This window comes from Novosphingobium rhizosphaerae, assembly GCF_050920675.1.
Taxonomy (GTDB): Bacteria; Pseudomonadota; Alphaproteobacteria; order Sphingomonadales; family Sphingomonadaceae; genus Novosphingobium; species Novosphingobium rhizosphaerae.
The window spans coordinates 1,087,788-1,144,693 of sequence record NZ_CP137861.1; the positions used below are offsets into that span (position 1 = coordinate 1,087,788).

A 56,906-nucleotide genomic window follows, 5' to 3' on the forward strand; every position below is an offset into this window, starting at 1 on the left:
GTGGAGCGACTGGTTCGGATCGAAAGGGGCCAAGAGCTTTGACGGATCGGCCAGCCTGACCCTGCCGCGCTACAATCTGTTCGGGCAGAACGATCTGGTCTTCGACTACAACCTGATTCTGGCCGACAAGCAGAAGTGCACCGGCACGCTGCCCGACAACGTGCGCGTGGCGATCGATCCCACGTCCACCATCGACCTGAGCCACGCCTATCACGCGCTGGAAATGCCCGACCTCGCCACGTTTGCCGGGGCCGGCTATCCCTTCACCATCCGCCCCGACCTGGGCGAGACGACCGTGCTGATGAGCCGCAATCCCACCCCGGCATCGGTGCAGGCGTTCCTCAATCTCATGGGCCGCTTTGGCGACAGCACCGGCGTCGCCCCCACCGGGGTGACCGTGGCCGAAGGCATCGATCCCGATCGCCTGGCCGGGCAGGACATCCTGGTGATCGGCAGTTCGGCCATTGCCGGCGCCGGCCAGGTCTTTGCCAATGCACCGCTGCATTGGGACGGGCGCGGGCTGAAAGTGTCGGAAAAGAGCCCGCTGCAATATGTCAGTTCGCTGTTTTCCGATCGCGGCCTGACCAACGAGGCCGATGTCGAGCCGATGATCCACGCCGCGCGCGGCTTTGCCGGCATCGTCAGCTTCCAATCGCCCTATGCTTCCGACCGCACGGTGGTGGCGCTGGTGGCCGATGACGCCGCCGATCTGCCGCCGCTGGTCGATGGCATGGCCGACGCCAAGATCAACGCCCAGATCCAGGGAGACCTGTCGGTGACCACCGGCGATGGCATGGCGAGCTTTGCCATCGGGTCCACTTATTGGGTGGGCAGCCTGCCGATCTGGATGAAAGTGGCGTTCTGGTTCAGCCAACGCCCCTTGCTCATGGCGTTCGGCACGCTCATTCTGGCGCTGGGGCTGACCGGCCCTGCCTATGCCTACTTCCGCCGCCAGGCCCGCCTGCGCCTGGGTGCAAAGGATGAATGAGATGTCCGCCGCCAACGCTTTCCCCCGTGCCGCTGTTGCCGTCATGCTGGCCTCTGTCGCTCCGCTCGCGGTGCCCCAGGTGGCCTTTGCCGAAGTGCCCGGGGTCAAGGCCCTGATCGCGCAGGGGCTCTATTGGAAAGCCAAGGGGCGGCAGGATTTGGCCGAGCAGGCCTTGCGCCGGGCGCTGGCGCTCGATCCCGGCAATGCCGAGGCACGCCGCGCGCTGGCAGGCGGCGCGCCGGCACCGGCAGCCGCGCCGGCGAAAGTGGCCGCAGCGCCCAAGGCCGCGCCGGCCAAGCCGGCCCCGCGCCCGGCGCCTCGCCCGGCCGTGGCCCGCGCCGCGCCACAGCCTGCCCCGCGCCCGGCGCCCGTGGCCCAGGCCGCGCCTGCCCCGCGCCAGCGCGCCGCCGACGCTGCGGGCAAGCAGCGCATGGCCGGGTTCGACGCGCTGGACGACAACAACCTGGATGCCGCCGCCAGCCGTTTCCAAAAGGCGCTGGGCGTCAACCGCAACGACGGCGATGCGCTGGGCGGTCTTGGCATCGTGCGCCTGCGGCAAAGCCGTTTTGCCGAAGCGCGCGATCTGCTCGAACAGGCTTCGCGCCAGCCCAATCCGGGCCGCTGGGCCGAAGCGCTGGCGGCCGCGCGGTTCTATGCCGGGATGGACGAAGCGCGCACCCTGCTGGCGCGCGGGCAGACCGACCAGGCCCAGGCTACGGCCGAAGCGCTGGTGCGCTCGGGCTTTGCCCAGACCGGGCCGGCGCTGGAGCTGCTGGCCGATATCTATGAACGCCAGGGCCGGTTTGCCGACGCGGCCGATTTCTATCGCCAGGCCGCCGAAACCGCCGGCGCGCAGACCGACCAGCGCTTGCAAAGCCGCGCCGCGCGTGGCCGCGCGCTGGCCGCCGTGGCGCGGGGCGATGATCTGACCGCCGAGCAGGAATTCCAGGGCGGGCTGATGCTGGATCAAACCGATCCGTGGATCCGCTATGAATTCGCGCGCTTCCTGATCCGCCATGGCCGCAGCATCGAGGCGGAATCGCTGATCGGCACGCTGACCCAGGCGAGCGATCCCGATGCGCTTTACGCCGCCGCGCTGATCGATGCCGATCTGGGCCGCAATGCCGCGGCCGAAGCCCTGATCGATCGCGTGCCCGAAACCCAGCGCACCCCGGCGATGCGCAACTTTGCCCTGGGCATCAAGACCGACAGCGCGATCGAACGTGCCAAGGCGATGGCCGCGAATGGCCAGCGCGACCAGGCGATTGCCGCGTTGCGCCAGCTTGGCGCGATCAAGACTCTGCCCGCCGCGCGCCGCGCCGCGATTGCCAGCGCGCTGTTCGACCTGGGCGATGGTGTGGGCGCCGGGCAGTTTGCCCAGCAGGCGATGAGCGGCGATATCGGCGACCTGGATGGTTATGACGCGGTGGTGCGCGTGCTGGCCAAGACCGGGCGCGACGACCTGGCCCGCGCCGCGCTGCAAAAGGCCGCGACGCTGGGCAATACCTCGCCCGAAGGACAACGCACGCTGGCGCGCATGTCGGCGGGCCTGGCGGTGGGGCAGGCCGATCGCCTGCGCCTCAACGGCCAATATGCCCAGGCGTTCGACGTGCTGCGCGGGGCCTGGGGCTCTGCGCCCGATAGCCTGGAAATCCTCTCGGCCCTGGCGCGGCTCTATCAATCGGGCGGCATGTCCGCGCGCGCCGCGCAGACGTTCCAGATCGTGCTGACGCGCGACGGGCGCAACCGCGACGCGCTGCTTGGCCTGGCGCAGACCGCGCAGGCCGCCGGCGACAAGGATCTTTCGCAAAGCGCGGCAACCCGCGCGCTCCAGGCCTTTCCCCAGGATTACCAGGTGCGGCTGACACTGGCCCAGGTGGCCCAGGCGCGCGGCGATCGCAGCACGGCGGTGCGCCTGTTGAAAGAGGCCCGCGCGCTTTATGCCCGGCAAACCGGCAGCAACGGCATCGATGCCTTTGGCGGCAATCCCTTTGCCGCCGATCCCATGGGCGTGGCGAGCGGGAACCCGTTCCGCGACCAGCCGGCCGCACAGCCCCAGCCGCAGATCAATCCCTTTGCCCTGGGGGGCGGCACGCGCCTGCCCACGGCGCAAGTCGTGCCGATGACGGGCGGCTTTGGCGGCGCTCCGGCCTATGCCGCACCGGCCAGCTTCGGCGCGCCCGCCTATGGCGCCGCGCCGGGCCTGGGCACGGCAACCGCCTATGCGGCGCCGGGCTATGCCGGTGGCGCAGGGCAGGGCGGCAATGCGCGATCGGTGATGGATGGCGGCAACAGCGGCGGCGGCTATGCGGCGTCTGGCGGCTATGCCGCGCCGTCTGCTTATACTGGGCAAAGTGCCCTGCCGGCGCCGGCCTTTGGCGCCCCGGCGTTCGGCACGGCCCCGGCGCCGGCCGCTTCGCCGTTCGGTGATGCGGCAGCGCCGCTCGCTGGCGGTGGCCCGGTCGATCCGGTCATGGCCAAGATTTCGGGCGACATTGCCCAACTCACCCGCGAAAGCGGCCCGCGTATCGACCTGGGCACGTCGTACCGCGAGCGCAAGGGCGAGACCGGGCTATCGCAATTGAGCGACCTGCGCGGATCGGCCGAGATTTCCACCGGCCTTGCCGGTGGCCGCGTGCGCGCCCGCGCCGAAGCGGTGGTGATCGATTCTGGCCGGCCGACCGGATCGGGCCTGGCGCGCTTTGGCACCAATGCCACGATCGAGGCGCAGGCGATCGTCGACCAGAAGGCTTCGGCCCTGGTCCAGGCCGAGACCCAGCACCAGTCGGGCCTGGCCTTGAGCGCCGGCTATGACAGCAGCGTGGTGCATGCCGATGTCGGCACCACGCCGATCGGCATGGGCAAGACGCAAGTGTCGTTCCACGCCGGGGTCACGCCCAGCCTGGGCAACGGCACGCAGGCGCAGGCCTGGGTGGAACGCCGCCCGGTGACGGACAGCGTGATTTCCTATGCCGGCACCCGCGATCCGGTTTCCGGGGAGACCTGGGGCCAGGTCATGCGGCTGGGTGGCGGCGCCGGGCTTTCGGTCGATCGCAATGGCAGCGGTGCATATGGCACCGTGGCCTACAACCGCTACCGCGGCACCAACGTGCGCAAGAACCACGGCGTCGAAGCCAATGTCGGCGGCTATCTGCGGGTCTATCGCACCGAACATTCGGCGCTGACCAGCGGGATCAACGTCAACTACCAGTCCTATGACAACCCGCAGAACTACTTCACCTATGGCCATGGCGGCTATTTCAGCCCGCAGAGCTTCCTCTCTGTCAGCTTCCCGGTGCGCTACAGCCTGGACAAGGACCAGTTGAGCCTGCGGGCGGCGGTGACGCCGGGCTATCAGAGCTACAGCCAGAAGGACGCTGCGCTCTATCCCACCGACGATACCCGCCAGGGCCAGCTCAACGTGCTCAAGTCGCAGGATAGCGACGTGCGTGCCCGCTATGACAGCCTGAGCAAGACCGGCTTTGCCCTCTCGGCCGAGGGCTCGCTCTATTACCAGATCAGCCCCTCCACCCGGATCGGGGGAGAGGCCAGTTACAACACCTTTGGCAGCTATGACGAGCTTCGTTCGACCATCGGCATCCGCCAGAGTTTGGGAGCAACCAAATGATGTTTGAGGACCCAAAGACACCGCGCGTGTCGAGCGCGTTTCGCGCCACACCGCCCGCCGGCGCCAGTTTCCTGGTGGCCATGATCGCCCGCGAACTTTCCAGCGCTGCCACCGAAGAGCAGAGCCACGGCTTTTACGTGGCCGTGGGCAAGCGCATCGCGGCGGTCGTACCGCTTGATGACGTGGAAGACCTGGGCACGATGACCACGCGCATCAACGCGCTGTGGGCAACGCTTGGCTGGGGCAGCGCGGTGGTGACGGTCGAGGACAGCGCGCTCGTGGTGCGCCAGGAAGGGCTCTATCCCGAAACCGAAGCCGAGATCGCCGACCCATGGAAGGCGCTGCTGCCGCCCTTGATGGAAGGCACCTATGACACGTGGTTCCGCATGATGGGCAGCAGCCATGCGCTGGCGACCACGGCGGAATGGAAAGGGCAGACGCTTGAAATCCGGCATGGTCGTTAAGTCTGTTGGTGCGGGCGCCAGTGATGCCAAGACTGGCGGTGAGATCAATCGGCGCGGGTTCGGTTTCGGATTGTTGGTGGCGCTGACGGCAGCTTGTGCGCCGGGACGGCAAAGCAAGGCCATGGGCAGCAACAGCGACTGGGATACGTTCAAGGCCCGCTTTCTCGATCCCTCGGGCCGGATCGTCGATCCGCAGAACGGCGGCATCAGCCACAGCGAGGGGCAGAGCTATGGCTTGGTGCTCGCGCTGGAGGCAGGCGATCGCGCCGCATTCGAGCTGATCGCGGATTGGACGAACGACAATTTGCTGCGCAGCGACGTGGCGCTGCATGCGTGGAAATACGATCCCAACAGCCCCGATCGCGTGCCCGATCGCAACAATGCCGCCGATGGCGACATCCTGATCGCCTGGGCCCTGCAGCGCGCCGCGCAGCATTGGGGCGTGGCCGAATGGCGCGCGCGCTCGACCGCGATCCGCGCGGCGATCCGCCAGCGCCTGGTGGTCGATCGCTTTGGCATGAAGCTGTTGCTGCCGGGGCTGGAAGGCTTTCAGGAAAACGGCCGGGTGATCGTCAACCCGTCGTATTTCATCTGGCCCGCGTTCCGCAGCTTTGCGCAGTGGGATGGGCCCGGCGTGTGGCAGCAATTGTCAGACGATGCCACCACGATCGTGGCAGGCGCGCGCTTTGGCCAATATGGCCTGCCCGCCGATTGGGTGGAAGTGGCCGGTCCCGGCCAGTTCGCGCTGGCACCCGGCCACGATCCGCGCTTCGGCTTCGATGCCATTCGCGTGCCGCTCTATGCCTTGGCCGGCAACCGCGCCAGCCTGGCCAAGCCGGTGGCCGATTTCTGGCGGCAATGCCTGGCCCAGGGCCAGCCCATTCCCGCCTGGATCGATCTCAACACCGGAGAGCGCGCGCCATATGCCATTTCCAACGGCGGCGCGGCGATTGCCGCCAAGCTGATCGGCACCCAGCCGCCGCTGGGCCTGGCGCAGGAGTATTACGGCGCTGCCTTGCAGATGCTGGTCGGCGCCTTGGTCTGATCGTGGCCCGGTGGGCAACCGTGGCCCCGGTTTCAGCAAAGATAACAACATCTGAAACTATTGCGGATGGGCTTGCCAAGCGGCGCGGGCAAGCCCACCTTGCGGCAAATGACCGAAGAAGAAATCAATCGCCAGCTCGTCAATCGTAAGTTTTACAAGGCCGAGCAGGAAGCCGGGTTCGCGCAAAGCCACCCCAAGATCACCCCACAGCAGCAAGATCCGGCCTATCGCCTGGCCTTTGGCGATACCGATTTCCTCCTGCGCGAGGAACTGCGCCCGGTGCGGTTCCAGTTGGAACTGCTCAAGGCCGAAATGCTGTTGGAAGAGGCCGATATCGGCTCGACCCTGGTGATGTACGGCTCGGCCCGCATCCCGGCGCCCGAAGCGGCCGAAGCCGCGCTCGCCACGGCCACCACGCCCGAACGCAAGGCCGTGATCGAGCGGCTGGTGGCCAAGTCGAAGTATTACGAAGAGGCGCGCAAGCTCGCGCGCTATGCCTCCACCTGCGGTGTGGTGGAGGAAGGCAAGCGCCAGTTCGTGGTCTGCTCGGGCGGTGGCCCCTCGATCATGGAAGCGGCCAATCGCGGCGCGGTGGACGTGGGGGCGGATTCGATCGGCCTCAACATCGTGCTGCCGCACGAACAGGCGCCCAACCCCTATGTGACCCCGCACCTCTCGTTCCAGTTCCATTATTTCGCGCTGCGCAAGATGCACTTCCTGATGCGTGCGCGGGCCGTGGCGGTGTTCCCCGGCGGGTTCGGCACCTTCGACGAATTCTTCGAACTGCTCACCCTGATCCAGACCGGCAAGATGAAGCCCATTCCGGTGCTGCTGTTCGGGGCGGACTATTGGAACAAGGTGATCAACTTCCGCGCCATTGCCGAGGAAGGGGTGATCAATTTCGAGGATCTCGACCTGTTCAAGCCGGTGGAAACCGCCGAGGAAGCCTGGGCCGAGATCGTCAAGTTCTATGAACTGGATTGCGGCGGGGAGTAAGGCCTGAGCCCCTCCACCACCCGGTGCGCCGGCGGCCTCCCTCCCCATTGCATGGGGAGGATCGAGCAAGTCCTCCCTGTCGCGTAGCGACGGGGAGGGGGACCAGCCGCAGGCTGGTGGAGGGGCCCTTACAGACGCACCGCGTAGTGCCCCATCGGCCCATGCCCGCCGCCCAGGCCGGGCGCGGCCAGGAGGGCGGCGCGCACGAACGCGCGGGCGCGCTCCACCGCCTGTTCCAGCGATGCACCGCGCCCCAGTTCGGTGGCAATCGCGCTCGATAGCGTGCAGCCGGTGCCATGGCTGTGGCGCGTGGCGATACGCGGGGCGTGCCACAGGCGCGGCTGGCCGCCCGGCACCACCAGCCGGTCTTCCACCACCGGCCCGGTGGCATCGCCGCCCTTGGCCAGATAGGCAATGCCGCGCGCGGCCATCGCGGCGTCTCCGCCCAGGGCGGCAAGCTCGGGCACGTTGGGCGTGGTCAGCGTGGCCAGCGCCATCAGCCGTTCGAACCCGGCGATGGTGGCCGCATCGGCGAGCGCGGCGCCGCTGGTGGCGATCATCACCGGATCGAACACGATCGGCACGCGCAAGGCTTCCAGGCGATCGGCCACCACGGCGGCAATGGCGGGTGAGCCGAGCATGCCGATCTTGACGGCATCGACGCCGATATCGGCCACGCAGGCATCGATCTGCGCCGCGACCATTTCGGGCGCCACCGCCACCACCGCGCTGACCCCCAGGGTGTTCTGCGCGGTCAGCGCGCAGATCGCCGTCATGGCAAAGCCGCCCAGCATCGTGATGGTCTTGATATCGGCCTGGATGCCGGCGCCGCCGCCCGAATCCGAACCGGCGATGGAGAGGATGCGTGGTGGCGTGGTCATCGTCCGTCTTTCAGGCCCACAGGAACAGCAGGGCCACCGCCGTCATCGCCGCCGTGGCCACCCAGCCCAGCGCGGCCAGGGCAGGGGAGATGACCAGGTGGCCCATGGCGCGCGGATTGCGCGCGATCAGCATGGTGACGACCATCAGCGGCGGGGCCAGCAACCCGTTGATCACCGCGGTCCAATAGAGCGCGCGCATCGGGTTGATGCCAAGGAAATTCATGCCCAGGCCGGCAAACGTCGCCAGCGCGATGGCCACATAGAATGCGCGCGCATCGCGCGGCGCCCGGTCCAGCCCTTCGTTCCAGCGCAGCGCCTCGCTCAGCGCGTAGGCGGCCGAGCCGGCCAGCACCGGCACTGCCAGCAGCCCCGTGCCCACGATGCCCAGCGCAAACAGGGCAAAGGCCAGATCGCCGGCAAAGGGGCGTAGCGCCATGGCCGCTTGATCGGCCGACGTGATGTCGAGAATGCCATGTGCATGCAGCGTCACGGCGGTGGCGATGACGATGGCCTGCGCGGTCAGGTTGGAAAAGCCCATGCCCACCAGCGTATCGGTGCGGATGCGGCGCAGTTCCGGCCCGGCCTGGCGCGGCGCGAGATAAAGCGGGCGCACGTGGCGGCGGCGCTGCTCTTCCACTTCCTGCCCGGCCTGCCAGAAGAACAGGTAGGGGCTGATCGTGGTGCCCAGCAGCGCCACCAGGCCCATGGCGTGATCGTGGTCCAGCGCAAAGGCGGGCACGGCCATGCCGCGCAACACGGCAGGCCAATCCACCGGCGTGGCGCAGAGCACGGCGATATAGGCAAACAGCGAAAGCGTGGTCCACTTGAGCACGCCGGCATAGCGCGCATAGGGCACCAGCACTTCGAGCGTGACGCTGATCACGGCAAAGCCCAGGGTATAGAGCAAGAGCGGGCCGGGCAGCAGCAGGTGCACGGCCGCCGCCATCGCGCCCAGGTCTGCCCCCAGGTTGATCACGTTGGCCACCAGCAGCAAGGCGACCATGCCGCGCAGCAGCCACGGCGAATAGTGGCGGCGCAGGTTGGTGGCGATGCCCCGCCCGGTGGTGGCGCCGATGCGGGCACAGATCGCCTGGATCGCGGCGAGCAGCGGAAAGGCAAAGACCATCGCCCACGACAGCGAAAAGCCGAACTGCGCGCCGACCTGGCTGTAAGTGCCGATGCCGCTGGGATCGTCGTCGGCCGCCCCGGTGACAAGGCCCGGTCCCAGCGCGGAAAAGATCGAGCCGCCTTTCCGCGTTTCCTGGGCGGGCGGTTCGGTCATGGCGTGGGTGCGGTGATCGCGTCGAGCACGCGGGCCTCGATCTCGTCACGCGGCAGGCCGGCGGGGATCGTCTCGCCAATGACATAGCGGATCGTGCCCCGCCGCTTCCACACCCGGTGGTAGAGCGCTCCGCTGTGGACCGCCACGGGCACCACCGGCAATGACAGGAGCTTGTACAGCCCGGCAAAGCCCGATTGCAGCGGCACGCGCTGGCCCACCGGCACGCGGGTGCCTTCGGGAAAGATCACCAGCGGGCGCCCTTCGGCCAGCCGCGCGCGGGCGTGGCTGAGCATGGTACGCAGCGTCTTGGCGCCAGCCTCGCGCTCCACCCCGATCAGGCCATAGGCCCAGCCGGCGCGGCCCCACACGGGAATGCGCATCAACTCGATCTTGGCAAAGATGCAGGGGCGGTGCAGCACCTGGGGCAAATCGATCGCCTCGAAAAAGCTTTCATGGCGCAGGGCATAGAACACCCCTTCCTGGGGCGGCGTGCCCACCACTTCCACCTTGATGCCCAGCACATGGCGCACCAGCGCGCGGTGCACCATGGTCCAGGCCTGAACCATCGCCGGCACGCCGCGCGGCGCCAGCCACAGCACCACGATCATCACCAGCAGCAGCGCCACGGTGAAGCCATAGAACAGAATGTAGAAGATCACGCTGCGCGCGATTTCGGCCAAAGTCGGGGGATTTTCGTCCACGCGTTCGTCACCATCCCGCCAGCCACGCCACCATGCGGGCCAGCAGCTTGTTGTATTCCAGGAACAGGATCTTGAGGCTGGGGCGCGATGGCACGGCATCGCGCACGATCACCAGCCCCTTGGGCGCCACCACCCACAAATCGAACGTGGCGCGGCGCATGTGCCAATCGGTGGTGACCAGCCGCACCGAGCGGATCTTGGCCTTCGCGATCCAGTCGGCTGCCTCGCGCGCGTTGGATCGGGTATCCACCGAATCGAAGCCCAGCGTGATGCAGCAGGCAAGCTGCGCGGGATCGACCTTGTATTCGGCGGCGAATTCGCCGGGCCGCACCTGGCGGTCCACGCCGCTGACCAGCATGGTCTGTGCCTTGCCGGCGTGCAGCATGGCCAGCGCGCGGGGGATGCGCCCGCCGCCGCCGGTCAACACGACGATGCCGTCGGTGCGCACGCTATCGCTGGCCGGCTGGGGCAGGAACCAGGCAAACCACAGGAAGCCCAGCACCCACACCAGCAGCAGCGCCGAACCGATCCGGCGGAAAAGGCCACGTGGCTTTCTCATGACGCAACTGTTCTCATGGGGGTGGGGTATCGCATGGCCATGGGCGTTATACCATGCGCCGCAGGGCAGAGAGCACGGTAAGCCGCGCGGTAACCATCACCAGCAGCACGCCGGCGATGGGAATGCCGGCCAGCACCACCCAATCGGTCCAGGCGAGCGAGCCTTGGGCGACCATGCCCGATCCCAGCGCGGCAAATTGCCGGCCCAGGCCCAGTACCGTGATCACCCCCGCCAGCAGGCCCACCACGCCGCCCATCGCCGCGTCCGTGGCCATCGAGCGCTGGAACACGCGGGCGATCTGCACATCGGTGGCGCCCAGCATGTGCACGATCTCGATCGTTTCGCGATGGGTGCCCAGCGCATTGCGCGCGGCCAGCAGCACCGCCGATACCGTGGCAAAGGCAAACAGCGCGATCAGGCCGCCCGCTGCCCATTGCAGCGCACCGATCGCGCGGAACACCGGGGCCAGCCAGCTGGATTGGGCATCGACCCGCGCGGCGGGCGCCTTGGCCACCACCGCCGTGCGCAACGCGGTGAGCCGGGGCGGGGTGGCAGCGCCCGCCAGGCGCACGTCGATCAGCGCGGGGATCGGCAGGTCGTCGAGGTCATCGCCGGTGCGCGTGCCCAGCCACGGTTCGACCAGCGCATTGAGCTGGTCTTGCGGCACAGCCGCGGCGCTGACCACGCCGGGCGCACGGGACAGCACGGCGAGGGCCGCATCGGCTTGGCGTTGCCGCTCGGCTGGCGCGGCCGAGACGATCTGGACCGTGACCCCGCCTTCCAGGTCGGCGCTGGCCGCCTGTGCGGCATGGCGCAGGGCCAGCGCGCTGGCAGCGGCCACCACGGTCAGCGCGATCATGATGGCAATCACCCAAGGCATCGGCCCGGACAGGCGCGCTTCGGGCAGCAGCGGGGATTCGCCCTCGCCGCCCCAGGCGCGCAGCGTGCGGGGCAGGGACGCAGCCAGGCGCTTCATGGCAGGAGGTTCCCGCCCGCAGGGCCGGGGCCGATCAGGCTGTCGGGCGCGCCGCCCCCCTCGATCGGGCGGCGCGGGGGATAGCGCAGCGCGCCGGTGGGGTCGGCCAGCTTGCCCTTGTCCAGCCGCATGATCAGCGAATCAGGCACTTTGCGGATCAGGTGCAGATCGTGGGTGGCCACCACCACCGTCGTGCCCAGGCGATTGAGGCTTTCGAACAGGCGCAGCAACTTGATTGCCATGTCCGGGTCCACGTTGCCGGTCGGCTCGTCGGCCACCAGGATGTCGGGGCGGGCGATCACGGCGCGGGCGATGGCCACGCGCTGCTGTTCCCCGCCCGAAAGCGTGGCGGGGCGCGCCTGGAAACGGTCGCCCAGTCCCACCCATTCCAGCATGTCGGACACCGGCTTGGCGATGTCCTTTTCGCTTTGCCCGGCCACGCGCAGCGGCAGGGCGACGTTGTCCCATGCCGAAAGATGCGGCACCAGGCGGAAATCCTGGAACACCACGCCGATGCGGCGGCGAAAGCCGGGCAGGCGTTCGCGCGGCAGCGTGATGGCATCGGTGCCGAACATGCGGATCAGCCCGCGCGAGGGGCGCCCGGCCAGGTAGAGCAGCTTGAGCAGGCTGGTCTTGCCCGCGCCGCTGGCGCCGGTGAGGAAATAGAAGCAGCCTGGGTAAAGCGTGAACGAAACGTCGGCCAGCACTTCGCGGCCGGCACCATACCGCAGCCCGACATTGTCGAACTGGACAATCTCGGCGGCGGGTTGGTTCATGGAAGTAAGGTCAAGCCCCGTTCGCGTGTTTGGTCGATCGCCAGCGGCGCAGACCATGCCGGCGCACTCGCCGATTGGCAATGTGCCGCAGCTGCGCGATTGGCAATAGGGCCTATACGCGTCAATGCATGTGGAAAAAAGGGCGCATGGGCGTTTTGCCCCCTTGCTCCCTATTGTTTCAGCCCCTCTCGCCATGCTTAGACCGTTCCCATGATAATCGCCTGTCCCGCCTGTGCGACGCGCTATGTCGTTCCCGACAGTGCGATCGGTGTGGACGGCCGCACCGTGCGCTGTGCCAAGTGCCGGCACAGCTGGTTCCAGGCCGGCCCAGAACTGCCCGCGCGCCCATCGCCCGATGCTCCCCCTGCATCATCCGGGGCGGGATCGCCCGCAGCCGCGCCGGCCGAACGGCCCGCCCCGGCACCCCGGACAGAGCCAGTGGCACCGGCAGCCGCGCCATCGCCCGCTGCCGAAACACCGCCGGCCCCCGCGCCCCGTGCCGAACCGCCGCGCCAGCCCGCGCCACCGGCCAGCGAATTCGTATCGCCGGTGTCCAGCTTCGAGCACGAGCCTCCGTTCCGCCCGCGCCGCAATCCGGCGCGGCTGTGGACGGCGGCCGGCGTCACCTTTGCCCTGGCTGTGGCGGCGATGATCGGCCTGGTGTCCTGGCTGGGCCTGCCCGATTGGCTGCCGGTCAACCGCCCCACGTTCGGCAATGGCAGTCCCGACCTGGTGCTGTCGTTCCCGCCCGCGCGGCAGGACCGGCGCACGCTGCCCAACGGCACGGCCTATTTCGGTGCCAGCGGCACGGTGACCAACGTGGGCAAGGACCTGCGCGAAGTGCCGCCGATCCTGATCGTGCTGCGCGATGCGCAAAACCGCGTGGTCTATACCTGGGATGTCGCCCCGCCCAAGGACAAGCTGCGCCCGGGCGAAAGCGTGACCATCAACGAAGCGGTGACCGACGTGCCCAAGAGCGCCAAGTCGGCCGAAATCGGCTGGAAGCCCGAATAAGCCCGAACCAAGCGCGCCCTGGGGATAAAAAAGTGTTCGCCCCTGTTGCAGGCCCCCAAATCCCCTGCTAGGGGCGCGCTCCTACCCCGACGGGATCTGGCCCCAGGCCATGCCCCGGATGCGATATGCGGTCGTGGCGGAATTGGTAGACGCGCAACGTTGAGGTCGTTGTGGGCGAAAGCCCGTGGAAGTTCGAGTCTTCTCGACCGCACCAGCACCCATCCCAGGGCTGCTCATGAAATCTCCAAATGGCTGAAAACAGCCATTTCTTGCCTCACCGCAACCCAACGTGTATCCTCCCAGTGCCCGCAAAACGGGGGACCAGACGGGGGACTGAAACCGCCCCGTTTCTCCCCGCTGAGGAAAGGTTCTGTGCAGCAGCGCATTTGCTGCGCGCCGCGACGACCGGCCAGGAACCTGGTATCAATTCAGCCGATCAGTCCAGCAACCGCGGCCCCTCGCACAGCTTCGACGATGGCGTCGGTCGTCATGCGCAGGCGCGGAACCAGGGTGGGTGACGCGATCCAACAGCGCGTGGATCGGCAGGTGACCGGCCACAAGTTCTTCCAGGACCGAGACGAGACTGCCATCGGCAATCGCACCGCGGGCAAGCCAATATGGGACCAGCCCCAATCCCTGCCCGGCGCGGATCGTCGAAGGCGTCAGAAGACTGCCGTCGAGCACCATTTTCGGTTCTAGCTGGATTGTTATGAGACCACGGCGCCAAGGCGGCGGGCGATAATCCTCGGAATTTCCGGCAATTCGCCGATCTGCACCACGAGATCGATATTGTCCTTGGCAAGATAAAGGCGGGCACGATCACATGCGTGCCTAGCAAGGAGGGGAGGGGCGACGCGAGAGCGCCTACGATCACTGGCAAAGGCTGTGCCTCGTCCAACGACCGGCACATGTCTCGGAACAGGCGCACGCCGCGCTGGTCCCGCGCGACATGTTCAGCGACAGGTTGCCTGCCAGGGCCAGACACCCGCTTAAGCCCGCCCTGCTTCGCACCGCGACGGCAAAGCATTGCCGGTGCGGTAGTATGTTGTAGGATACGCGAGTAGCCGACCGGCAGGTGACCATGTTCGATTTCCTGAAGAAGCAATTCGTCGATATCATCGAGTGGCTGGAAGAGCCCGGCCAGTTGGCCTGGCGTGTGCCTTTTGCGGATCAAGAGATCCAGCATGGCGCGCAGTTGACGGTGCGTGAGGGGCAAATCGCCGCGTTCGTCAACGAAGGCCGGATGGCCGACTACTTCGGGCCCGGCCTGCACACCTTGGAAACCGCCAACCTGCCGTTGCTCTCGGACCTGATGAACTGGGACAAGGGCTTCCGTTCGCCCTTCAAGTCGGACGTCGTGTTTCTTTCGCTCAAGGAACAGCAAGGATTGAAGTGGGGCACGGCGCAGCCCATCACGGTCCGCGATACCGAGTTCGGCGCGCTGCGGCTGCGCGCGTTCGGCTCCTACTCGTTCCGCCTGAGCGAAGCTGCGCCTTTCGTATCGCGGGTGCTGGGCACCATGTCCGGGGTGACCGTCGCATCGCTCGAACCGCAGCTGCGGGCCGCGATCCAGACCGCAATTGCAACAGCGCTGGGCGGCAGTGGCATTGCCTTTCTCGATCTTGCAGCCAACCAGCAAGCACTGTCGGACAAGATCAAGGTCGAAGTCGACAAAGCATTCGCCCAGTGGGGCCTTACCTGCCTTTCGTTCTACGTCGAGAGTGTCTCGCTACCGGACGAAGTGCAGGCCCATCTCGACAAGGGCAGTTCCATGCGGGTGCTGGGCGATCTTGCCGCTTACACCCGCTTCCAGGCCGCCGAGGCGATCGAGCAGGCTGCGGGCAACGACGCCGGGATGGCTGGTATCGGCGCAGGCATGGCAGCGGCGACCGCCCTTGGCGGTGCGATGGCCCAGGGACTGGGCGCCACGCCGATGGGGCAGCCGGCCGCCGTGACCGAAGATCCCCTGGCGACAATCGAGAAGCTGCACCGCCTGGTCACCATCGGAGCCCTGAGCCAGGAAGAGTTCGACGCCAAGAAGGCCGAGCTGCTCAGCCGGATACGCTGAGTGTAATCGGGGCCGGATGAATGGAAAGCGTGAACTGTCCCTCATGTGAGGCTTTGCTTCCGCTGCGCGATCCGGGTTTGCCGTATTCGACCTGCAATTACTGCCAAAGCCTCGTCAGGCGGCGGGACGGCGCTGCCGAGGTTGTGGGAACGGTTGCCAGCCTACCCCTGGACGTTTCTCCGATACAGATCGGGACGACGTTCGCCCTTGATGGAAACAGCGCGGTGGCGGTTGGCCGTGTGCGCTGGGGCTGGCAGGATGGTTCCTGGAACGAATGGTTCCTGCGCGCCGACGATGGCCGGCATTACTGGCTCGGCGAGGCGATGGGCATGTATATGCTGACCAGCGAATACCCCGCCGTCCTGGCGGTGCCTGCCATCAGGAACTTCGCCGACGGCAACCCCTTTGCCCTGGGGGCTACCGTAAAGGCTGGCGGCAAGTGGCTCGAGGCAACAGACGTGAAGGAAGCATCCTGTCTTGGCAGCGAAGGCGACCTGCCTTTCGCGACGCTTCCGGGCCGGACCATGACCAACGTCGATTTCCGTAACGCCAACGGCGATGCGCTTTCGGTTCAGCGCGACGATGATGGGACGACGGCATGGCTCGGGCGCTGGAGTGATCTGGCAGGGTTGCAGCCGAAGAACCTGCGCCGGATCGAAGGCTGGACCATTCCTGGAACGCTGGCATGACCCTGGCCCGAGCCGTCACTTGTCCGTCGTGTGGCGGTTCGATCGAGGTACGGGCTGCCGGCTACACCGTCACCCTCGCATGTCGCTATTGCGGATCGGTGCTCGACGTCGCCCACGAAGATGTCCGGCTGATCACCGCCTATAAGCGCGCCAACGCCAATTTCGCCATCGAACTTGGCACGCGTGGCACCTTATTCGATGTGGAGTGGGAAGCGATCGGGGCACTGCGCCGGCGGAGCCCGGGAGCGATCTGGCAGGAATACCTTCTCTTCAATCCCTACGCCGGATACCGCTGGTTGGTCGTTGCCGATGGCGAATGGCAATTCGGCACGATGCTGCTCGATCGGCCCGATGGCGCAGGGGCTTCGATCGAATGGCGGGGAAAGACCTACCAGCTTGATGACGATGCGACGGTCGAAACCACGACTGTCCTGGGCGAATTCTACTGGCGCGTGTCGCGAGGGGATCGCGTGCAGTGCGCGACTTTCGCATGCGGCAGCAGCTTCCTGTCGCGTGAAGCTGCCACGGATGAGGTTACATGGACACACCTCGTCCCGGTCGACCGGCGCCAGGTGGAGGAGGCATTCGCCGTCCGGCAGCGCTACAAGCCGAGGGCAGGCCTCAAGGCCATACCGGACGGCTTCTTCAAGGCCCCAGGCACGGGCGAAAACGACCTGCCAATGATGTTTCTGATGGCGCTGGGCGCGCTGCTCATGATCGGGATCGTCCAGGACCTGATGAGCCGGCCGCACCTGTGCGCCAACAATCGCTTCGATGTCGTTGTCGGCGCCGCTACCGCGACTCACAAGATCGGCACGATCGAGGTTACGCGCCCCTGGCAGTTCGTCACCATCCAGGCGGACAGCAATGACTTCAGCAACCGCTGGGTGGATTTAGACTACAGCCTGGTCAACCGCCGCACACAGCAGTCGATCGATGCCTATGGCATCGTGGAATACTACACCGGCACCGACAGCGACGGTCGCTGGACCGAGGGCAGCCATCATGGCGAGACCCAGTTTGCCGGCGTTCCGCGCGGTAGCTACGATGTTTACGTTGATACCGGATCACACGGCTGGCCAACCGACCCGCCGGCAAATGCGACGGATCCCGACCACCCATGGAGTGCGCCGGATTCCATATCCATGTGGTTTAACGCCTGCACCGGCGGGCATTCGTGGGGCATGTTCTGGATTTTTGCGATCCTGCTGTTCGGCGCGCCTTGCCTGATCCTGTGGCGGAGGCACCGGGATTGAGATGAGCAAGCGCCTGATCTTCTTCTCCGCCTGGTGCGCCTTCCTGATCATTCTGGCGGGCATCGCGACGTGGTTCGCCTGGTCGCCTTTCTCCGACGACGAACGACCTGTCTCTACCGGCTATCGGGGCCCCACCCACAAGTAGTCCACCTTTCGCACGATGGAGTTGTGCCCATGCTGACCCTCGATGTTTTCCTCGCAACCGTGCTTTATGCAGCGCTCGGCATCGTCATATTCATCGTGAGCTTCGTGCTGGTCGACAAGTTGACGCCCGGCGAGCTGTGGCGCGAGATCATCGAGCGCAAGAACATGGCCGTGGCGCTGCTTGCCGGGGCTGTGGCCATCGGGATTTCCAACATTATCGCTGCTGCCGTGCATGGTTGATCCGCTCACGGGGGATGACGGCGGAACCCAACCGGACGCTCCTGGATCCCTCGCGATCATCCTGCTGGTATCGGTCCTGGTCGTCGCCACCTGTGGCCTGATCTACGAGTTGCTCGCCGGGACACTCGCCAGCTACCTGCTTGGCGACAGCGTCACCCAGTTCTCGACCGTGATCGGCAGCTATCTGTTCGCCATGGGCATCGGCAGCTACCTGTCGCGCCATGTGCGGCACAACGAGATCGGAGTGTTCGTCCGCGTCGAGATACTGATCGCCGCGCTGGGAGGATGGTCGGGCGCCGGGCTGTTCCTGCTCTTCCCCATCGTCGAGGATTTCCGGGTCGTGCTCTATGCGCTGGTGCTGGCGATCGGCATCCTTGTCGGCTTGGAAATCCCGTTGCTGATTCGCATCTTGCGCCATCGCTTCGCCTTTCGCGATCTCGTGTCGAACGTCCTGACCTATGACTACATCGGGGCGCTCATTGCCTCGTTGCTGTTCCCGCTGGTCCTGGTGCCCTGGCTCGGCATGATCCGCACCGGATTTGTGTTCGGTCTGGCCAATGTCGGCGTGGCGGTCGCCTTGCTTATCGCCCTGCGCGCACGACAGAGTATTGGTCGCGATCTCGTTGCGGCCCTCATCGTGCTCGCATCGCTTGTCGCCGGCCTGTTTGCAGCCGACCATATCCAGCGCTGGTCGGAAGTCGCGTTCTATGGCGAGCCTGTCATCTATGCCCGCTCGACGCCGTACCAGCGCATCGCCATCACGCGGCGGGGCGAGGACCTGCGCCTCTACCTCAACGGCAACCTGCAGTTCTCGACGCGCGACGAATACCGATATCACGAGGCGCTGGTCTGGCCCGTGCTCGGCCGCGTTGCTCATCCGCGGCAGGTGCTGATCCTGGGCGGCGGCGACGGTCTCGCCGCACGTGAAGTCCTGCGCGATCCGCGCGTATCGAAGGTGACGCTGGTCGATCTCGACCCGGAAATGACGCACCTGTTCCGGGATGTACCCCAGCTTGCACAACTCAACCGGCATTCGCTGTCCTCTCCGAAGATGCAGGTGATCAATGGCGATGCGTTCCGTTGGGTCAGAAAGGCGGCCGGGCCCTATGACGCAATCCTGATCGACTTTCCCGATCCCACCGAGTTTTCGCTCGGCAAGCTCTATACCGAGAGTTTCTATCGCGAGGTCGCACGCCTGCTGGCCCCGGCCGGCGTGCTCACGGTGCAGAGCACGTCGCCCCTCGTGGCGCCACGCTCTTACTGGACCGTGGCAAGCACGCTTGAAGCTGCTGGGCTATCGGCACGCGGCTACCACGCTTATGTTCCCAGCTTCGGCGAATGGGGCTTCACCATGGCTGCACACAGCCCGCCGGGGGATGCTGTGGCCCTTCCTCCCGGGCTTCGGTTCCTGACGCAGGCCAGCGAACGGGCCATGTTCGATTTCCCGCCGGATATGGCGCGCCGCCCTACGCCTGTGAACCGCCTCGACAACCAGGCGCTGGTGCGCAGCTTTGCCGAGGAATGGGGGCATTACGATGGCTGATGCCACCCGGCGCGATGTCCTTCGGGCTGGCGCCGCCGGAGCAGGCGCCCTTTCTCTGGGCAGTTGCGCCACGCCGCCCATGGCTGGCACATTGGACGGATCGGATTGGCGGCGCGGCCACCTCGTCCGCGACGGCAAGTTTCCACCTGCAAACGGGGCAGAACAGCAGGCGGCGATCCTGATCGCCGGCGGGGGCGTGGCTGGGCTCTCCGCTGCCTGGCGGCTCAAGGCCGCCGGTTTCGACGATTTCGTGCTGCTGGAGCTGGAGGACAAGGTCGGCGGCAATGCGCGATCTGGCCGCAACCCGGTGAGCGCCTATCCACTTGGCGCCCACTATCTACCGGTGCCGAATAAGGAAGCGGTGGCCCTGCGGCACATGCTGAAAGAGTTCGGCATGATCGTGGGCGAGGAAGGCGGCGCGCCGCTCTACGATCCTTATCAACTCTGCGCCGATCTTGAAGAGCGCCTGCTGTGGCGGGGAAGCTGGCAAGAAGGGTTGTATCCGTCCAGCGGACTGACGAGAGAAGATGTCGCCCAACGCGATCGTTTTGCGCAGGAAATGGCGCAGCTTCGCAATGCCGTGGGCACGGATGGGCGCCCTGCGTTCGCCATCCCCCGCGCCTATTCGAGCGTCGATCCCGCCTACACCGGGCTTGATCGACTCTCGTTTGCGCAGTGGCTCGATCAGCGCGGCTACAGCTCTCCCGTGCTACGGGCCTACCTGCGTTACTGCTGCCGGGATGACTATGGGACCGAACCGGAAGAGGTATCGGCATGGGCGGGCGTGCACTATTTCGCGGCGCGCCGCGGGTGGGCTGCGGGCAACGACGGCGATCGTGAGCTCACTTGGCCCGAAGGGAACGGGCGTCTCGTCTCGCTGCTGCGTGACGGCGTCTCCGATCATGTCCGCGCGGCCCACAGTGTATGTGCGATCGCGCAGCACGGCGACCACGCCGTGGTCGATGCCTTTGACCACAATGCCGGGTCCACCACCCGGTGGAATGCGGCTTGCGCGATCGTCGCCATGCCGCATTTTGTTGCCGCGCGTGTGGCCCCAGGACACGCCAGCGAAGGGCGTTTTCGCTATGCGCCCTGGGTCGTGGCCAATGTGACCGTCAATCGGCATCCGAAGGGGCGAGGCGTCAGCCTTGCGTGGGACAATGTCTCGACCGGCAGCGACAGCCTCGGTTATGTCGTCGCGACGCACCAGTCGGCAAGTGGCGGTAATGGCCCCACCGTGCTGACTTGGTATTTGCCCTTGTCCAGGACCGCTCCAAGCGAAGCGCGGAAGCTGATGATGACGCGCACGCTGCAAGCGTGGCAACGGCTGATCGCGGATGATCTCCTGACGATGAATCCCGATCTGATGGGCGCAATCGACAGGATCGACGTCTGGCGCTGGGGCCATGCCATGATCAGCCCTACACCGGGCTTTTTGTCCGACCCGGCCCGCAGGGCTGCGATCGACGCAAAACCGCCCGTTCTCTTCGCCCACTCGGATCTGTCCGGTCTTTCGTTGTTCGAGGAGGCGCACTACCGCGGCGTCGTCGCAGCGGAGGCTGCGCTGGCCCACCTTGCTCACCCTTTCGAAAGTCTTGCCTGACATGGCGCATTTGCCCGGCACCAGTGTCCATCTGCTCGCAGACTTGTGCCAAGGGAAGCGACTGAGCGACTTCGAACTGGTCGAGGCTACGCTGCGCCAAGCGGCTTTGGCGGCAGGCGCCAAGGTATTGAGTGTCCATGTCCACGCCTTTGGAGAGGGCATGGGCGTAACCGGAGTCGCCCTGCTGGCGGAATCCCACATTTCAATCCACACTTGGCCAGAAACCGGTGAAGCGGCAGTTGACCTGTTTGTTTGCGGAAACGACGTGGATGCAGCAGCCGGACTCGATGTAATTGTAGAGAATTTTTCTGCAGAAATCTTGCGCCGACATAGAATTGAACGGCTATCCAGGACATAAGGCCGTCCCAAATTGGTGGATGGAAGGCGCCGGCCGAGGCTGGTGACGGGTTAGACAAATCGTAAATGGCATGCACAAGCGGTCAACGGCCGCCGCAAAGGCCAGCCTTGCCAAGTCCAATCACGTGCGTCCGAAGCCGCCATCGATTCACGATCATGCCGGCGGCAGATGCCGCGCCATACGGGCCTTGAGCAGCTCCACCAATTCCGGCTGCATGAAGGCATAATCGTCCGGAATATCCAGGCAGATTAGTCGCTGCCCGCGCAAGGCCGCGCGCAGCCGCCGTTGCAGCTTGGCGCGATGCTGTTTTTCCATCACCACGATGGGCCAAGCCATCCTGCAGGCGCATCGCCAGGCTGATGCGCATCAGGGCATCTCCGCCGGTCGTCCCGAAGCGGAAGCCTATCTGGCCGACCACGACGCCGCGTTGGGATGGGCTATCCTCAACCGCCAGGTCATTGCCCGGCGCTTTTGCGAGAGCCTTGGGTTTGGTGGGCTGGGTGGGCAGCATGTCAACAAGACCGACAGCGCGGTGCGGGCAACGCACCGGCCGACAGGCCTTGTCGCCACCGCGCAAGAGCAGCGGTCCCAGCACGCCAACCGCAAGCTGGCGCGGCTGAAACTGGCGATCATGCTGGAAGAGTGGCACGGGCAAGCCCAAGACGATGCGCGCAGATCGCAATGGCGGGTCCATCAGGAGCTTGAACGTGGCAACGCGGTCAGGGTCTATGCCGGAGAGCGGTTTCAGCTAAGATCGGCTTGAACGCCGTCGGTGGGTGGTTTTGCGCCCGCCCACCGATCTCCTGGAGATACCGTGTTGTTTGCCCAAGACCTTGCCGTGATGCAGATTGTCCTGGATGCCTGCGCCTTCGCCACGCGCATGCACGGCAACCAGCAGCGCAAATATACCGGCGAGCCCTATGTGCTGCATTGTCTGGAGGTGGCGCGAACGGTGGCGGAGGTCGGTGGAACGCCCACGATGATTGCGGCGGCACTGCTTCATGATGTGGTCGAGGATACCGAGGCCAGCATTGAGGATGTTCGTGCCCAGTTTGGCGAGGACATTGCGCAAGGCGTCGCTTGGCTCACCGATGTCAGCCGCCCCGAGGATGGCAACCGCACGGCCCGCAAGGCAATGGACCGCGCGCATCTGGCGCAGGCCCCGGCCGAGATGAAGACCGTCAAGCTGGCCGATGTGATTTCCAACACCCGCTCGATTGTCGATCACGGCGATGGCTTTGCCCGGGTCTATCTGCACGAGATTGCCGCCCTGCTGGAGGTGCTGACCGAAGGGCACCCCGAACTGCTGCGACGGGCGAAGGCAGAAGTGGAGCAAGGCGCGGCCAAGTGGCTGGCATGACCGCGCTTGATGCGCTGCGCCTCGCGGAACATGGGGCGCAGCTCTTCCGCGGGGCAGCCTTGGCGGACCTGCAGGAGTTGCAGACAGCAACGGCAGGACTGCCTCCCGATCAGGCGGGTGTCCGCATTCATGGAGTGGGCCTGCTGCGCCCCTGTCTGGCGCCGTCCGGCTCGATCGGTGCCATCGCCAGCAACGTCCTTGGCGCCGCAGCCAAGCCTGTCCGCGCCATCCTGTTCGACAAGAGCGCGGCGACCAACTGGTCGTTGGGCTGGCACCAGGATCGTACCATCTGCGTGCGTGATAGGATCGCGGTGCCCGGTTTTGGGCCATGGTCAGTCAAGGCGGGCCTGCTCCACGTTGCCCCTCCTGCAGAATTGCTGTCGCGCATGGTAACGCTGCGGGTTCATTTCGATGATGTGCCTACCATCAATGCTCCCCTGCTGATCGCTCCCGGGTCGCACTGCCGCGGCCGCGTGCCGGAATCTTCGGTAGCTCAGGTGGTGGCGGAATGTGGCGTTGTTGCCTGCCTTGCCGAGGCGGGAGACATCTGGGCCTATTCCACGCCCATCCTTCATGCCTCCGATGCTGCCAGCCGGCCCGGGCATCGACGCGTTCTTCAAGTGGATTTCAGCGCCGACGACTTGCCGGGTGGCTTGGAATGGTTGGGCGTTTAGCGGGCTTACCCGCCACCCCTGAAATCATCCCACCCCAGCCCGAACCGCGCCAGATATTTGCGCAGCCGGTCGGCGTCATTGGTACTGGCACGTTTTACGCGCGATGCGGCGAAGAGTGTGCGGCCTGCTTCGGACAGGGAACGGGCAGAGGCGCAGGTTTGCACAACAAAGGCCAGTTGCACGCGTTCAAACGGGTCAAGATCAGCCAGCGCATCGGCGGACAGCCAGCGTTCCAGCCCATCGCCATCGACCGGGCCATCGGCCCAGAGGCGCTTGAGCCGTTCGATCTCCTTGGCCACGGCGGGAACATCGATCCGTCCCTTGGGCGAGAAGGTTGCCATGCGCGTGACACTGGCGGCCAGATCGCGGAAATTGCCTGACCAGCGCGCGGCGGGAGACAGCGCGAAGGCGAGGTAATCGGCCCGTGCTTCCTTGTTGAACGTCACCCTTTCGCCTTCGCGCTCGGCATGGCGATCGAGTTCGTAATCGAGGTTTGGGGCGATATCCTCGCGCCGCTCGGCCAGGCCGGGGAGCGCGAAGGTCCAGAGGTTGAGGCGAGCGTAGAGATCCTCGCGGAAAGTGCCTGCGGCCACGCAAGACGCCAGATCGCGGTTGGTCCCGGCGATCAGCTGGAATTCGCTCTGCGCTTCCTTGTCGGCACCCACGGGCAGGAAGCGCTTGTCCTCGATGGCGCGCAGGATCATCGCCTGCTCGTCGAGGCCCAGTTCACCAATTTCGTCGAGGAACAGCATCCCGCCATCGGCGCTGCGCAAAAGCCCGGCGCGATCCGCCGCCGCGCCGGTGAAAGCGCCCTTCTTGTGGCCAAACAGCGCCGACATCGCGCTGTCCCCGCGCAAGGTGGCACAGTTCACCTCGACAAAGCTGCCGGTCATCTGGCGCTTGAGTTTCTTCAGTTCGAAAATGCGGCGGGCAAGCTGGCTCTTGCCAGCGCCGGTTGGCCCCATCAGCAGTATGGGCGCGCGTGTGCGGCTGGCCACCTGCTCGATCTCGTCGATCATCGTGTTGAAGGCGGGGTTGAGCGTTTCGATCCCCGATTTCAGGAACGAGGAACTCTCCGCGCTCTCGCTGGCAAAGCGCGTGGCAATGCTGTCATAACGCGAGAGATCAAGGTCGATCACGCTCCACGTGCCTGCCGCATCGGGGGCGCCGCGCCGGGGCTGGGTCTGCAGCAGGCGCCCGGGCAGATAATGCGCCTCTGTCAGTAGGAACAGGCAGATCTGCGCGACATGGGTGCCGGTGGTGATGTGCACCAGCACATCCTCGGCATCAGGGTCCAGCGCCAGCCCCCGCGCAAAGTCGAGCAGCTTGCCGTAGACTTCTTCAAAATCCCAGGCGTCCTTGAAGTCGAGGACATGCCGTTCCACCCGCGTTTCGGGCGAGACCGAGGCAATGTCCTGCGCCACATAGTCAGCGAGGCGGCTGTGCAGATTGCCATGGATCATGACGAAGCGATCCACCCGCAAATCCTCATGCATGCACAGCCCCACCGACGGCCGCCACTTCATCCAGCGCGAAGGGCCGAATTTTGCGGCGTCGAGCGTGGAGCCGAGAAAGCTGATGACGGTGGTTGGCTTCATGCGCGAAATTTATATCAGCTTATATTTCCAGATACAAATTCCCTAACTTTCGCGGTGGGCTTTGCTGCCTTCAATCGGCAAACAGATTTTAAATACATTAATTATCAATGCTTTCCAAAATTTCCAAAGCATCATTCCCAAAACTGGCACGCCATCTGCACATGGTATTGCGTCGGGTCAGTCGAACAGCCCGACAGGTAAGCGGCAAGCGGGGCGGCCGGAATGGGCCGGCCGCCCCCAGACCGCCCCTCACAACGAATTTTGCCATGGGCGGCCAGCGACTTGCCAATGCCGCGTCGCCGGCACCATGATGACCATGCGGGAGGCCGAGATGGCTGAGACCACTTATGAATTTCACGATGTCGCTGGCGGCGTGCCGATCAAGATGTGGACGCGCGGCGTGGCTGTCGAAGACCAGGCCCGCGACCAACTGGTGCGCGCGGCCAGGATGCCGTTCATCTTCAAGCATGTCGCCGCCATGCCCGACGTGCATGTCGGCATTGGCGCCACGGTCGGCTCGGTCATCCCCACGCGCGGCGCGGTAATCCCGGCGGCGGTGGGGGTGGACATCGGCTGTGGCATGATGGCCGCGCGCACCTCGCTGATGGCGCATGACTTGCCCGACAATCTGGAAGGCATCCGCAGTGCCATCGAACAGGCCGTGCCGCATGGGCGCAGCGTGGGGCGTGGCAAGCGCGATCGTGGTTCGTGGGGTAACCCGCCGGCTGCCATTGTCGAGGCATGGGCCAGCCTGGCGGTGCGCTTTGCGCGGATCTGCGACAAGCATCCCCGCCTGAAGAACACCAACAACCTCACGCACCTGGGCACGCTGGGCACGGGCAATCATTTCATCGAACTGTGCCTCGACCAGGAAGCGCGGGTGTGGGTGATGCTGCATTCCGGCTCGCGCGGGGTGGGCAACGCGATTGGCTCGTTCTTCATCGAGCTGGCCAAGCAGGACATGCGCAAGTGGCACATCAACCTGCCCGACGCGGACCTCGCCTACTTCCCCGAAGGGACCGACCATTTCGACGATTATGTCGAAGCGGTGGGCTGGGCGCAGGATTTTGCCGCGCTCAACCGCCGGATGATGATGGTCAATGTGATCGCCGCATTGCGGGGCCAGATTGCCAAGCCGTTCGAGGCGGAACTGGAAGCGGTGAACTGCCACCACAACTACGTGACGCGCGAAAACCATTTCGGCGAGAACGTGCTGGTCACCCGCAAGGGTGCGGTGCGTGCGGCCAAGGGCGTACTGGGGATCATCCCCGGCTCGATGGGGGCCAAAAGCTTCATCGTGCGGGGCCTTGGCAATGCGGAGAGCTTTGACAGCTGCTCGCATGGCGCAGGCCGCGTGATGAGCCGCACCGCGGCCAAGCGCCTGGTCAGCCTGGCCGACCATATCGCCGATACGGCAGGCGTGGAGTGCCGCAAGGACGTGGGCGTGATCGATGAAACGCCCCGTGCGTACAAGCCGATCGAGGCCGTCATGGCGGCGCAAGCCGATCTGGTCGAGATCGTCCACACGTTGAAACAAGTGGTCTGCGTGAAGGGGTGATGATGGATTTTCGCGACATTGATTGGCAGTCCGACTGTCCGGATCCGATCGCGGTTGCAAGCGATTGGGACCGGACAGTCATCACTCCAATTCGGCAAGCGGACGAGAGAATAAGGTCGGTCGTTCGTGCGTTGGTAAGTACGCACGTTAATGGCGGTGCGAAAATCGCTCAGTTTGAAATCGATGCCGCGCCCGCAGTACGATGGGCGCTTTCGCGCAATCGCTGGAATGAATTCGATTTGTTGGGACGATTTTTCAGGCACACTTTGGTCAAAGAGATTTTACCCCCAGTGGAACGGATTAAACCAACAATCTGCGCTTTCCAAATGGAGGGCACATTAACCGCATATGGTCGATTGGCCGACTGGATTCGCGAAGGCGGTGCCTATCGCAAATTTAATGGGTCGGACGAAGCCGCTTTGAAGTTGGCGACCGGCCTCATGGAATCAGTATGCGAGCAGCGATTCTCCGAAACGAACACTTGGGTAAATTGGATGCCATGGACGGATTGGTTCTTGGACGTGGCTTGGGATGGAACATTCCTGTGGTTTGACACTCGCAGGGGCATCGCGACTGTCCTCATGGTTACGGACACAGATTAGAAATGATGATCATCGACGGATCGGAAGGCGAGGGCGGTGGCCAGATGGTGCGCAATTCATGCGCGCTGTCGCTGGTCACCGGCCAGCCTTTCCGCATCACCAACATCCGCGCCAAGCGCTCCAAGCCCGGCCTGATGCGCCAGCATGTGACCGCGGTGGAGGCTGCGGCGGCCATTTCCGGCAGCACGTGCAGCGGGCTCACGGTGGGCTCGTGCGATCTCACCTTTCACCCCGGCACGGCGCGGGCGGGGGACTATCACTTTGCGATCGGCACAGCAGGAAGCACCGGGCTGGTGCTGCAAACGGTGTTGATGCCGCTGCTTTTGGCCGATGGCCCCTCGCGCCTGGTGCTGGAAGGGGGCACGCACAACATGCTGGCCCCGCCCTTCGACTTTATCGAGCGCTGTTTTCTGCCCATCATCAACCGTATGGGACCACGTGTGTCAGCACGCCTGGTGCGGCATGGCTTCTACCCGCGCGGCGGCGGGCGAATCGAGGTGGAGATCGCGCCCGCGCCGCTGGCACCTGTGGACTGCACCGGGCGCGGGGCCTTGCTGGGCGTGGGTGCGCAGGCGGCCTATTGCGGCCTTCCCGGCGAAATTCCGCAGCGCATGCTCGACCGTGCCCGCAAGGATTTGCCGAATTGGGAGGCCGCTGACTTTGCCATCCGCCAATTGCCCGAAGATCAGGGCCCTGGCGTGATCCTGATGCTGGAGGCGCGCTATGAAGGGGCGACGGAAATCGTCAGTGGCTTCGGCCAGATGGGCGTGACGGCGGAGCGCTTGGGCAAGACCGCGGCGGCGCGGATGCGCGGCTATCTGGAAAGCGACGCCTTCGCCGGGCCCTATCTGGCCGATCAGTTGGTGCTGCCCTTTGTATTGGCAGGTGGCGGTGCTTTCACCACGGTCAAGCCCAGCCAGCATCTGATCACTGCAATCGACATTGCGCAGCGCTTCACCGGCAGAGCCGTCAGGCTGGAGCAGCAAAGCGAGGGCGGCCATCGCGTTTGGGTCAGGTAACTGCCGTCGCCATGCCTTAGAGGTACTGGCGCGGTCGAGAAGACTCGAATATGGTTGTATGGCATTTATTTTAAAAGATTATTTTTTAAGATCGAAAATTCAGTTCCCGTTCCCCATGCTGAGTACTCTGCGTTTTGCTGTGCAGCCAACGACGCCCATCGCCCAGAGCACGACCTATCAGAGACAGCCCGCACACTGCATCATCCTAACGTCTTAACCAGCTTCACCTGCAATTGCGGCCGGCGCTGGCGCCAGGATTGCTGTTGCACCAGCGGTGCAAGGAGGTCCTGGCGGGTGCGACCGGGGGCAAGAAGAGTGGTGGAGAGGGACAGGGTTTTGGCGAAGCTGTGCGTCCAGGCCAGACTCACTTCGGCCCAAGGCGCGTTGCGGATCTGGTACTGATGTTGCGGGTTGTTGTACGACCATTGTAGCTGCACCACATCTCCCGGCACCGGGCAGGCGCGGGAGTCGCGCGTCTGGTTGGTCCATTCCAGCGTGCCGCTGGTGGTGGCGCGCAGGCTGTGGGCGATCGGGGCGCTTTCGGGCGTCATGCCGGCTTGGGTTTCCACCGGGTTGCGCTGGTCGAACAGGTTGGCGCTGAGCGTGATTTTTACCTGGCGTAGCAGCGGAGCGCTCAGGTCGAACTGGGCGCCGGCGGTTCGGCGGCGGCCGGCGTTGACATAGCCATAGACACTCGCCCCCGCCGCGTTGACGGCGTAGGTGGTGCTCCATACGTTGCCGGTCGTGCGCCAGAACGCGGTGAGATTGGTTTCGATCTTGCCGGGCCGATATTGCAGGCTGCCTTCATAGGCCTGCGTAGTTTGGTCGCGCAGGGCGGGGTTGCCCCGGAACACGGTCAGCGCGTCGTCCACCACGGCATAGGAGCGCAGGTAGTCAAGCGGGGCACGCTCTATGCGTTGGCTGTAGCTGGCCGTGAACGTCAGCCGCCGGCTGGCGAGGTATTGCAAGTGCAGCGAGGGAAACAGTGCCGTGCGTGCAAGACGCGCGCTGGTTAGCTCGTCGCTCACGCTGGCGCCGGCCACCTGACGCACGTTGCGCTCGGCGCGTAGCCCAGGCTCAAGAGTAACCGCGCCCAGCATCTGCTGGAACGTGGCATAGGCCGCCAAGGTCTCGCTGCTGCCGTCAAAATGGTCGGCCGCGCCGTTGCTGCGTGTGCCATCAGCGGCGGTGGTCACCAGGCTGTAATCCTGCCTGGTCGTATCGCGGTGCCAGGTCGCACCCAGCGCCAGCAACTGCCCGCGCGCCATGGGGTGCTTCCAGCCTGCCTGCGTGTCGATCGTGGTGCTGGGATGACGCAGGCGTGTCGTGAAGGCGCCGCCATTGGTGAAGCGTGCATTTGTCACATCGTCGAGCATGGGGTTCGTATAGACTTGCGCGGAGGCAGTCAGCGCTTCCCGCTCCCGCGCGCCGCGATGATCCAGAGCGAGTTCGCCGGTCAAAAAGCTGGCCCGGCTGTCAAGCCGGCGATCTTCCGAGAACGAGGCGAAATCGGTGGTAATGCCGCGATAATCGGTGCGCGTCATGTTGATGTCGTGCCCGCCGCCACCGCCCAGGGCCAGGGTCACGCTGTTCCTGGCATCGGCCGCATAGGTCGCCTTGCCGCTCAGTCGGCCGACGGTGCCGCGATAGGCGGAGCGAATATCTTGGCTGTTGCTCGTGGCTGCGCCGCCGGTGGCCGGTTCAACGCTACGCAGCGCGGAACTGTTCCAGCGCCCCATTGTGCCGATATTGCTGCCGGCCTTTACTTCATAGGACCAGGCCCCGCGCTTGTAGTGCAGCGTCGTGTCGACCAAGCCATAGCCGTAAGTTGAGCTTTCCAGGCTGGCGTTGCCCGACCAGCCCATTCGCCTGTTCTTGCGCAACACCAGGTTGATCACCCCGCCGGTGCCTTCGGCAGAAAACTGGGCGGACGGGTTGGTCAGCACCTCGATCCGCTCGATGTCGCTACCATGAAGGGTGCGCAGGTATTGCCGGGCGTCGCCCACATAGGGATGCCCGTCGACATAGATTGCCGCGTTGCCCGAGCCGAGTAGCAGCACTTCGCCTTCGGGCGTGACCGTCACCGCAGGCAGGCCGCGCAGCAGTTGCGTCGCGCTTTTCTGCTCCGATTGTGGACTCTGCTGCACCTGATAGGTGCGTCGGTCGATGGCCTGCGTGCCGGTGGACCTGGTGGCGATTACTTCGATCACGTCCGCATCCGCCGTGGTAGTAACCAGCACGGCTTGCGCCGTCAGCGGCAGTTCGGTGGCGTTCATGGCGTCTGTTCTATAAGGCTAGCGCGCTGGCGGAAAAACAGAAAAAGCGCGGCTGACCAGATATTTAATGCCAATTACTCACCAGATCCTATTGAGCATGAGGCTGCATTGTCAAAGGTCATTCGCGCATGGAAGCGGCAAGGGCCGGTTTCTGGGTTTGGTGCGGAGCACTGGAACGCCCGGCAAGGCGCGTAGCCGGCCGGCAGTTCTCATACTCACAAGTGACCGGTTCCAGCGCAAGCCGATATGCCTACGGCCGTACCTGAACGTCTCGCATTGGTTGGGAGCTGACGCCGGGCATGCCATATCGTCAACAACATAGGTCCGGCCCAGCATGGCATGAGGCGAGACTTCGCCAGCCGGATGCCCTGAAAAATGCCGCGGATTTCAGCGGCTTGTAAAGCTGTCGGGGATGCCCTGAGACCGGGAATTGGAGCGGGTGAAGGGAATCGAACCCTCGTATTCAGCTTGGGAAGCTGCTGCTCTACCATTGAGCTACACCCGCTCGGGTGGGGCGCGATTGCCACAGGGGGGCGGGGTGGTCAACCGTCTTGTTGGGTCTTGGCCGCCAGGTCCGGCAGGGTCTGCGGGGTGAGCACTTGTGGCAGTTTGGCAGGGCTTGCCGCGCCGGGGGCGTACCACAGGTAGAGCGGCACGCCGGCCGCGCCTTGCGTGGTGAGGAACGTGGTGATGGCTGGATCGGCGCGGGTCCAGTCGCCCACGATCACTTGCACGCCGGCCTTGGCGAAGGCCTTGGCCGTAGCCTCGCGGTCGATCGCGACGCTTTCGTTGACCTTGCATGACAGGCACCAGTCTGCGGTGAAATAGAGGAACACCGGCTTGCCGCTGGCGCGCACGCGGTCGAGCGTGGCCTGGCTGAACGGTTGTGCGCCAGGCAGGCCGTCGCTTTCAGTCGCAGGTCGCGCGGCCAGGCGCGGCGCGGCGAACAGCGCGGCGGCGACCAGGGCGAGAGCCAGCGGTGCGACCCAAGCCGTCACGCGTCGGCCTTGGCGACGCTGGCGCTCGGCCAGGGCCAGCATGGCCAGCAGCACGATCGCCAGGATGGTGGCGGCGGCGACCAGGCCCCAGCCACCCTGGCGCCAGGCCAGCCACAGCAGCGCCGCGACGGTGAGCCCCATCGGCACGGCCATGGCGCGGCGGAAGCGATCCATCCATGGCCCTGGGCGCGGCAGGATGCGGCGCAGCGGCGGGACAAAGCCGATCAGCAGGAACGGCAGCGCCAGGCCCAAGCCCAGTGCGGCAAACACGGCCATGCTCGCCAGCGGCGGCAGCACCAGCGCCACGCCCATCGCCGCGGCCATGAACGGCCCGGTGCAGGGCGTCGCCACGAAAGCGGCCAGCAGCCCGGTACCGAAGGCGCCGCCCACGGTGCCCGCACTGGCGCCGCTGCGCGACACCGAAAGCCCCGGCAGTTCGTAAAGCCCGGCAAAGTTGGCGGTAATCGCGGTGGCCAGCAGCACCAGCACGGCCACGACGCCGGGGTTCTGGAGCTGGAACGCCCAGCCCACTTGCGCGCCGCCCGCGCGCAGTGCCAGCAGCACCGCGCCCAGCAGCAGGCAGGCGAGGATCACGCCGGCGCTATAGGCCAGCCCTTCGGCCCGCGCGTGGCGGCTGTTGCCGCGTGCCAGGGCCATGGCCTTGAGGCTGAGGATCGGAAAGACGCAAGGCATGACGTTGAGGATCAGGCCCCCCGCCAGCGCGCCAAGCATGGCCAGGGCCAAGGTGCCCCATGAAAACGCAGCCTTGGCACTGCCGCCGATAGGGGTGCCGCCCTTGGGCACCGCACCAGGCGTGGCGGTGATCGCCAGGCCGCCGGCGCCGGGCCCCAGTGCCAGGACGCCCGAAACGCTTTGCGGATGTTCGGGCAAGGCGCCCTTGGCCCGCGCCAGGTCGACGATCAGCCAGTCACCCTGGCGGCGGAACGCCTGGGGCGCGGCATAATCGACCAGGCCCTGCGCGCCGATGAAGAAGTGGGGATCATCCACCGCCGCGCTGGCGGGAAAGGGCACGGCCAGCGACAGCCCGGCCGGTGTCGCTTCGAACCGGGCGGGTTGGTCCAGCCGCGCGGGCAGGGCGGCGCGCCAGGCGGCAAAGCGCCCATCCTTGGCGCCACTGCCCACGGTGATCGTGCCCATCAGGCTGGCGCGCTCGGGCACGCAGATCTGGTTCGTGCAGGCCAGCCATTGCGCTTTCGCGCTGACTGCCAGGGTGCTGCCCACGCGCGCATCGGCCGGCAGCGTTACCGGCACCAAGACGGCATAGGCCTGTTCGTAGACATGGTTCATCAGCCCCTGCACCACCAGCGTCCGCGGCACGGGGAATTGCAGATCCCCCGCCTTGGCGCCCGCCGGCAGGGTCCAATCCAGCGACAGCGGCAGCCCGGCATCGCCCGGATTGCTCCAGTAGCCATGCCAACCGGCCTCGGGCTCCATCAGCACGGCCATGGTAACGGTTTGGCCAGGCAGGGCAGGGCCCTCGGCCAGCAGCGTGGCGCGAATATGCGCGGCTTGCTGGGCATGCACCCCAGGCCCGCCCATCAGCGCGAACGGTAGCAGCCACACGGCTGCAACAATCGCGCGCAATGGCACGTTCAAGTGCGCTATCTGGCGCTCTGGGGCGCACATCAGGCTGGTCCACAACCGCTGCAACAGGGGCACAGGTTCTCCGTCTCCGGCGCGAAGGATCGGTCGTTCGCCCGCGCGATGTACGGCACATGGCCCGCCCCGTCCAGAACGCCCCTTGGTGAATACCCCAAGGGCGGGATAGACATCGGCGGCGGCATCCCCTTGAGGTGACTTCATGCACAAGACCCGGTTCCTGACTTCCGCCCTTGCCGCCATTGCGGCCGCCACGATCGCCGCTGCGCCGGCATCGGCGGCGCCGGCACCCACACCTGCCACGGCCCCTGCGACATCAGCTGCCGCGACCCCGCCGCGCCTGCTGATCGCACTGGCGATGGACCAGTTCTCGGCCGACCTGTTTGCCGAATATCGCAGCCATTTCACGGGCGGCCTGGCGCGTCTGGCGACCGGTGCGGTGTTCCCGGCCGGCTATCAAAGCCACGCCGCCACCGAGACCTGCCCTGGCCATTCCACCCTGCTCACCGGCAATCGCCCGGCGCACACCGGCATCATCGCCAACACCTGGATCGACCAGTCTGCCGCACGGCCCAAGAAAGAGGTCTATTGCGCCGAGGACGAGACCAAGGCGGCCGCCGATCCCAAGGATTACGTGGCGAGTGTGGGCCACCTGCTGGTGCCCACCCTGGGCGAGCGGATGAAGCAGCAGTGGCCCGCCGCGCGCAACGTGGCGGTTTCGGGCAAGGATCGCGCCGCGCTGATGATGGGCGGCCATGTGATCGACCAGGTGTGGTGGTGGAAGAACAATGCCTTCGTCACGCTGGATGGCCGCACCGCCATACCGGCCGCCAGCCAGGAAAACGCCGCCGTGGCCAAGCTGCTGGCCAAGGGCGCCCCGGCCCTGCCGTTGCCCGCGTTCTGCGCCCCGCGCGAAGGCGCGATCCAGGCCGGCAGCGCGACAGTGGGCACTGGCCACTTTGCCCTGGCGGCAGGTGATGCCACGGCGTTCCGCGCTTCGCCCCGGCTGGACCAGGCGACGCTCGATCTGGCGCTCAAGCTCGTCGATGCGATGAAGCTGGGCCAAGGGCCGGCGCCCGACATGCTGGCCGTCAGCCTTTCGGCCACGGACTACGTCGGGCACAGCACCGGCACGCAAGGGCCGGAAATGTGCATCCAGCTGGCCACGGTCGACCAGGCGCTGGGGGCGTTCTTTGCAGCGCTCAATGCGCGCCACATCGATTACGGCGTGGTGCTCTCGGCCGACCACGGCGGGTTCGACATGCCCGAGCGGCAGAACCGCGAAGCGCTGCCCCAGGCCGCCCGCGCCGATGTGGCGCTGCTGCCCAAGGCGCTGAGCGAGCAAGTCGCCGCGCGGCTGCAACTGCCGGCACAGGGGCTGATCCTGGGCGATGGCGCGGCCGGTGATTTCTGGGTCAAGGCCGATCTGCCCGCGGCGCAAAAGACCGCCGTGGTGGAAGCCGCACGTGCCATCCTGGTGGCCAATCCGCAAGTCGCGAGCGTGTTCACCGCCGCTGAAATCGCGGCCACGCCGATGCCGTCCGGATCGCCTGAAATCTGGAGCCTGATCCAGCGCGCGCGCGCTTCGTTCTATGCCCCGCGCTCGGGCGATTTCGTGGTCATGCTGCGGCGCGGGGTCATGGCGCTGCCCCAGCCGGGGCCGGGCTATGTCGCCACCCACGGTTCGCCCTGGGACTATGACCGGCGCGTGCCGATCCTGTTCTGGCGCAAGGGGATGACCGGCTTTGAACAGCCATCGCCCGTTGAAACAGTGGACATTGCCCCCACCCTTTCGGCATGGATCAATTTGCCGGCGCCGCAAGGCGCCTATGACGGTCGCTGCCTCGATCTCGATTCCGGGCCGGGCAGCACCTGCGGAGTGAAGTGATGAGCGATTTGGCGCCGAATAGGGCTGGGGAACAGGCTGGGGAACAGGCTGGGGAACAGGCGCTCTCGGGCGACGTGGTGATCCTGGGCGGCGGCCTGGTCGGCATGACGCTGGCGATTGGCCTCGCCAAGCAGGGCCTGTCGAGCGTGGTGGTCGATTCCTCCGATCCGGCAGCACAGACCGCCGCCGGGTTCGATGGTCGCGCCTCGGCGATTTCCACCGCCAGCTGGAATCTCTACACCAACCTGGGCATGGCCGAGGCACTGGCGCCCAAGGGCTGCCCGATCGACGCCATTGCCGTGACCGACAGCATGAAGCCCGGCCGCATCGATTTCCGCCCCGGCGCCGACGAGGGCTCGCTCGGCCGCATGTATGCCAACCGCGATCTGCGGCTGGTGATGTACGAGGCTGCCGCGCGCGAAAGCCTGATCACGTTCCTGCCCAACGCCCAGGTCGCCACGCGCGAGCGCGGCGAACATGGCGTCACCGTGACGCTGGCCGATGGCCGTGTGCTGAAAGGCAGCCTGCTCGTTGCTGCCGAAGGCCGTCGCAGCCCCACGCGCGACGAGGCGGGTTTTACCCCGGCGCGCTGGGACTATGGTCATCGCGCGATCATTGCGGGCCTCACCCACGAAAGGCCGCACGAGAACACCGCCTGGGAAATCTTCTATCCGGCTGGTCCCTTCGCCCTGCTGCCCTTGCTGGACGAGGCGGACGGCACGCACCGCAGCGCGCTGGTGTGGACCGTGGCGGAAAAGGATGCCGCGGGCGTGCTCGCCATGGGCGAAAAGGCGTTCCTGGCCGAAGTGGAAAAGCGCATGGGCGGCGTGTTCGGCACAATCGCGCTCAATGGCCCGCGCTCGTCCTACCCGCTCAATTTCCATCACACCGCCAAGGTCGTCGATCATCGCCTGGCGCTGGTGGGCGATGCCGCGCACGGGATGCACCCGATTGCGGGGCAGGGCCTCAACGTGGGCCTGCGCGATGTGGCCGCGCTGGTCGAAGTCCTGGCCGAAGGCGCGCGGCTGGGGCTGGAGCCGGGCGAAGCGCAATTGCTTGCCCGCTATGAACGCTGGCGCGCGGCCGATACTTTCATGGTGGCAGCGGCCACCGACGTGCTGACCCGCCTGTTCGGCCTGCCGGGCCGCGTGCCCAGCCTGGTCCGGCGCTTCGGCATGGCCGGGGTGCAGCGCCTGCCCGCGCTCAAGCGCTGGTTCATGGACGAGGCACGGGGCATGAGCGGGAAGCTGCCGGAACTGCTCAAGGCGTAAGCAGATCGGCCCGCAGGCGTTATTGCGTCTCGCGGGCCAGGCGCTCGGCCAGTTCGGCGATTTCGGGCGGGTCGAGCAGCCAGGTGCGCGTCTTGCGCCCTTCGCGATGGATCGGCACGGTCAACAGCACGCGCGCATTTTCGCGCGCATGCGGCTTGTAGAGCGAGAAGTGCAAAGCACAGTCGCGGATCGTGCCGATGATCGGCGTGCGGCCTTCCAGGTCGATCATCGTCGCCGCCTGGTCCCAGGGGATGGTCTGCGTGCTCATCGCGCTTAAACGTCCAGGTTGGCCACGTTGAGCGCGTTTTCCTGAATGAAATCGCGCCGCGGCTCGACCACGTCGCCCATCAGGCGGGTGAAGATCTCGTCCGTCACGTCGGCGTCTTCTACCTTCACTTGCAGCAGCGAGCGGACTTCGGGATCGAGCGTGGTTTCCCACAGCTGCTCCGCGTTCATTTCGCCCAGGCCCTTGTAGCGCTGGATCGCCAGGCCCTTGCGGCCATTGGCCATGACCGCCTCGAGCAGTTGCGAAGGCCGGGTGATGCCCGCGTCCTTGCTGTCGGCGCGCGTGGCAGCGGGGGTTTCTTCCCCATCGGGGGCGGCGCTTTCCGGCTCGGCCGTGGCGGCGCTGGCGCGGACCAGGCGGGCGACGCCGGCGTAGACGTCGGCGTGTTCACCGGCCAGCCGCGCCAGCTTGCGCGCTTCGGCGCTGGTGAGGAAGCCGGCCTCGATCATGTGGTGGTCGGTCACGCCGCGCCAGGCACGCTGGATGTGATAGCCGCCTTCCGCGCTCATCTGCGCAGACCACTGCGCCTCGGGATCGCCGCGATCGAGCCAGCTTGCCGCATCGGCAAGAGCCGCAACGCGCGCATCGGCCGAAAGATCGGGATCGAGCGCCCCGGCCAGGGCCAGCGCTTCGATGATGTCATAGTTGTAGCGGCGCGGCACGAAGGCCATCAGGTTGCGCAGGCGCAGCGCATGATCGACCAGTTCGGCCAGTTCCTGGCTCCCGCGCGCGCCGCCCGGGGTTTCCAGGATGCGGCCGGCCGTGCCGGCTTCGACCAGGTAGCGATCGAGCGCGGCGTTGTCCTTGAGGTAGACCTCGCTGCGGCCCTTGGCGACTTTGTAGAGCGGCGGCTGGGCGATGAACAAGTGACCGGCGCGAATGATGTCGGGCATCTGGCGGTGGAAGAACGTGAGCAGCAGGGTGCGGATATGCGCGCCGTCGACGTCGGCGTCGGTCATGATCACGATCTTGTGATAGCGCAGCTTTTCCAGGTTGAATTCGTCACGGATGCCCGTGCCCATCGCCTGGATCAGCGTGCCCACTTCGCGCGAGGAGATGATGCGGTCGAACCGCGCGCGCTCCACGTTGAGGATCTTGCCGCGCAGGGGCAGGATTGCCTGCGTCTTGCGGTCGCGGCCCTGCTTGGCGCTGCCGCCGGCCGAATCCCCTTCGACCAGGAACAGTTCGCACTTGCTTGCGTCACGCTCTTGGCAATCGGCCAGCTTGCCGGGCAGGCTGGCAATGTCCATGGCGCCCTTGCGGCGGGTGAGTTCGCGCGCGCGGCGGGCCGCTTCGCGCGCGGCGGCGGCGTCGATCACCTTGAGAATCACCGACTTGGCGTGGGCCGGGTTTTCCTCCAGCCATTCGCTCATCTTGTCGGCCATCAGGCTTTCGAGCGGCTGGCGCACTTCGGAAGAAACCAGCTTGTCCTTGGTCTGGCTGGAAAACTTCGGGTCGGGCAGCTTGACCGAAACGATCGCGGTCAGCCCTTCGCGCATGTCATCGCCCGAAAGCGAGACCTTTTCCTTCTTCAGCAGGCCCGACCGGTCGGCATAGTTGTTGAGCGTGCGGGTCAGCGCCGCGCGGAATGCGGCCAGGTGCGTGCCGCCATCGCGCTGCGGGATGTTGTTGGTGAAACACAGCACGTTTTCGTAATAGCTGTCGTTCCATTCCAGCGACACGTCGATGCCGATGCCGTCGCGCATCGCGGAAATGGCGATGGGTTCGGGGATCAGCGCCTGCTTGTTGCGATCGAGGTACTTCACGAAAGCGGCGATGCCGCCTTCGTAATAAAGGTCGTGTTCCTTGACCTCTTCATGGCGCTTGTCGCGCAGCAGGATGCGCACGCCGGAATTGAGGAACGCCAGTTCGCGATAGCGGTGTTCGAGCTTGTCGAAATCGAAATCGGTGACGTTCTTGAACGTGTCGTGGCTGGCAAAGAAGGTCACGCGGGTGCCCTTCTTGGGCTTGCCCTCGGTGGTCTGCGGCGCGGGCCCGGTGATCTTGAGCGGGGCCACGGCATCGCCATGGGCAAACTTCATCCAGTGTTCCTGGCCGTCGCGCCAGATCGTCAGTTCCAGCCATTCCGACAGCGCGTTGACCACCGAAACGCCCACGCCATGCAGGCCGCCCGAAACCTTGTAGGCGTTGTCGTCCGACGTGTTCTCGAATTTCCCGCCGGCGTGCAGCTGGGTCATGATCACTTCGGCGGCCGAAACGCCTTCCTCGGCATGGATGCCGGTGGGAATGCCGCGCCCGTTGTCTTCGACCGAAACCGAACCATCGGGGTTCAGTTCGATCAGCACCAGGTCGCAATGGCCGGCCAGCGCCTCGTCGATCGCGTTGTCCGACACTTCGAAGACCATGTGATGCAGGCCCGAGCCATCATCGGTATCGCCGATGTACATGCCGGGGCGCTTGCGCACCGCGTCCAGGCCCTTGAGGACCTTGATCGAGTCGGCGCCATAGGAATTGGTGTTCGGGGTATTTTCGTTGGTGCTGGCCATAGTCTCGCACATAGGCACTTTGCCCGCAAAACCCAAGCGAATTGGCCATGTTTTGCACAGGGCGCGCAGTGGGTTGTGGCAACCGGCTTGCATGCATGGCCAAGTGCGGCATGCTGCGCGCATTCGATCGGAAACAAGGGGGCAATCCTTTGATCAAGCACACATTCGTTTCGGCCGCCGTGGTGGCGGCGATGGCCACTGCCGCCGCGGCCCAGGCTGCGCCCGCTGCGGCGCCCGATTCTGGCGAGGCGCAGTTTCGCGCGATCTATAAAGAGCTGGTGGAAACCAACACGACCGTCAGCACCGGGTCCTGCACCCTGGCGGCAGAGCGCATGGCCGCGCATCTCAAGGCGGCCGGTTATGCCGACAGCCAGATCACCCTGTTTTCCGTGCCCGATCATCCCAAGGACGGCGGCCTGGTCGCCGTGCTGCCCGGCACGTCCAAGGCAGCCAAGCCCATCCTGCTGCTCGCCCATCTCGACGTGGTGGAGGCCAAGCGCGCCGATTGGGAGCGCGATCCCTTCACCCTGATCGAGGAAGGCGGCTATTTCTATGGTCGCGGCACCGCCGACGACAAGTCGATGGCGGCGGTCTGGGTCGATACGATGGTGCGCCTCAAGGCGGCCAAGCCGCTCAAGCGCACGGTCAAACTGGCGCTGACATGCGGTGAGGAAACCACCTGGGCGTTCAACGGCGCGCAATGGCTGGCCCAAAACAAGCGCGATCTGATCGACGCCGAATTCGCGCTGAACGAAGGCGGCGGCGGCAAGACCGACGGCAAAGGGCTTTCCGAGGGGGGCCGCCTCGTCAACCAGTCGATCCAGGTGGGTGAAAAGGCGGTGCAGAACTATCGCTTCGAAACCCGCAATCCCGGCGGCCACAGTTCCATCCCGGTGCGTGAGAACGCCATCTATGAACTCGCCGATGCCCTCGCGCGCCTGCGCGATTTCGACTTCCCCGCCGAACTGAGCGACACCACGCGCGCTTTCTTTGCCAAGGCGGGCGCCGCGCGCGGCGATGCCATGGGCAAGGCGATGCAGGCACTGGCCGCCAATCCGATCGGCAGCCCGGCTTTTGTCGACGCGGAAAAACTGGTGAACACCGACCGCAGCTTTCATTCCAAGCTGCGCACCACCTGCGTCGCCACGCTGCTTGATGGCGGGCACGCCAACAACGCCCTGCCGCAGCGCGCCGGGGCCAACGTGAACTGCCGCATCTTCCCTGGCCATTCGGTGGAGGAAATCCAGGCTGCCTTGCAGAAAGTCGTCGCCGATCCGGGGGTGAGCGTCAGCCTGGTGCCGCCGCAGCGCCCGCTTGCCAAGGCGCCGACGCTCGATCCCAAGATCATCGGCCCGATGGAAAAGCTGGCCGCGCAATATTTCCCCGGCGTGCCGGTGGTGCCCGACATGTCGACCGGGGCGACCGACGGCATTTTCCTGGAAGCGGTGGGCATCCCGACTTACGGCGTGCCGGGCGCGTGGGGCAACCCGGATGGCAACGGCGTGCACGGGTTGAACGAGCGGATCGAGGTCAAGTCGCTGCTTACCGGCCGCGCCTATCTCTATGATCTGGTGAACGCCTACGCGCGGTAACGCCAAGCGGCGTGCCAAGCTGTGGATAAAGCCCGGCTGCCCTTTTGGCGGGGCAGTCGGGTCTTGACCGAAAAGGCGCAAAGGTGTTCGTTGTGCGCATGCGTCATGAAGCGGTCATGCCTGTCCTTCATGCCTCGCCCCGAGCGAGGCTGAAGCCGATTTGGCACAGGAGCGCAAGCGGAGCATGCTTCACCAGGCGCTGATCGAGCGGGCGGCTGCGGCCAGGCCCCATAGCGGCGATGCCGCCGCCACACCCCGTTTGCTGGCATCCAATCGCCATCTCGACAATTGCCCGGCACTGGTTCTGAACGCGGATTACACGCCGCTCAGCTATTACCCGCTCAGCCTGTGGCCCTGGCAGACCGCGATCAAGGCGGTGTTCCTCGAACGGGTGGACATCATCGCCACGTATGATCGCGCGGTGCACAGCCCCTCGCTCGACATGAAGATCCCGTCGGTGATCGCGCTGCGCCAATATGTAAAGCCCAGCGAGTTTCCGGCTTTCACCCGCTTCAACCTGTTCCTGCGCGATCGCTTCGTATGCCAGTACTGCGGCAGCGGCGAACACCTCACGTTCGATCACGTCGTGCCGCGCCGGCTGGGCGGGCGCACCACCTGGGAAAACGTCACCACCGCCTGCGCGCCGTGCAACATGGCCAAGGGCGGCCGCACCCCGGCCCAGGCGCACATGCGCCTGATGGAAGAGCCGATCCGCCCCACCACCTGGCAATTGCAGGAAAAAGGCCGCGCCTTTCCGCCCAATCACTTGCACGAAAGCTGGCGCGACTGGCTCTATTGGGACGTCGAACTGGAAAGCTGACGCCGCCGCGCCGGCGGTGTTCAGGCCGGCTGTTCACCGGCGCGGCCTGCGCCTTTCAGGAATAGCGCCAGGGCTGCCAGGGCAATCGCCGTGGCCACCAGCATCGGCATCGTCGGCAGGTCGATCAGCGCATTGGGCCCGCTGAACCGCGCCAAGGTCTGGGCATAAAGCGGCGGCCCGATGATCTGGGCGATCGATCCGATCGACTGCACCGCCCCCTGCAATTCGCCCTGGCTGCGCGCATCGACCGCGCGGCTGTTCATGGCCGATATCGCTGGCTGCACCGCGCCCTGGAACGAACCGATGCCGATGGCGATATAGACCTGCCACGCCTCGCGCGCGAGGCAATAGGCCACCGCCGACAGCGCCAGCGACACCACGCCCATGATCACGGCGCGCCGTTCGCCCAGCCGCGGCAGCAGCAGGCGCATGCCAAATCCCTGGAACAATGCGGCCGTCAGCCCGACCACCGCCAGCGCCAGACCCACCGCCTTGGTCGAAAAGCCATAGGCAGCGATCGCCATGTAGGTCCAGATCGCGGGATAGACCACGTTGGCCAGCTGCCACGCGCCCAGCGCCGCCACGAACCACAGCACCCGCGCGCTCTGCCCTTTCAGTGCCAGCAGGCTCGACAGCGCGTTGGCGCGGCGCCAGTCGAACGGGCGGCGATGATCGGCATCGAGCGATTCGCGCAAGGTGAAGAAGCCGAACACGAAATTGGCCAGGCTCAGCCCGGCGGCGGCCATGAACGGCACGCGCGGTCCCAGCGTGCCGAGCAGCCCGCCCAGCGCCGGGCCGACCACGAAGCCGATGCCAAAGGCCATGCCCATCAGGCCGAAACTGGCCGCGCGCTTTTCGGGCGGGGTCACGTCGGCGATATAGGCATAGGCGGCCGAAAAGCTGGCGCCGGTGATCCCGGCGATGATCCGCCCGGCAACCAGCCAGCTCATCGCCGGGGCAAAGGCCTGCAGCAGATAGTCCAGGCCCAGCGCGAACACCGCGGCCAGCAACACCGGCCGCCGGCCATAGCGATCTGACAGGTTGCCGATCACCGGGGCGAACACGAACTGCATGACGGCATAGCCGGCGCCCAGCCAGCCGGCATATTCGGCCGCCTGCGTGATCGAAACCTTGGCCAGATGCATGATCAGCCCCGGAAACACCGGGATGACGATGCCAAAGCCGAGCATGTCGATCAGCACGATGGCAAAGACGAAGCTCAGCGATGCCCGATGCGTCATGAAATGCCCCCTCCCGCGCGCTGGCCCGATTCAGCGCGGCTTGTGTGTCAGCGCCGGTCCAGCGCGGCTTCGCACTCGTCCAGCAGTTGCGCCATGATCGTGGCCACCGGTTCTTCCTTGGTGACCATGCCCACCGATTGCCCGGCCATGACCGAGCCACGCTCGACATCGCCATCGATCACCGCGCGGCGCAGCGCGCCGGCCCAGAAATGCTCGATTTCCAGTTGGGCGGCGGCCATGTCCAGTTCGCCGGCGTCCAGCCGTCGCGCCACTTCGATCTGCTTGGCAGTGAATTCCTCGGTGCCCTTGTTCTTGAGCGCGCGTACGGGAATGACCGGCAGCCGCGGATCGACCTGGACCGACGCGATGGCATCGCGCGCGTTGCCGCGAAAGAACGCCTGCTTGAACGCAGGGTGGGCAATCGATTCGCTGGCGCAGGCAAAGCGCGTGCCCAGCTGCACCCCGGCCGCGCCCATTTCCAGATAGGATGCGATTGCTTCGCCCCGGCCGATGCCGCCGGCCACGAACACCAGGTGGTCGGCCGCCAGCGCGGGCAGGAATTCCTGTGCCAGCACCGAGGTGGAAACCGGCCCGATGTGGCCGCCTGCCTCGCTGCCTTCGATCACCAGCGCATCGGCGCCCGAACGAAACAGTTTCTTGGCCAGCGCGATCGTCGGGGCGAACACGATCACCTTGGCGCCGAATGCCTTGATCGCTTCCACGCTGCCCTTGGGCGGAATGCCGCCGGCCAGCACGACATGGCCCACGCCATGCTTTGCGCACACCGCGATCAGATCGAACAGCAGCGGGTGCATGGTAATGAGGTTCACGCCAAAGGGCTTTGCCGTCAGGGCCTTGGTCCCGGCGATTTCCGCGTCGAGCAGGTCGGGCGTCATCGCCCCGCAGGCGATCACGCCAAAGCCGCCGGCATTGCTGATCGCGGCCACCAGGTTCCGTTCCGAAACCCAACTCATCGCCCCGCACAGAATTGCGTGTTCAGTGCCCAGGAACGCGGCGCCGCGCGCCATCAGCGCGGAAGTCTTGGGAGTGGCCGTCATGTCTGAAAAATCGCCCCGTCTGCGATGGAGAAAGTGGGCGCGCTTTACGGTGCCATGGCCTGCCGGGCAAGGGCCTTGCGCCAACACAAATCGTCATTTCAACTTACTCTGGGCATTTTAATCCATTTAGACGATCAAACGCCAGGCACTACACCGCGTCCAACGATCTTCCCCTGATGGAGAGCCAAGCGATGTCTGCCCCTTCGAAGTGCCCGTTCCACCAAGGCGCCAGTGCCGACGCGCTGGCCCAGGCCCAGGTTCCGGCACAGACCAACCAGATGTGGTGGCCCAACCGGCTGGACCTGGGCATCCTGCGCCAGCATTCGCACAAAAGCGATCCGATGCCCCATGGCCACGATTATCGCGCGGCCTTTGCCCGGCTCGATCTCGATGCGGTCAAGGCCGATATCCACGCGTTGATGACGCAATCGCAGGATTGGTGGCCGGCTGATTATGGTCATTATGGCCCGCTGTTCATCCGCATGGCGTGGCACAGCGCGGGCACCTACCGCACGTTCGACGGGCGCGGCGGCGCGTCCACCGGCACGCAGCGCTTTGCCCCGCTCAACTCCTGGCCCGATAACGTGAACCTGGACAAGGCACGCCTGCTGCTATGGCCGGTCAAGCAGAAGTACGGCGCCGCGCTGAGCTGGGCCGATCTCATGGTCCTGGCCGGCAATTGCGCGCTGGAATCGATGGGGCTGCCCACCGTGGGTTTTGGCGGTGGCCGCGAAGACGTGTGGGAAAGCGAAGCCGACATCTATTGGGGCCCGGAAACCGAATGGCTGGCCGATGCGCGCTATAGCGGCGAAGATCGCGAACTAGCCGATCCGCTCGCTGCCGTGCAGATGGGCCTGATCTATGTGAACCCGGAAGGGCCCAACGGCACGCCCGATCCGCTCGCCTCGGCGCGCGACATCCGCGAAACCTTTGCCCGCATGGCGATGAATGACGAAGAAACCGTCGCCTTGATCGCCGGTGGCCACACGTTCGGCAAGGCCCATGGCGCGGGCGATGCCGCCCACGTGGGCGTCGCTCCCGAAGGGGCTGACATTCTTTCCCAGGGGCTGGGCTGGATCAGCACGCATGGCAGTGGCGCTGGGGTGGACGCGATCACCAGCGGGCTGGAAGGCGCCTGGACGACCAACCCCATCGCCTGGGACAACGGCTATTTCGATGCCCTGCTGGGCTACGAGTGGGAACTGACCAAGAGCCCGGCCGGCGCCCACCAGTGGAAGCCCAAGGGCGATGCCGGCGCCGGCACCGTGCCCGATGCCCACGATGCCACGCGCCGCCACCAGCCGATGATGTTCACTAGCGATATCGCGCTGATCGCCGATCCGGAGTACCGGTCGATTTCGCAGGATTTCCACGCCAACCCGGACAAGTTCGCCCGCGCCTTTGCCGAGGCCTGGTTCAAGCTGACCCACCGCGACATGGGGCCGCAGGTGCGTTACCTTGGCAAGGATGTGCCGCAGTCGCCGCGCATCTGGATGGACCCGGTGCCCGCGGTGGACCACCCGCTGGTGACCGAAACCGACATCGCCACGCTCAGGGCCCATATCCTGGCCAGTGGCCTGTCGATTGCCGACCTGGTGAAAACCGCCTGGGCCAGTGCGTCCACGTTCCGCCAGTCCGACAAGCGCGGGGGCACCAACGGCGCGCGCATCGCCCTCTCCCCGCAAAGGGATTGGGCGGTCAACGAACCCGCCGAACTGGCCCGCGTGCTAGACGTGCTGCGCAGCATCAAGGCGGCGTTCGACGTGGTCGCGCCCGGTGGCCGCAAGGTGAGCCTGGCTGACTTGATCGTGCTGGCCGGCAATGCCGGCGTGGAAGCGGCGGCCAAGGCGGCCGGTCACGATGTGGTGGTGCCGTTCCACCCCGGCCGCACCGACGCCAGCGATGAGCAGACCGACGCGGACAGCTTTGCCGTGCTCGAACCCAAGGTCGATGGTTTCCGCAACTATGCCGGCGGGCCAGGCTCCGGCAGGGCCCGGCGCAGCCCGGAAGAACTGCTGGTCGACCGCGCGCAGTTGCTGGGCCTGACCGCGCCGGAAATGACCGTGCTGGTCGGCGGGTTGCGGGTGCTGGGCGCCAACCACGGCGGCAGCAAGCTGGGCCAGTTCACCGATCGCCCCGGCACATTGAGCAACGATTTCTTCCGCAACCTGCTGGCCGCCACCACGGCGATGCGCTGGCAGGAAACCGGGGAAGGCGTGTTCACCGCGTTCGATCGCAAGACCGGCGAGCCCAAGTACGGTGCCACCCGCGTAGACCTGATCTTCGGCGCCAATTCAGAACTGCGCGCCCTGGCCGAAGCCTATGCCACCGATGATGCTGAAAAGCCGTTCGTCGATGCCTTCGTGGCGGCCTGGGCCAAAGTGATGGAGGCCGATCGCTTCGATCTGAAAGCCTGACCCCCAGGACTGACAAAGTCGGCAAGAAAGGCGCAGATCCCCTTCTCGTGCGCCTTTCTGGCTTACCACCCCGCCTTTTTCCGGTATCCCCAACGGAAGAAGGCGGGGTTTTTCACGTTTGCATGGCACAAGGGGTGCCGTTCCCCCGTTGCAACCGGATGCCGCGCCGCCCCCGCCCATGCTGAAAGCCACCCTGGAAATCGTGCTGTTCCTGCTGTCGGGCATAGCCATGGCCGCGGCAAAAGTGGCTGCATTTGCAGCGCTGGGTCTGGCGGTGCCGGTGGCGGGGGTGCTGCTGTGGCGGAGGTTCCGGAAGTAAGGGGGGCTTGGGGATTCAGAGCTGGCGTCTGCGATACCGGCGCTTCCACGCACTGAACATTCAAATCCGGTTTAGGACCGATCGGACAAGTGGCGTTGGGTCAGCCTGTGGGTTGCGCCAATCGGCTCTGCCCGGGTGCGTTAGGGTGACGACAGCGATTCCTTCCGCCGATACATGGGCATTGCTCATCCAACCGCGGGCGTTGGTCTCTCGAAAACCATCGACTGCGACGTAGGCATTGAGCCTTGATCTCGCCCATGCGCCAGCAGTTGTGCCCAGACAGAGCAAAGTGTGAATTTCCAATTCTTTGATAACGGTCTCGTGGAAATGCCAACATCTGCTAAAGAGGTCATTGGCTTCCAACCGAAGATCGGCTTCGGAATTGGTACGCACAAACACAACATTGCTGGCCGGAATCTGCCGTAAGTCCAATCCGAGCGCATCAAACATGTGACGAATGCGTGGCTGCATTCCGTACGTGCCTGGCTGTTGCCCGCGCCAGGCTTCATCTACATATCGAGACCAACTTTTCGGTCGCTGGCTCCACTCCATCAAATCGCGGCCAATGGTCTCTTGCGCTTGCAATTCAGGTGATCCGCCAGGATTGAGCCCCAAAATGTATATCGGGCATGGTGACGAAAAGGCCAGTTGCCCCGAGTAGAATATGGAACCTGACCGATCAGTGAGGCCTTGGCTAACTTGATATGCGGCGGCCATGATTGAGCTGAGTCTCGAATTCATTGAGGCACGTTAATCGAAAACCGATAATTTTCGGTAGCATAAATTTTAAAATACAGGCCGATACTCCAAGCCAATGCACGCAATTACCACTGTAGCACGCGATCGCTGGCGTAATGCTGGATGCGGATCAAAATCCGACGTTCCACGCCGCCTAGACCTGAACTGAATGTCGATCCAGCCCCGAGCGCCGCGCGCAGCCCTTCGACAGGCTCAGGGCGAACGGGAGGTGGGTATGGATTTCCCTGAGATTCCGTTCGGGCTGAGCTTGTCGAAGCCCCTTGTCCGCAAGCCCTCGGTCGGTGCCAACTGAAAAGTTAGGGGCTAAGTTCTCCTAACTCGCCAGCAAATCTGCAATCCGCGCGGCGGAATGCCCATCGCCGAAGGGATTGTGTGCCCGCGCCATGGCGGCATAGGCGGCGGGATCATCCAGCAGAACGGTCGCCTCTGCCACGATGCGCGCCGCATCGGTGCCGACCAGCTTGGCGGTGCCGGCTTCCACGCCTTCGGGGCGCTCGGTGGTTTCGCGCATCACCAGCACGGGCTTGCCCAGCGCCGGGGCTTCTTCCTGCACGCCGCCGCTGTCGGTCAGCATGATCTCGCTGATGGCCAGCAGGCGGGCGAAGTGGGGATAGTCCAGTGGCTCGATCAGGGCGACGTTGGGCAGGTCGGCAAGGGCCGCGTCCATCACCGCGCGCACGTTGGGGTTGGGGTGGACCGGGAAGATCAGCGCCACATCCGGCCGCGCGGCCAGGGTGCGGATCGCCTGGGCGATGGCTTCCAGCCCGCCGCCGAAGTTTTCGCGGCGGTGGCTGGTAACGCCGATCAGGCGCTTGCCGGCAAAGCGGGCTTCGAGCGGCGCCAGGCCACTGGCGAGCGTGGGCTCTGCGGCGATCTTGTCGGTCACCCAGTGCAGCGCGTCGATCACGGTATTGCCGGTCACGTGGATCGCGGCCGGGTCCACGTTTTCGGCGCGCAGCGCGGCGGCGGCGGTTTCGGTTGGGGCGAAATGCAGCGCGGCGATCGTGCCGATGATCTTGCGGTTCACCTCCTCGGGCCAGGGGTGATAGATATTGTGGCTGCGCAGCCCCGCTTCCACGTGGGCCACGGCAATCTTGCGGTAATAGGCAGCGAGCGCGCCGGCCATGGCCGTGGCGGTATCGCCCTGGACCACCACCCAATCGGGCCGTTCCGCGTCCATCACTTTGCCGATTTCGGTGAGCAGCGCTGCGGTCAATCCATCCAGCGTCTGGTTGGGGCGCATCAGGTCAAGGTCGTGATCGGGCACGATCCCCGCGATGGCCAGAACCTGATCCAGCATGCCGCGATGCTGCGCGGTGACGCAAGTGACCACGCGAAAGCGCCCATCGGCGCGCAGGGCGTGGACCACGGGAAACATCTTGATCGCCTCGGGCCGGGTGCCGAACACGAGGAGGACGGTCTTGGGTGCGGACTGGGTCATGGGCCCGCCTTATAGGGCGAATCTTAAGCGCCGGATAAGGGCTTGCGCTTAAGGGAAGCATCGGATGTGGAGCGGTAGCGGGCTAGCCTCTCCACATCCCGATCCTTTAGGCCCTCGGCATCTGCTGGCTGGCGCAGTGGAATCCGCCGCCGCCCACCAGCACGGCATCGCCCATCACGCCCACCGTGGCGCGGCCGGGGAACAGCGCGCCGATCGCTTCCACCCCGGCCTCGTCGTGAACCGAACCGAAGATCGGCACCACGACCATATGCGTGGTGATCACGAAGTTCATATAGCTGGCCGGCTGCACCGTGCCGCCCCATTCGATACGGCCAGGGGAAGGCACTTCCACCAAGTCCACGCCGAAGTCGCGCGCACGGGCGGCAGCATCGGCATAGATCGCCGCGTTGGGATCGTCCGGCCCGGTGGCGCGGGGCAAAGCCAGGCGATTGGCGCCGACGAAGCGCGCCAGATTGTCTACGTGACCATCAGTGTGGTCGTTGATCAGCCCATCGCCCAGCCACAAGACGCGGTCATAGCCCAGGTCGCGGTGCAGCCGCATTTCCAGGTCGGCGCGCGAGAGGTGCGGGTTGCGGTTGGGGTTGAGCAGGCATTGCTCGGTCGTGGCGACAAGGCCGGTGCCATCGCCATCGAGCGCGCCGCCTTCCAGCACCCAATCGGCCTTGCTGGCGGAAAGGCCCGCATCGGCCGCCAGCCGGGCGCCGATCTCCTGATCCCCCGGCATCAGGTACTTGCCGCCCCAGCCGTTGAACCCGAACAACTGCGCGCGGCGCCCGCCGGCACCATCCGACACCACCAGCGGCCCGGTGTCGCGCAGCCACACGTCGCCATAGATGCGCTCTTCGATGGTCACGGCGGCGCTGGTCAGCCGCTCGGCCCGCATGCGGTTGGCCGCATCGCGCACGATCAGCTTCACCGGCTGGCCGCTCTCGGCCACGGTGCTGGCAAAGGCCGCGATCTGTTCCTGCGCGCGGTCGATCACGCCCGACCATTCCTCGGCCAGGTGGGGAAAGCCCACCCACAGCCAGTCCTGCGGGGCGAATTCGGGCGGCATCAAACCGCCCGTGAAGGTGTTTTCGCTCATCAGGTTTGCTTACTTGCCCTGCGTGACGGTTGCGCGGCTGGCATCGCGGATCGCGCGGAACTCGTCGCCCTGGTGCCAGTTGGGCCAGGTCGTGCCGGTGGCCAGCGCGCGGCCCAGGCGGTAATAGAGTTCCACTTCCTGGGCCATGCCGGTCATGTCCCAGCTATCGGAATATTCGTCCGAAGGCTGGTGATAGTGATGCTCGACATAGTCTTCGGTGGCCGCTTCGCCCGCCTTGGTGCCGCCATTGACCAGGTCGGTGCCCCGGCCCACGGCAAACATCGGTACGCCGCGCTTGGCCAGGCTGAAATGGTCGGACCGGTAATAGTGCCCGCGCTCGGGGTGATCCTCGGGGGTTTCGGTCAGGTGCATCTGGCCTTCCACCTGGCGCAGGATGGCGGTGAGATCGGACTTGTCGCCCCCCGTCACCTGCACGTCGCGCGTCGGGCCGATCAGCGAAAGCGCATCCATGTTGACCCCGCCCACCGTGCGGGCCAGCGGATAGACCGGGTGCTGGGCATAGTATTCCGAACCCAGGAGGCCCGATTCCTCGAGCGTCCAGGCGGCGAACACCTGCGTGCGCGGGGTGGGGCCGGCGCGGCGGTTCATCTGCGCCAGCGCGACCAGTGCGCCCACGCCGCTGGCATTGTCGATCGCGCCGTTGCAGATATCGTCGCCGGTGGCATCGGGCTTGCAGTGGCCCAGGTGGTCCCAGTGGCCCGAATAGAGCACATATTCATTGGCGCGACTGGTGCCGGGGATCACCCCGATCACGTTGTGCGAGGTGCTGTGCGTCACCGTGTTGTCGAACGACAGGCTGGCCGTGGCGCCCAAAGACACCGCGTGGAAGCCCTTCTGCTTGGCGGCGGCCGACAGCGCGGCAAAGTCCTTGCCGGCGGCCTGGAAGATCGCCTCGGCCACCGGGCGGCGGATCCAGCCGTTGGCCTCGGTCTGGTCCATGCCCTTGTTGGCGCTGGCCACGAAATTGCCGGTGCCGCCGCTCGATTCCAGCACGTTCCAGCCATAGGCGGCGGGGAAGGTATCGTGCACGATCAGCGCGGCCTTGGCGCCGTGGCGCGCGGCTTCGGCATACTTGTAGGGCCAGCGGCCGTACCAGGTCATCCGGCGGCCCTTGAACAGGCCCTGCTCGTCGGCGTTTTCATAGTCCGGGTCGTTGACCAGGATCACCGCGATCTTGCCCTTCATGTCCACGCCGGCATAATCGTCCCAGCCCAGCTCGGGCGCGGTGATACCATAGCCCACGAAGACCAGTTCGCTGGCGTCGATCGCGGTGTGATCGGCCTCGCGGTAGGAACCCACCACGAAATCGGCGCCCGGCTTGAACGACAGGCTGCCCACGGTCAGCGGGCTGATGTTCTTGGCCGCGATCGTCACCATCGGCACGGGTTGCAGCCACTGCCCCTTGTTGCCGGGCTTGAGGCCGGCGGCTTTGAAGCGGGTTATGATCGCATCCAGCACCGCCTGTTCCTTGGGCCCGCTTGGCGCGCGGCCTTCCAGTTCGTCAGACGCGAGGGTCTTGATCGTTTCGCGCATCAGCGGAACCGGTACGGAGGGCACCGGGGCGGTGGCGGCAAAGATGGGCGCGGGGGCGGCCAGCGCCGTGGCCAGCAGGAAGGCAGCCGCGCGGGCGCCAAAGGAAACACGCATGGGGCAAATCCCTTTTTGCAAACAATCCCGCGCCATGGGGGGAACGCGCGGGCCTCATGCCGGCTACTTGGCAGAGGCGGCCCGCTGCGGCAAGACGGCCTGCCGTGGCCGCGCGAACGGCCAGCTAGAGAGGAAGCCCGCGTGCCGCACGGAATCGATTGGGAACAAGGGTTGGTCCTGGCGCGCACGCATACCACGTTCCTGGCCCGCGCGCTCGATCGCCAGCCCGATCTGGCTGCCTTGCTGGCACAGGGCAAGATCGAGGCTGCGCTGGCCCATGCGCGCCGCGCGGGGGAGGGTTGCGACGATGTGGGCATCGCCTTGCGGCGCGAGCGGCTGGCCCTGGCGCTGGCCCTCGCGGTGGGTGATATCGCCGGCGCGCTGCCGCTTGGCCGGGTCATGCAGGAATTGTCCGATTTTGCCGATCGCGCGCTCGATGCGGCGATTGCCGCCGCGATCGCGCGGCGCGTGCCCGATGCGCCTTCGGTGGGCTTTTCCGCGATTGGCCTGGGCAAGCATGGCGCGCAGGAATTGAACTATTCGTCGGATATCGATCCCATCCTGCTCTACGATCCCGATGCCCTGCCGCGCCGCGCGCGTGACGAACCGGGGGAGGCGGCGCAACGCGTGGCGCGCGGGGTGGTGGAACTGCTCTCCACCATCACCGACGAAGGCTATGTCTTCCGCATCGACTTGCGCCTGCGCCCCGCTTCGGAAGTCAGCCCCCTGGCGATCCCGTTCGAAGGGGCGATCACGCATTATGAATCGAGCGCGCTGGCGTGGGAACGTGCCGCCTATATCCGTGCCCGCGCCGCCGCCGGGGACGTGGCGCGCGGCCAGGCGTTCCTCGACACGATCCGCCCTTTCGTGTGGCGGCGCAGCCTGGATTTCGGCGCGATTGCCGAAATCGGCCGGCTGACCGCGCGGATCCGCGATCACTATGCCGCCGGGCAGCAGGTGGGGCCGGGCTATGACTTGAAGCGCGGGCGCGGCGGCATTCGCGAAGTGGAATTCTTTGCCCAGACGCACCAGTTGATCCACGGCGGGCGCAATCCGGCGCTGCGCCTGCGCGGCACGCGGCCCGCGCTCGATGCCCTGGCAGAGGCCGGGATCATCACCGATGGCGATGCCGTGATCATGGGCGAAAGCTATGATCGGCTGCGCGTGCTCGAACACCGGCTGCAGATGGTGGCAGATCAGCAGACCCACGCCCTGCCGCAAAACCAGGCCGCACTCGATAGTGTCGCGCAACTGTCCGGCCATGCCGATGGCGCCGCGCTGATCGCTGAAATCCAGGGCATTTCCGAGGCGGTCGCCCTGCGCTTCGACGCGCTGCTGGCGATCATTTCCCCCACTGGCGCGGTGGCGGTGGACAACCGCAGCCTGGCCCAGGATCTGGCCGAACTGGGCTTTGCCGATGCCGACGGCCTCGCCCGCCGCGTGGAAGCGTGGGACAGCGGCGCCTTTCGCGCGCTGCGCAGCGACGAGGCGCGCGCTGCCTTTTCGCGCGTGCGCCCGCAATTGCTCCAGGCCCTGGCAGAGGCGCCAGACCCCGATCATGCCCTGGCGCGGTGGGAGCGGCTCCTGGCCGCGCTGCCTTCGGCAATCAACGTGTTCCGTTTGCTGGAGGCGCGGCCGGGCCTGATGGCCGTGGTCATGCGCGTGCTGGCCCATGCGCCAACCCTGGCCGACGACCTGGCGCGGCGGGCCGACCTGCTCGATACCCTGATCGATCATTCCGCCTTCGCACTGCCGGGCGGCGTGGCAGAGATCATGGCCGATCTGGCGCGCGGCGAAGTGGGCGACGATTACCAGCGCCTGCTCGATGCCGTGCGGCGCAAGGTAGGCGAACTGCGCTTTGCCCTGGGCGTGCAACTGGTCGAAGGCCTGCACCCGCCGCTGGCCGTGGCCGCCGCGCTCAGCCGCGTGGCAGAGGCGGCACTGGCGGTGCTGGGCACGGCGGCGGAGGAGGAATTTGCCCGCGTCCATGGCCAGGTGCCCGATGCGCGCATGGTCGTGCTCGGCCTGGGGCGGCTGGGCGGGGGCGCGCTGACCCACGCCTCGGATCTCGATCTGGTGTTCCTGTTCGGCGGGCCGGCCGATGCTTTCGCCCGCGAATCCGATGGCGCGCGGCCGATCGGCGGCACGCTCTATTTCAACCGGCTGGCCCAGCGCATGATTGCCGCGCTATCCGTGCCCACGGCCGCCGGCGCGCTTTATGACGTCGATACGCGCCTGCGTCCTTCGGGCGCGCAAGGGCCTATCGCGGTCAGCCTCGACAGTTTCGAGCGCTATCAGCGCGAGGATGCGTGGACATGGGAGCACATGGCGCTGTGCCGCGCGCGCCCGCTGTTCGGCACCGCCGCCGATCGCGCGGCCTTGGCCGAAATCGTCGGCCGCGTGCTCTGCCGTCCCCGCGATGGCACGGCGCTGCGCGATGATGTGCTGGCCATGCGCAGCGAAATGGCACGGCACAAGCCCGCGAAAGGCCCGCTCGATGTCAAGCTTGCGCGCGGTGGCCTGGTCGATCTGGAATTCCTCGCACACTACCTGCAATTGCGCGATCATGTCGCACTCGAACCCGATCTGGGCGCGGCGGTTTCCGCGCTGGAGCAGTCGGGCCTGCTGCCGGCGGGCCTGCGTGGCGCGCACGATCTGCTGGCGGGGCTTCTGGTGGTGGTGCGCCTGGTTGCCCCTGATGGCATGTTCCCGCCGCCCGCCAGCCGTGCCATCGTCGCCACCGCCTGCGGCCAGGAAAGCTGGGATGCCCTGCTTGACGCGGTCGCCCGGGCAAGACACCGCATCGCCCACGCCTGGGGCCAGGTCTTCGGGCAACCATTGGAGATATAACGCATGAGCACTTTTCCCGGCGTGGGCGATCCGCTGCCCGATCTGCCGCTGACCGCGCCCGATGGCAGCCCGGTGAAGCCTTCTGATTTTGCCGGGCGCAAGCTGGTCGTGTTCTTCTATCCCAAGGATGATACGCCCGGCTGCACCACGGAAAACAAGGACTTCTCCGCCCTGGCCGAAGAGTTTGCCGCCGCCGGCACCGCGCTGCTGGGGGTGAGCAAGGATCCGCCCAAACGCCACGAGAAGTTCATTGCCAAGCATGGCCTGGCCGCGCCGCTCGCCAGCGATGCAGAAGAAGGCGGCCTGTCCGATGCGCTCGGCATCTGGACCGAAAAGTCCATGTATGGCCGCACCTACATGGGCATGGAGCGCACCACCTACCTAGTCGGCACCGATGGCAGGATCGCACAAGTGTGGAACAAGGTGAAAGTGAAGGACCACGCCGCGCAGGTTCTCGCGGCGGCCAAGGCGCTGTAACGCGCGCGGCATGACTCCATCGCTTCCTACCGTGGCGGCGGCGATTCGCGCCGCCATGCTGACCGCCGATCCGCGTGACAAGGTCATGGCCACGCGGGCCGTTGCGCGTGACTGGGCTGCCGGGCAGCTTGCCTTCGCCTTTGACGTGACCATGCCCGATGTGCCGGCGCGGCCCGCACAACCCGAACTGCTGCCGCCGAGCCAGATGCCCAAGCGCGGGCGCGGCGGTTCGGAACGGGGGCGTCTCGCGCTGATCCATGCCTTGTGCCACATCGAATTCGTGGCGATCGACCTGGCGCTCGATGCCGCAGGCCGCTTTGGCGCCGAGCGCGGACGCGATTTCGTGTCGGACTGGTTGGGCGTGGCCGCAGACGAAGCGATGCATTTTGCCCTGCTGGCACGCCGCCTGCGCACGCTGGGCAGCCACTATGGCGCCATGCCGGCCCACGATGGGCTGTGGGATGCGGCGCGCGAAACGGCGCACGATGTGGCCGCGCGCCTGGCCGTCGTGCCGATGGTGCTCGAAGCCCGCGGGCTGGATGTGACACCGCAGACCATCGCCCGCTTCCAGGCGGCAGACGATCACACCACCGCGCGAATCCTGCAGCGAATCGTTGACGACGAAGTTCGGCATGTCCGTTTTGGTACAAGCCATTTCGCCAAAGTGTGCGCAGAGCGTGGTAAACAGGCACCGCAGCTTTGGAAAACGCTGGTTACGCAACACTTCAGAGGCAGCGTTAAGCCACCGTTCAACGACTCGGCGCGTCGTTCAGCCGGTTTGTCGTGTGAAATGATGGCGGCTCTTGCGTGAGAGGCGCACCCGCCGCTACCCCACCGTCACGAGATCGGCGGGGGGTTACCACCAATCTCTGAACAACGCCCGGCCGGGCACGCGGTTCCACCGCGATCGTCTGGCAGGCGCGGTTCGCTGGGGGTCAGCACAAAGCGGGTGCCGATGGCGCAAGGCCCGATGGGCAGGGCGCGCGGCATACCAGCCGAAAAGAGGTTGTACGGGTCGCAATGAAAAAAACCTTGTCTACCGGTCTGGCTGCCCTTGGCACCATTCTCACTCTTGGGCTTGCCACGCCGGCTCTGGCCAACAACGCCGCTTCCGCCGATATTGCTGCCCCGCTGCGCAACGCCGAAGCCGCCAAGGCCGGCCTGACCGCGCCGGCCGGCGATGAAGAATTCTCCAAGCTGTTCGCCAGTTGGGAAGCACTCGATGGTGGCAACGCCGCCTCGGCCCAGGCTCCCCTGGTTCGTTCCAGCTCGGTTTCGATCCCCACCCTGATGCCGATCACCAGCAGCCGCGCGATGAGCAGCGCCTTTGGCCTGCGCACCCACCCGATCTACGGTGGCCTGCGTGCGCACAAGGGTGTCGATCTGCCCGCGCCCACCGGCACGCCGATCCGCGCCAGCGCCGATGGCCTGGTGGGCAAGGCCGAACGCTTTGGTGGGTATGGCCTTTATGTTCAGCTCGAACATGGCGGCAATCTCGAAACCCGTTATGGCCACATGTCGCGCATCGCCGTTGCCGAAGGGCAGCGCGTGCACAAGGGCGACGTGATCGGCTACGTCGGTTCGACCGGCCATTCGACCGGCCCGCACTTGCATTATGAAGTTCGCGTTGCTGGCGAAGCGGTCAATCCGCTGCCCTACATGCAGCGTGACGCCAATCTTGCTCAGCTGGCCAGCGCCGCCGACGCGTCGCAGATCCGCGCGTTCAACGCCACCGACGCCGAAGGCGAGGGCGAAGAATAAGCGCCAGCTTTCCCGGATAAAGCATCGGAGAGGATGCGGAAAAAGGCGGTCGGCAACGGCCGCCTTTTTCTATGCCGGTGCCGCGCGCGGTGGCGGCTCTGGCCCGCAAAAAAGGGCGGCAAAGCGCAAGATCGCTTCGCCGCCCTGTTTGCCTTGCTGGCAAGGCGTGCGGGGTTCAGCCCACCAGTTTCTTGATCACGGCGCGCACATCGTCGGCCAGGTCGGGACGCTCCAGCGCCAAGGCGATGGTCGCTTCCACGAAACCGGCCTTGCTGCCGCAGTCGAACCGGCGCCCGGCAAAGGTCACCGCATGGAACGGCTGGGTGCCGATCATCTTGGCCATCGCGTCGGTCAGCTGAATTTCGCCGCCGGCGCCCTTTTCCTGGTTTTCCAGCGTGCGCATCACTTCGGGCTGAAGGATATAGCGGCCCGAGATGATCAGGTTGGACGGCGCATCTTCGCGCTTGGGCTTTTCGACCAGCCCGGTCACTTCGGTCAGGCTGCCGGAAATCTTCGCGCCCGGTGCGATC

Annotated in this window: 48 protein-coding genes, 2 tRNA genes and 1 pseudogene (2 of these 51 cut by a window edge); 31 read left to right on the plus strand and 20 right to left on the minus strand. The window is 65.9% G+C overall.

Annotation, left to right across the window (positions count from 1 at the left end):
• The 5 genes from bcsA to R9J51_RS04990 form a co-directional block, all read left to right on the plus strand.
• A protein-coding gene (gene bcsA, locus R9J51_RS04970; RefSeq protein WP_179506022.1) for a UDP-forming cellulose synthase catalytic subunit crosses the window boundary here: on the plus strand, positions 1 to 988 show its 3' portion. 3,476 nt of this gene lie to the left of the window's left edge; 988 of the gene's 4,464 nt are visible here — the last part of the coding sequence; its start codon lies off the left edge, out of view; its stop codon occupies positions 986 to 988.
• Position 989: 1 nt separating this feature from the next.
• Positions 990 to 4,616, plus strand: coding sequence for a cellulose synthase subunit BcsC-related outer membrane protein (locus R9J51_RS04975; protein WP_432787857.1), 3,627 nt, complete (start codon positions 990 to 992; stop codon positions 4,614 to 4,616).
• Positions 4,613 to 5,080, plus strand: coding sequence for a cellulose biosynthesis protein BcsD (gene bcsD, locus R9J51_RS04980; protein WP_168555975.1), 468 nt, complete (start codon positions 4,613 to 4,615; stop codon positions 5,078 to 5,080). The genes R9J51_RS04975 and bcsD overlap by 4 nt, the downstream gene beginning before the upstream one ends.
• Positions 5,070 to 6,125, plus strand: coding sequence for a glycosyl hydrolase family 8 (locus R9J51_RS04985; RefSeq protein WP_169475539.1), 1,056 nt, complete (start codon positions 5,070 to 5,072; stop codon positions 6,123 to 6,125). The genes bcsD and R9J51_RS04985 overlap by 11 nt, the downstream gene beginning before the upstream one ends.
• Before the next feature lie 108 nt (positions 6,126 to 6,233).
• Complete coding sequence (locus tag R9J51_RS04990) at positions 6,234 to 7,121, plus strand: LOG family protein (protein ID WP_168555977.1); 888 nt, start codon at positions 6,234 to 6,236, stop codon at positions 7,119 to 7,121.
• A 128-nt stretch (positions 7,122 to 7,249) separates the two neighbouring features.
• Here R9J51_RS04990 and thiD read toward each other — a convergent pair whose 3' ends face one another.
• Genes thiD through ftsE form a run of 6 tightly spaced genes read right to left on the minus strand, consistent with a single transcriptional unit; the run spans position 7,250 to position 12,296 of the window.
• Positions 7,250 to 8,002: a bifunctional hydroxymethylpyrimidine kinase/phosphomethylpyrimidine kinase gene (gene thiD / locus R9J51_RS04995; RefSeq protein ID WP_179506024.1), complete on the minus strand. Its 753-nt coding sequence runs from the start codon at positions 8,000 to 8,002 to the stop codon at positions 7,250 to 7,252.
• A 10-nt stretch (positions 8,003 to 8,012) separates the two neighbouring features.
• On the minus strand, positions 8,013 to 9,284 hold the full coding sequence (locus R9J51_RS05000; protein ID WP_179506025.1) for a divalent metal cation transporter: 1,272 nt from the start codon (positions 9,282 to 9,284) through the stop codon (positions 8,013 to 8,015).
• Complete coding sequence (locus R9J51_RS05005) at positions 9,281 to 9,985, minus strand: lysophospholipid acyltransferase family protein (protein WP_349237506.1); 705 nt, start codon at positions 9,983 to 9,985, stop codon at positions 9,281 to 9,283. The genes R9J51_RS05000 and R9J51_RS05005 overlap by 4 nt, the downstream gene beginning before the upstream one ends.
• 7 nt (positions 9,986 to 9,992) lie before the next feature.
• Positions 9,993 to 10,544 carry a YdcF family protein gene (locus R9J51_RS05010; protein ID WP_168555981.1) on the minus strand — a complete coding sequence of 184 codons (552 nt, stop codon included), beginning with the start codon at positions 10,542 to 10,544 and terminating at the stop codon, positions 9,993 to 9,995.
• Between the two features lie 46 nt (positions 10,545 to 10,590).
• On the minus strand, positions 10,591 to 11,520 hold the full coding sequence (locus R9J51_RS05015; RefSeq protein WP_179506026.1) for a cell division protein: 930 nt from the start codon (positions 11,518 to 11,520) through the stop codon (positions 10,591 to 10,593).
• Positions 11,517 to 12,296 carry a cell division ATP-binding protein FtsE gene (gene ftsE / locus R9J51_RS05020; protein ID WP_179506027.1) on the minus strand — a complete coding sequence of 260 codons (780 nt, stop codon included), beginning with the start codon at positions 12,294 to 12,296 and terminating at the stop codon, positions 11,517 to 11,519. Before ftsE ends, R9J51_RS05015 begins: the two co-directional genes overlap by 4 nt.
• Positions 12,297 to 12,506: 210 nt before the next feature.
• Between ftsE and R9J51_RS05025 the strand changes: the two genes are divergently transcribed.
• The 10 genes from R9J51_RS05025 (at position 12,507) to speD (ending at position 21,211) form a co-directional block, all read left to right on the plus strand.
• Entirely contained in the window at positions 12,507 to 13,310 is an 804-nt protein-coding gene (locus R9J51_RS05025; RefSeq protein ID WP_179506028.1) for a zinc-ribbon domain-containing protein, read from the plus strand.
• A gap of 127 nt (positions 13,311 to 13,437) precedes the next feature.
• Positions 13,438 to 13,524 (plus strand) — tRNA-Leu (locus R9J51_RS05030).
• Positions 13,525 to 14,391: 867 nt separating this feature from the next.
• Positions 14,392 to 15,378, plus strand: coding sequence for an SPFH domain-containing protein (locus R9J51_RS05035; protein ID WP_168555985.1), 987 nt, complete (start codon positions 14,392 to 14,394; stop codon positions 15,376 to 15,378).
• A gap of 20 nt (positions 15,379 to 15,398) precedes the next feature.
• Positions 15,399 to 16,067, plus strand: coding sequence for a DUF4178 domain-containing protein (locus R9J51_RS05040; protein ID WP_179506029.1), 669 nt, complete (start codon positions 15,399 to 15,401; stop codon positions 16,065 to 16,067).
• On the plus strand, positions 16,064 to 17,323 hold the full coding sequence (locus tag R9J51_RS05045) for a DUF4178 domain-containing protein (RefSeq protein ID WP_179506030.1): 1,260 nt from the start codon (positions 16,064 to 16,066) through the stop codon (positions 17,321 to 17,323). Before R9J51_RS05040 ends, R9J51_RS05045 begins: the two co-directional genes overlap by 4 nt.
• Before the next feature lies 1 nt (position 17,324).
• Positions 17,325 to 17,468, plus strand: coding sequence for a hypothetical protein (locus tag R9J51_RS05050; protein WP_169475530.1), 144 nt, complete (start codon positions 17,325 to 17,327; stop codon positions 17,466 to 17,468).
• Positions 17,469 to 17,497: 29 nt separating this feature from the next.
• Positions 17,498 to 17,707 (plus strand): DUF350 domain-containing protein, encoded by a 210-nt coding sequence (locus tag R9J51_RS05055; protein ID WP_022676066.1) that lies wholly within the window; start codon positions 17,498 to 17,500, stop codon positions 17,705 to 17,707.
• The gene (locus R9J51_RS05060) at positions 17,700 to 19,250 is read left to right on the plus strand and encodes a polyamine aminopropyltransferase (protein WP_179506031.1); all 1,551 of its coding nucleotides are present in this window, start codon (positions 17,700 to 17,702) and stop codon (positions 19,248 to 19,250) included. Before R9J51_RS05055 ends, R9J51_RS05060 begins: the two co-directional genes overlap by 8 nt.
• Entirely contained in the window at positions 19,243 to 20,853 is a 1,611-nt protein-coding gene (locus R9J51_RS05065) for an NAD(P)/FAD-dependent oxidoreductase (RefSeq protein WP_179506032.1), read from the plus strand. Before R9J51_RS05060 ends, R9J51_RS05065 begins: the two co-directional genes overlap by 8 nt.
• 1 nt (position 20,854) lies before the next feature.
• Positions 20,855 to 21,211, plus strand: coding sequence for an adenosylmethionine decarboxylase (gene speD, locus R9J51_RS05070; RefSeq protein ID WP_169475527.1), 357 nt, complete (start codon positions 20,855 to 20,857; stop codon positions 21,209 to 21,211).
• A gap of 153 nt (positions 21,212 to 21,364) precedes the next feature.
• Here the strand turns inward: speD and R9J51_RS05075 are convergent, their stop codons facing one another.
• Positions 21,365 to 21,547, minus strand: coding sequence for a hypothetical protein (locus R9J51_RS05075; RefSeq protein ID WP_432787860.1), 183 nt, complete (start codon positions 21,545 to 21,547; stop codon positions 21,365 to 21,367).
• A gap of 157 nt (positions 21,548 to 21,704) precedes the next feature.
• Here R9J51_RS05075 and R9J51_RS05080 point away from each other — a divergent pair.
• From R9J51_RS05080 to R9J51_RS05090, 3 genes and pseudogenes are all read left to right on the plus strand, one after another.
• A pseudogene (locus R9J51_RS05080) lies at positions 21,705 to 21,974 on the plus strand (peptide chain release factor-like protein); the annotation flags it as partial.
• 51 nt (positions 21,975 to 22,025) lie between these two features.
• The gene (locus tag R9J51_RS05085) at positions 22,026 to 22,571 is read left to right on the plus strand and encodes an HD domain-containing protein (RefSeq protein ID WP_432787861.1); all 546 of its coding nucleotides are present in this window, start codon (positions 22,026 to 22,028) and stop codon (positions 22,569 to 22,571) included.
• On the plus strand, positions 22,568 to 23,245 hold the full coding sequence (locus tag R9J51_RS05090; protein WP_169475522.1) for a phytanoyl-CoA dioxygenase family protein: 678 nt from the start codon (positions 22,568 to 22,570) through the stop codon (positions 23,243 to 23,245). The genes R9J51_RS05085 and R9J51_RS05090 overlap by 4 nt, the downstream gene beginning before the upstream one ends.
• A gap of 5 nt (positions 23,246 to 23,250) precedes the next feature.
• Here the strand turns inward: R9J51_RS05090 and rtcR are convergent, their stop codons facing one another.
• A complete protein-coding gene (rtcR, locus tag R9J51_RS05095) occupies positions 23,251 to 24,843 on the minus strand; it encodes an RNA repair transcriptional activator RtcR (RefSeq protein WP_179506034.1) in 1,593 nt (530 codons plus the stop codon).
• A 331-nt stretch (positions 24,844 to 25,174) separates the two neighbouring features.
• Here rtcR and R9J51_RS05100 point away from each other — a divergent pair, with 331 nt between their 5' ends.
• From R9J51_RS05100 to rtcA, 3 genes are read left to right on the plus strand one after another with little or no spacing between them, the layout of a single operon-like run.
• Positions 25,175 to 26,401, plus strand: a complete 1,227-nt coding sequence (locus tag R9J51_RS05100) for an RtcB family protein (protein WP_179506035.1) — start codon at positions 25,175 to 25,177, stop codon at positions 26,399 to 26,401.
• A complete protein-coding gene (locus R9J51_RS05105; protein WP_179562292.1) occupies positions 26,401 to 27,003 on the plus strand; it encodes a hypothetical protein in 603 nt (200 codons plus the stop codon). The genes R9J51_RS05100 and R9J51_RS05105 overlap by 1 nt, the downstream gene beginning before the upstream one ends.
• A 2-nt stretch (positions 27,004 to 27,005) precedes the next feature.
• Positions 27,006 to 28,022 (plus strand): RNA 3'-terminal phosphate cyclase, encoded by a 1,017-nt coding sequence (gene rtcA / locus R9J51_RS05110; RefSeq protein ID WP_179506037.1) that lies wholly within the window; start codon positions 27,006 to 27,008, stop codon positions 28,020 to 28,022.
• A gap of 200 nt (positions 28,023 to 28,222) precedes the next feature.
• On the opposite strand, the gene R9J51_RS05115 is transcribed toward rtcA, so the two are convergent.
• From R9J51_RS05115 to R9J51_RS05125, 3 genes are all read right to left on the minus strand, one after another.
• Positions 28,223 to 30,298 (minus strand): TonB-dependent receptor, encoded by a 2,076-nt coding sequence (locus R9J51_RS05115; RefSeq protein WP_179506038.1) that lies wholly within the window; start codon positions 30,296 to 30,298, stop codon positions 28,223 to 28,225.
• 431 nt (positions 30,299 to 30,729) lie between these two features.
• Positions 30,730 to 30,803 (minus strand) — tRNA-Gly (locus tag R9J51_RS05120).
• A 37-nt stretch (positions 30,804 to 30,840) separates the two neighbouring features.
• Positions 30,841 to 32,943, minus strand: a complete 2,103-nt coding sequence (locus R9J51_RS05125) for a protein-disulfide reductase DsbD domain-containing protein (RefSeq protein WP_179506664.1) — start codon at positions 32,941 to 32,943, stop codon at positions 30,841 to 30,843.
• A gap of 175 nt (positions 32,944 to 33,118) precedes the next feature.
• Between R9J51_RS05125 and R9J51_RS05130 the strand changes: the two genes are divergently transcribed.
• Both R9J51_RS05130 and R9J51_RS05135 read left to right on the plus strand, forming a co-directional pair.
• A complete protein-coding gene (locus R9J51_RS05130; protein ID WP_179506039.1) occupies positions 33,119 to 34,804 on the plus strand; it encodes an alkaline phosphatase family protein in 1,686 nt (561 codons plus the stop codon).
• A gap of 104 nt (positions 34,805 to 34,908) precedes the next feature.
• On the plus strand, positions 34,909 to 36,075 hold the full coding sequence (locus R9J51_RS05135) for an FAD-dependent monooxygenase (protein ID WP_432787979.1): 1,167 nt from the start codon (positions 34,909 to 34,911) through the stop codon (positions 36,073 to 36,075).
• 19 nt (positions 36,076 to 36,094) lie between these two features.
• On the opposite strand, the gene R9J51_RS05140 is transcribed toward R9J51_RS05135, so the two are convergent.
• Both R9J51_RS05140 and gyrB read right to left on the minus strand, forming a co-directional pair.
• A complete protein-coding gene (locus tag R9J51_RS05140) occupies positions 36,095 to 36,343 on the minus strand; it encodes a hypothetical protein (protein WP_169476896.1) in 249 nt (82 codons plus the stop codon).
• Positions 36,344 to 36,348: 5 nt separating this feature from the next.
• Positions 36,349 to 38,868 (minus strand): DNA topoisomerase (ATP-hydrolyzing) subunit B, encoded by a 2,520-nt coding sequence (gene gyrB / locus R9J51_RS05145; RefSeq protein ID WP_179506665.1) that lies wholly within the window; start codon positions 38,866 to 38,868, stop codon positions 36,349 to 36,351.
• Positions 38,869 to 39,020: 152 nt separating this feature from the next.
• Here gyrB and R9J51_RS05150 point away from each other — a divergent pair, with 152 nt between their 5' ends.
• Together R9J51_RS05150 and R9J51_RS05155 are read left to right on the plus strand one after the other, a co-directional pair.
• On the plus strand, positions 39,021 to 40,460 hold the full coding sequence (locus R9J51_RS05150; RefSeq protein ID WP_432787980.1) for a M20/M25/M40 family metallo-hydrolase: 1,440 nt from the start codon (positions 39,021 to 39,023) through the stop codon (positions 40,458 to 40,460).
• Positions 40,461 to 40,644: 184 nt separating this feature from the next.
• Complete coding sequence (locus tag R9J51_RS05155; protein WP_168556005.1) at positions 40,645 to 41,280, plus strand: HNH endonuclease; 636 nt, start codon at positions 40,645 to 40,647, stop codon at positions 41,278 to 41,280.
• Between the two features lie 20 nt (positions 41,281 to 41,300).
• On the opposite strand, the gene R9J51_RS05160 is transcribed toward R9J51_RS05155, so the two are convergent.
• Together R9J51_RS05160 and R9J51_RS05165 are read right to left on the minus strand one after the other, a co-directional pair.
• The gene (locus R9J51_RS05160) at positions 41,301 to 42,521 is read right to left on the minus strand and encodes an MFS transporter (protein ID WP_168556006.1); all 1,221 of its coding nucleotides are present in this window, start codon (positions 42,519 to 42,521) and stop codon (positions 41,301 to 41,303) included.
• Between the two features lie 47 nt (positions 42,522 to 42,568).
• Positions 42,569 to 43,579 carry a nitronate monooxygenase gene (locus tag R9J51_RS05165; RefSeq protein ID WP_179506042.1) on the minus strand — a complete coding sequence of 337 codons (1,011 nt, stop codon included), beginning with the start codon at positions 43,577 to 43,579 and terminating at the stop codon, positions 42,569 to 42,571.
• A gap of 191 nt (positions 43,580 to 43,770) precedes the next feature.
• Here R9J51_RS05165 and katG point away from each other — a divergent pair, with 191 nt between their 5' ends.
• Positions 43,771 to 45,996: a catalase/peroxidase HPI gene (gene katG / locus R9J51_RS05170; RefSeq protein WP_179506043.1), complete on the plus strand. Its 2,226-nt coding sequence runs from the start codon at positions 43,771 to 43,773 to the stop codon at positions 45,994 to 45,996.
• A gap of 178 nt (positions 45,997 to 46,174) precedes the next feature.
• A complete protein-coding gene (locus R9J51_RS05175) occupies positions 46,175 to 46,315 on the plus strand; it encodes a hypothetical protein (RefSeq protein WP_179506044.1) in 141 nt (46 codons plus the stop codon).
• A gap of 60 nt (positions 46,316 to 46,375) precedes the next feature.
• Here R9J51_RS05175 and R9J51_RS05180 read toward each other — a convergent pair whose 3' ends face one another.
• From R9J51_RS05180 to R9J51_RS05195, 4 genes are all read right to left on the minus strand, one after another.
• On the minus strand, positions 46,376 to 47,032 hold the full coding sequence (locus R9J51_RS05180) for a hypothetical protein (RefSeq protein WP_179506045.1): 657 nt from the start codon (positions 47,030 to 47,032) through the stop codon (positions 46,376 to 46,378).
• Between the two features lie 355 nt (positions 47,033 to 47,387).
• Entirely contained in the window at positions 47,388 to 48,515 is a 1,128-nt protein-coding gene (wecB, locus tag R9J51_RS05185; protein ID WP_179506046.1) for a non-hydrolyzing UDP-N-acetylglucosamine 2-epimerase, read from the minus strand.
• 106 nt (positions 48,516 to 48,621) lie between these two features.
• Complete coding sequence (locus tag R9J51_RS05190) at positions 48,622 to 49,620, minus strand: agmatine deiminase family protein (protein WP_432787863.1); 999 nt, start codon at positions 49,618 to 49,620, stop codon at positions 48,622 to 48,624.
• 9 nt (positions 49,621 to 49,629) lie between these two features.
• A complete protein-coding gene (locus R9J51_RS05195) occupies positions 49,630 to 51,288 on the minus strand; it encodes a M28 family metallopeptidase (RefSeq protein WP_179506047.1) in 1,659 nt (552 codons plus the stop codon).
• Between the two features lie 141 nt (positions 51,289 to 51,429).
• Between R9J51_RS05195 and glnE the strand changes: the two genes are divergently transcribed.
• From glnE to R9J51_RS05215, 4 genes are all read left to right on the plus strand, one after another.
• A complete protein-coding gene (gene glnE / locus R9J51_RS05200) occupies positions 51,430 to 54,138 on the plus strand; it encodes a bifunctional [glutamate--ammonia ligase]-adenylyl-L-tyrosine phosphorylase/[glutamate--ammonia-ligase] adenylyltransferase (protein ID WP_432787864.1) in 2,709 nt (902 codons plus the stop codon).
• 3 nt (positions 54,139 to 54,141) lie between these two features.
• Complete coding sequence (locus tag R9J51_RS05205) at positions 54,142 to 54,615, plus strand: peroxiredoxin family protein (RefSeq protein WP_179506048.1); 474 nt, start codon at positions 54,142 to 54,144, stop codon at positions 54,613 to 54,615.
• A 10-nt stretch (positions 54,616 to 54,625) separates the two neighbouring features.
• On the plus strand, positions 54,626 to 55,426 hold the full coding sequence (locus tag R9J51_RS05210) for a ferritin-like domain-containing protein (RefSeq protein WP_168556016.1): 801 nt from the start codon (positions 54,626 to 54,628) through the stop codon (positions 55,424 to 55,426).
• 209 nt (positions 55,427 to 55,635) lie between these two features.
• The gene (locus R9J51_RS05215; RefSeq protein WP_168556017.1) at positions 55,636 to 56,376 is read left to right on the plus strand and encodes a M23 family metallopeptidase; all 741 of its coding nucleotides are present in this window, start codon (positions 55,636 to 55,638) and stop codon (positions 56,374 to 56,376) included.
• A gap of 175 nt (positions 56,377 to 56,551) precedes the next feature.
• On the opposite strand, the gene galU is transcribed toward R9J51_RS05215, so the two are convergent.
• Positions 56,552 to 56,906, minus strand: the final stretch of a protein-coding gene (galU, locus tag R9J51_RS05220; protein ID WP_168556018.1) for a UTP--glucose-1-phosphate uridylyltransferase GalU. It continues 536 nt past the right edge of the window; the window shows 355 of its 891 coding nt (coding positions 537-891); its start codon lies off the right edge, out of view; the stop codon is at positions 56,552 to 56,554.

Coding starts and splice junctions, on each gene's coding strand:
- R9J51_RS04975 (WP_432787857.1), top strand. CDS start 990: ATGTCCGCCGCCAACGCTTTCCCCCGTGCCGCTGTTGCCGTCATGCTG.
- bcsD (WP_168555975.1), top strand. CDS start 4,613: ATGATGTTTGAGGACCCAAAGACACCGCGCGTGTCGAGCGCGTTTCGC.
- R9J51_RS04985 (WP_169475539.1), top strand. CDS start 5,070: ATGGTCGTTAAGTCTGTTGGTGCGGGCGCCAGTGATGCCAAGACTGGC.
- R9J51_RS04990 (WP_168555977.1), top strand. CDS start 6,234: ATGACCGAAGAAGAAATCAATCGCCAGCTCGTCAATCGTAAGTTTTAC.
- thiD (WP_179506024.1), bottom strand. CDS start 8,002: ATGACCACGCCACCACGCATCCTCTCCATCGCCGGTTCGGATTCGGGC.
- R9J51_RS05000 (WP_179506025.1), bottom strand. CDS start 9,284: ATGACCGAACCGCCCGCCCAGGAAACGCGGAAAGGCGGCTCGATCTTT.
- R9J51_RS05010 (WP_168555981.1), bottom strand. CDS start 10,544: ATGAGAAAGCCACGTGGCCTTTTCCGCCGGATCGGTTCGGCGCTGCTG.
- R9J51_RS05015 (WP_179506026.1), bottom strand. CDS start 11,520: ATGAAGCGCCTGGCTGCGTCCCTGCCCCGCACGCTGCGCGCCTGGGGC.
- ftsE (WP_179506027.1), bottom strand. CDS start 12,296: ATGAACCAACCCGCCGCCGAGATTGTCCAGTTCGACAATGTCGGGCTG.
- R9J51_RS05025 (WP_179506028.1), top strand. CDS start 12,507: ATGATAATCGCCTGTCCCGCCTGTGCGACGCGCTATGTCGTTCCCGAC.
- R9J51_RS05035 (WP_168555985.1), top strand. CDS start 14,392: ATGTTCGATTTCCTGAAGAAGCAATTCGTCGATATCATCGAGTGGCTG.
- R9J51_RS05040 (WP_179506029.1), top strand. CDS start 15,399: ATGGAAAGCGTGAACTGTCCCTCATGTGAGGCTTTGCTTCCGCTGCGC.
- R9J51_RS05045 (WP_179506030.1), top strand. CDS start 16,064: ATGACCCTGGCCCGAGCCGTCACTTGTCCGTCGTGTGGCGGTTCGATC.
- R9J51_RS05050 (WP_169475530.1), top strand. CDS start 17,325: ATGAGCAAGCGCCTGATCTTCTTCTCCGCCTGGTGCGCCTTCCTGATC.
- R9J51_RS05055 (WP_022676066.1), top strand. CDS start 17,498: ATGCTGACCCTCGATGTTTTCCTCGCAACCGTGCTTTATGCAGCGCTC.
- R9J51_RS05060 (WP_179506031.1), top strand. CDS start 17,700: ATGGTTGATCCGCTCACGGGGGATGACGGCGGAACCCAACCGGACGCT.
- R9J51_RS05065 (WP_179506032.1), top strand. CDS start 19,243: ATGGCTGATGCCACCCGGCGCGATGTCCTTCGGGCTGGCGCCGCCGGA.
- speD (WP_169475527.1), top strand. CDS start 20,855: ATGGCGCATTTGCCCGGCACCAGTGTCCATCTGCTCGCAGACTTGTGC.
- R9J51_RS05075 (WP_432787860.1), bottom strand. CDS start 21,547: ATGGCTTGGCCCATCGTGGTGATGGAAAAACAGCATCGCGCCAAGCTG.
- R9J51_RS05090 (WP_169475522.1), top strand. CDS start 22,568: ATGACCGCGCTTGATGCGCTGCGCCTCGCGGAACATGGGGCGCAGCTC.
- rtcR (WP_179506034.1), bottom strand. CDS start 24,843: ATGAAGCCAACCACCGTCATCAGCTTTCTCGGCTCCACGCTCGACGCC.
- R9J51_RS05100 (WP_179506035.1), top strand. CDS start 25,175: ATGGCTGAGACCACTTATGAATTTCACGATGTCGCTGGCGGCGTGCCG.
- R9J51_RS05105 (WP_179562292.1), top strand. CDS start 26,401: ATGATGGATTTTCGCGACATTGATTGGCAGTCCGACTGTCCGGATCCG.
- rtcA (WP_179506037.1), top strand. CDS start 27,006: ATGATGATCATCGACGGATCGGAAGGCGAGGGCGGTGGCCAGATGGTG.
- R9J51_RS05115 (WP_179506038.1), bottom strand. CDS start 30,298: ATGAACGCCACCGAACTGCCGCTGACGGCGCAAGCCGTGCTGGTTACT.
- R9J51_RS05125 (WP_179506664.1), bottom strand. CDS start 32,943: ATGTGCGCCCCAGAGCGCCAGATAGCGCACTTGAACGTGCCATTGCGC.
- R9J51_RS05130 (WP_179506039.1), top strand. CDS start 33,119: ATGCACAAGACCCGGTTCCTGACTTCCGCCCTTGCCGCCATTGCGGCC.
- R9J51_RS05135 (WP_432787979.1), top strand. CDS start 34,909: ATGACGCTGGCGATTGGCCTCGCCAAGCAGGGCCTGTCGAGCGTGGTG.
- R9J51_RS05140 (WP_169476896.1), bottom strand. CDS start 36,343: ATGAGCACGCAGACCATCCCCTGGGACCAGGCGGCGACGATGATCGAC.
- gyrB (WP_179506665.1), bottom strand. CDS start 38,868: ATGGCCAGCACCAACGAAAATACCCCGAACACCAATTCCTATGGCGCC.
- R9J51_RS05155 (WP_168556005.1), top strand. CDS start 40,645: ATGCTTCACCAGGCGCTGATCGAGCGGGCGGCTGCGGCCAGGCCCCAT.
- R9J51_RS05160 (WP_168556006.1), bottom strand. CDS start 42,521: ATGACGCATCGGGCATCGCTGAGCTTCGTCTTTGCCATCGTGCTGATC.
- R9J51_RS05165 (WP_179506042.1), bottom strand. CDS start 43,579: ATGACGGCCACTCCCAAGACTTCCGCGCTGATGGCGCGCGGCGCCGCG.
- katG (WP_179506043.1), top strand. CDS start 43,771: ATGTCTGCCCCTTCGAAGTGCCCGTTCCACCAAGGCGCCAGTGCCGAC.
- R9J51_RS05175 (WP_179506044.1), top strand. CDS start 46,175: ATGCTGAAAGCCACCCTGGAAATCGTGCTGTTCCTGCTGTCGGGCATA.
- R9J51_RS05180 (WP_179506045.1), bottom strand. CDS start 47,032: ATGGCCGCCGCATATCAAGTTAGCCAAGGCCTCACTGATCGGTCAGGT.
- wecB (WP_179506046.1), bottom strand. CDS start 48,515: ATGACCCAGTCCGCACCCAAGACCGTCCTCCTCGTGTTCGGCACCCGG.
- R9J51_RS05190 (WP_432787863.1), bottom strand. CDS start 49,620: ATGAGCGAAAACACCTTCACGGGCGGTTTGATGCCGCCCGAATTCGCC.
- R9J51_RS05195 (WP_179506047.1), bottom strand. CDS start 51,288: ATGCGTGTTTCCTTTGGCGCCCGCGCGGCTGCCTTCCTGCTGGCCACG.
- R9J51_RS05205 (WP_179506048.1), top strand. CDS start 54,142: ATGAGCACTTTTCCCGGCGTGGGCGATCCGCTGCCCGATCTGCCGCTG.
- R9J51_RS05210 (WP_168556016.1), top strand. CDS start 54,626: ATGACTCCATCGCTTCCTACCGTGGCGGCGGCGATTCGCGCCGCCATG.
- R9J51_RS05215 (WP_168556017.1), top strand. CDS start 55,636: ATGAAAAAAACCTTGTCTACCGGTCTGGCTGCCCTTGGCACCATTCTC.